Raw genomic sequence first — 44,718 nt, 5'->3', positions numbered from 1 at the left:
TTTTCCGCTGGTTTTTCTTTAGCTTTATCTTCTTCTGCAGCTTTCTTATTTAATTCATCGATAAATTTTTCAGCTTGTTTTGCAGTTAAGCCTTTTTTGAAGCCTTCTACAATTTGTTTTCTTGTTTCATCTGATGCTGCTTTTAATGCTGCAATTGTATCAGCTTTTGCTTTTGCTTCTTCTGGACTATTAGTTTCAGCTTTTTCTAATTCTGCGATTGCTGCTTTCAATGCTGCATCATAGTTTGCTAAAAATTCTTCCTGAGCCGCTTTCTCTTTTTCTGCTGACTTTTTATTTGCATCATCGATTGCTTTTTCAGCGTCTTCTGCAGTTAAGCCTTGTTTGAAACCTTCTACGATTTTAGCTTTTGTTTTATCTGCTTCTGCTTTTAATTTTGCAATCGTATCTTGAATTTGTTCTTCTATTTCAGGATTATTTTTTGCATCTTCTTCTAATTTTGCAATCGTATCCTTTAATGCCTTGTCAAAATTAGCTAAAAATTCTTTTTGAGCAGCTGCTTCTTCCTTAGCTTCTTGTTCCTCTGCTACTTCCTCTTCTTTAGCTTTTGCTTCTATTTCTTCTTCAGCATCTTCTGCAGTTAGACCTTTTTTGAAGCGTTCTTCATAGTCAGCTTTCTGAGCTTTAGTTCGTTTTTTAAATTCATCAATAAACCCTTGAATTTGGTTTTGTAATTCTGGATCTTCTTTTGCATTGTCTAAATATTCTTTTAATTCTTTAACTGTAGCTTCTGCAGCTTTATCAAAATTAGATAAGAATTCTTTTTGAGCAGCTGCTTCTTCCTTAGCTTCTTTTTCTTCTGCAACTTCCTCTTCTTTAGCTTTTTCTTCTACTTCTTCTTCAGCCTTTTCTACAGTTAGACCTTCTTTGAAGCGTTTTTCATAGTCAGCCTTCTGAGCTTCAGTTCGTTTTTTAAATTCATCAATAAACCCTTGAATTTGTTTTTCTAATTCTGGATCTCCTTTTGCATTCTCTAAATATTCTTCTAATTCTTTAACTATAGCTTCTGCAGCTTTATCAAAATTAGATAAGAATTCTCGTTGCTTCTCTGATAAAGATTGTTCGACAGCTTGTGGAGCGTCTTCTGCTCTTACAACAGTAGGCTGAGACGCAACAAAACCAGCCCCTAAGATAGCGACGCTGGCTAGACTTGTTAAAATCATTTTTTTCTTATTCATCATTTACCTCTTTTCTGATAATCATTTTCAGACTATGCCTATATTAAGTATACCCCCCCCACAAATCTTTGTCAAGTGTTTTATATTAAATTTTTGTTACATTTTTGTTCGGGACTTTATTTGTTTTATCAAAGTTTTTATGAAAATTGTTTTGAAAACTTTCGTATTTCTTTACATTTTCTTTCCTAGAGTTTCTCTTTTATTCTGGTGTGTATTTGCTTCTCACACTGCTTTTCTATTGCAGATGAGACTCAATGAAAATCAAAGAGCAAACTAGGAAGCGAGTCGTAGGTTGCTCAAAACACTGTTTTGAGGTTGCAGATAGAACTGGCGAAGTCAGTAACATATACCTACACCAAGGCGAAGCTGACGTGGTTTGAAGAGATTTTCGAAGAGTATAAAGCTCACATTCCAGAAATAAACAGATACCAAAAGCAAATGTTCAAACTTGATTTTTGAATTAGGAATACTCCAGCGATGACTCGTCCTTATTTTCAGTGAATAGCAACTGACTCGAGACACTCCAAAAAAGAGGTCAATGTTCGCCATCAACCTCTTTCTTATCGTTCATTCTTGTTGCTAGTGAGACGGATAACTTACCTCTCAGTCGGCATGTTCAGCCTAGCTTACCCATTCACCATTAGCATTTACACGGTAACCATCTGGTGTTGTTGTGTTCACAGCCAAAGCTCCTGAACCATATGCATAGTACCAGTACTTGCCTACTTTAAACCAACCTGTCTTCATGATACCTGATTCATCAAGGTAATACCAGGTACCATTTTCCTTGTACCAGCCTGTTTTCATAGCTCCTGAGCCATCAAAGTAGAACCATCTGCTACCATCTGTTCCCCAGCCTGTAAACATAGCGCCTGAATTGCTCAAATAATACCAGCTACCAGAAACTTTTACAAATCCAGTCTGCATAATACCTAAGTCATTCAAATAGTACCATTTACCATCTGTTTTCACCCAGCCTGTCTTCACATCACCAGACTCATAAAAATACCACTTGCCATTAGACTGCACCCAGCCAGACTGATCAGACGTAGACGCTCTAAAATCTTTCAGTGGTTTTTCTACAACCGTAGCTTTAGTTTTAACTGTTGAAAGGTTTGAGGCAGTCACTTCTGTGTACTGAACAGCAGAACCATATCCACCAGCCAATTCCTCTGAAGAAGCATCATCACCTAGAGTTTGAGCGATTGTAATAGCTTTGTATTGATTGTTAGGATTTTTAAAAGCTGCCATTCCCATGTGTGTAAATTTAGGGTTAATTAGCGACTCATAGTGACCAGATTTCCCGTTGTCTGAACCACTATTTTTTTTCTTCACATAATCTGCTTTTTCAGAACGCCATTGTTCAATAGCTTTTAGAAAACCGTCATGATTCCATGCCAAATTTTCTCCCATCATGCTGTTACCAGTTGGAAAGGCGCTCCAGATTTCTTTATTAGAAAGACGCTCATGTTTCATAGTCACAGATGCTTCTGTAGCTCTAACAAAAGCTGCCTTTTCTAGGTCAGTTGACCATTTGATAGGGACATACTTATCTACCAAACCTTCGTCAGCTGCTTCTTTACGAATAGCATTAATGGCATCCAAAATAGATTGTTGATGAGGAGCTACAAATTCTCCTTTGATTCCAACCAAAACATTGCCACTAGAAGGTTTTAGCACCTCTGAGGTCAATACATTACCATCAGCAGATTGCGTTGCCACCAATCTGTCATTGGCAAAAACATCATTTGTCAAAACTGCTCCTGCCAAGGTCAAAGCCAAGGCACTAGCAAATACAATTTTCTTCATTGTTTACTCCTTATATCTTTTGAATCGTATCTTGATAAATACTTTTTAACACCTAATTATATCATATTTTCCTACTATTTGTCTTTGCTTACCTATTCCTAAATCCCAAAAGTAGGCGCAATGATTCTTTTATTTCACAACAAGCTCATAACGTGTCTTACTTGTAAAGGTTTGACCGGCTTTAAGAATGACTTGGTCTTTGAGGTCGCTATGAATGGCATCTGGTAAAGCTTGCGCTTCAAGGGCAATCCCATTGTGCTGTACCATTGGCTGACCAGCCACAAGTACACTCTCATCCACAAAGTTTGCTGTGTAGACTACAAAACAAGGAGCCTCTGTTTTGAAGAGCAGGAAACGACCTGAGTTTTGGTCATAAAGGAAACCAGCATTGTCATGACCTACAGGGAGAGCAAATGGATGATCTAAACCTGATACCAACTGGATTTGCTCATCTTCTTCTGCAAAGATGTCTTTCAATAAGGCACCATTGTAGATGTGTTTAACCACATCACGATTAGCATCTGGAGTTTTGGCAGGAACACCGTCGGGAGCGATTGGGTAAATCCCCTCTGTATTTAGCTGGAAGACATGGCGGTCAATCGTCTGCGTGAAATCACCAGACAAGTTGAAATAGCTGTGGTTGGTTGGATTAACCAGCGTATCCTGATCTGTTGTTACCTTGTAGCTGATTTCATAGGCACCAGTTTCTTCCAAGTGATAACTGATCCAAATCTTGAGGTTCCCAGGAAATCCTCCTGTCCCATCTGTACGCTCTGTGTAGAGGGTCAAACCATGGTCGCTTACTTCAACTAGTTCAAACAAACTAGAATCCCAACCAGTTGAACCACTGTGGTTACAGTTGCTAGCATTGTTGACTTCAAGGCCATAAGTCTTGCCATTAAGCTCAAAGGTCGCACCTGCAATACGTCCTGCTACAGGACCTACACTAGCTCCATGCTTGGGACTATTGCCTACATAGCTAGCAAAGTCATCAAATCCCAAGATTACATTGGCAAAATTTCCAGCCTTGTCAGGCGTGACATAGCGCAAGATGGTCGCACCATAAGTCATAACCTCAAGTTGGTAGCCACCGTCTGTCTCAAAGCGATAGGCCAAGACATCCTTGCCCTCAATATTTCCAAATACACGCTCTGTGTATGCTTTCATTCTGTTCTCCTTTTACTATTTCTATCAAGCAAACAAACCATAGAAAGCGCCTTGACAATCTATGGTTTGCCTGATAATATACAAATCCTCTTGTCAAGAATTCATAAACACTGTCTTACTTTTGATATTCGTGGATGATAACACCTTGTACCACACGGTTTACTGTACCTGTAGGAGAAGGCGTATCAGGTTTATTTTCTACCTTGAGTGAAGTCAATAGGGCAAAGAGTTGGGCATAAACGATGTAAGGGAAGACACGGTAAATATCATTCAAGACATCGCCACAACCAAGGGCCACTTCTTTGACATTTTCAAGACCAAAGGCTTGATCACTCAAAAGCACAACACGACGAGCAATCTGGTCACCAGCAACTTCACGAACCAAGTCCAAGTCGTACTTACGAGTGTAGTCTGTCCTTGTACCAAAGACCAAGACAACTGTATCTTCGTTGATAAGAGATTTTGGACCGTGACGGAAGCCAACTGGGCTTTCATACATGGTCGCCACTTGGCCAGCTGTCAATTCCAAAATCTTGAGCTGAGCTTCATGAGCAAGTCCAAAGAAAGGACCAGCGCCTAGATAGATGACACGATTAAAGTCGAGGTCAACAAGCTCTTTGACATCTTCTGCATTATCTAAAACTTTACGGGCAAGACTAGATACAACTTCAAAACGTTCAGCTTTCACAGCAAATTCTGTAGGATCAAAGACCAAGAGAGCTGTTAACATCATAGACGTAAAGCTAGAGGTCATGGCAAATCCAGCATCATTAGAGGCAGCTGGTTGCAAAAGCAAGAGATTGCGGTCATCTCCATGAGCTTGAAGAGCCAACTTACCGTCCGCTGCACAAGTAATCGTCACTTGGTAAAGCTCATCCACCAAGGCCTTGGCCAAATCAACAGTCGCCACACTTTCAGGCGAGTTCCCACTACGAGCAAAGGATACAAGTACAGTTGCCACATCTTTTTTCAAATAAGTTTCTGGATTGGCAACAATATCTGTGGTCGCAATGGCATTGAAATTCCATTTGCGTTCGTCATAGACTTCCTTAAAGTAAGGTAGCAAGGTATCTCCCACATAAGCAGAAGTCCCAGCACCCGTCAAAATAACCTTGATATAGTCATGTTTATCAGCAATTCCTTGTAGGAAGGCTGCAATTTCTTCACGTTTTGCTTGATAAGATTCAAAAGCTTCTTTCCATACATCAGGCTGTTGGTAAATTTCACGTGTAGTGATTTCTGCACCCAATTCGAGTAAGTCTTCTTTTGTATAATGTAGCATTGAGTTCCTCTTTTTCTATTAAATATGGGAATGGGAGTAAGCCCCATTCCCATGTATATTCTATATAAGTTATTCTGACGATGTTCACGTTGTCACATGAATTGAATCGAGTTCCAACTAAAATCTTTGGGAAAAAGACCGATTATCGTCGGAGCATCGCTCCATCCTCCTATCGCCTATTTTCCCTATGATTTTCACGTTATCACATCGTATACTCAATGAAAATCAAAGAGCAAACTAGGAAACTAGCCGCAGGCTGCTCAAAACACTGTTTTGAGGTTGTAGATAGAACTGACGAAGTCAGTAACATCTATACGGCAAGGAGACACTAGTATGGTTTAAAGAGATTTTCGAAGAGTATTATTCATCTTCTTCATCATCGAAGCCCGCTAACAGGTCATTAACTTTCACAATGCTTTCTGCAGCACGGCTCTTATAGTCCGCATCTGCGCCTGTAAGGCTCGCATTGATAAATTCAATCACCATTGGAAGATTCATCCCTGCATAAAGTTCGATGTCACGACCTTCCATAATCAAACGGCTTATCACGTTACATGGTGTTCCACCGAGAAGATCCGCAAAGACTAGGAAATCATCCAATCCTTCAATAGCAGCTTCAAATTTTGCAGTAAATTCTTCTGGTCCATCTTCTGGAAGAAGAGCTACTGTGTAAATGTTGTCTTGTGGGCCCATAATCATTTCTGTGCTACCTTTAAGCTCCTCACAGAAGCGACCATGGCTCACCAAAATTAATGATTTGGTCATAAGGAATTACATTCCAAATGCAAAGTGACCAAGGGCAGAAAGACCTACTGCAAGAGCGATAATGATACCGATAGCTTTAGTAGAAGTCATACCTTTCTTACCAAGCAACCAGAAGATAAAGGCAGTAAAGATTGCTGGAAGCAAACGTGGGAAGATTTGGTTCAAGATGTCTTGGAAATCAATCATCTTTTCACCGATTGGCAACTTGTAAGAAATTTCAAAGTTGATCATTGTTGCTACAAGAGCACCCATCATGAAGACACCAAGTACAGATGCAGCGTCAATCAAAGCTGTCAAGGTACTTTGCATGTTGTTGATAAGGTTAACCCCTTCTTTGTAGGCAAATTCCAACTGTTTCCAACGGAAGATGTCATACGCTACTGCAACTGCAATCCAAAGGAAGATACCCCAAGGTTGGCCAGCGATAGCCATAGTTGCTGCGACTGACCCCATGATAGCAGGTACAAGTGAACCAAAGATTGTATCTCCAAGAGGAGCGAATGGCCCCATCAAACCTGTCTTGATACCGTTAACGGCGTCTTTTGAACCCACACCATCTTTTTCTTCCATGGCAAGGTCAAAACCAGCGATAATGGTATGGAAGAATGGTGAAGTATTGAAGAATTGAGTATGAACTTTCATCATTTCTTTCAATTCAGGAGTTCCATCCCCATACATTTTACGCAATTGAGGCAAGATCATATAAAGGTAACCAGAAGCTTGCATACGTTCGTAGTTCCAACCTAATTGGAAAGTAAACAAGCTACGTTTGTTGATTTGATTAAAATCTTCTTTTGTTAGTTTGTAATTAGAATTCGTCATCTTCGATTTCCCCACTTTCTGATGGTGTAGAAGGTGCTGCTACAGCTACTTTTTGGCTATTTTTGAAGTGAAGCACTGCAAGGAAAATACCTACGATAGAAATACCAATCATAGACAAACCTTTGAAGTTGTTCACGAAACCAATCTTTTCAGCAACTTCAGCAGGAAGAGTACCTACGATACCAGCAACAGCGCCACCAAGACCTGTTACATATGAGTAAAGAACAGTCAACATAGCTGTCAAACCAAATCCCATAGCAAGGTAGTGAAGGTTACGTTTAACTGGAAGGTAACGAAGCAAGATTGCAAATCCAAGACCTGGAAGCATACGTCCTGCAAGTGTCAAACCATCTGCAACCCATTGGTATTTTGTAACGAAGTCTACTACGCCTTGTACAAATTCACCACCAAAAGCAAGTGCAAAGAAGACTGGAAGGGCACGAGATAGAGCCCACGGAATCGCACCAAGCAAGTAGTTGCGTTCAATACCTTTATAGTCAAAGCGTTCGATGGCAGCATCCACACGGTGAGCGAAGAAGGTAGTAGTCATACGTCCAAGAACGTCGAAGTAAGTCAAGAGAGCTGCTACTGGTACAGCGATTGTAGTAATTGCAAGCGGTGCATCAATTCCCTGTGAAACAGAGAAGGCTGTCGCAAGAACCGCACCAGAAGTTGCGTCGATACGAGAAGCACCACCGAAGGTACCAACCCCAAGAACGAACAGTTGCAAGTTACCACCGATAAGTAAACCAGTAGTCACATCTCCCATGATTAAACCAGTAATGAAACCAGCAAATACAGGGGAACCTGCAGATGAAACGATCGTCAACTCATCACAGATTTGATAAGCTGAGTACAAAGTGAGAAGTAAAATTTGCCACCATTGTATCATAACAATGACCTCCTAAAAATTTTTTCCTATTTTAATAAGCTCAAAAAGTCTGAAATTGGATCATTTGGAACCATTTGAGCAGTAAGTTTAACACCTTTTTCTGCCAATTTGTGGAAGTCTTCCACATCCTTGTCTACTACGTTGATAGAACGTGTAATAGAACGAGTTTCTGGTGTTTGAGACATATTCCCAACATTAAGGGTTTCAAGTGGTACACCTGCTTCTACCAAACCAAGGAAGCGGTCTGGTTTACGAGCCACGATAAAGAGACGTTGGCTATCGTATTTACCAGCAAGAATATTGGCTGCGGCTTTCTCAACTGGCAATATACTGAGTTTCACACCTGGTGGTGTCGCAAGTTTCAAACCACTCTTTTCAATATCGTTGTTGACAACTTCGTCGTCTACAACCATAATGCGTGAAACATTTAGTTTCCCAGCCCAAAGATTGGCTACTTGTCCATGGATCAAACGTCCATCGATACGGCATCCTACAATTGTCATAAGTTTTCCCCCTTTATGTGTTTTAGTGTAGGTTTACGAGTTAAATGAATCTCTTCTTTATATTGACCTTCTGTTTCAAAGATGATGATACGATTGGCACCTTCCTTGAGATAGCTATGAGGGATATAAAGTGAGAGGGTCGGGCCGACGTTCCAAAAACGTCCTAGATTCTGCCCGTTTACAAAGGCAACTCCCTTACCAAACTCAGATAAGTCTAGGTAAGTATCTTTTGGCTCTTGAACTGTAAAGTCATAAGCGTAAAAGGCTGGTTGTCCTTGAGTCCATCCTTTTGAAAAATCAATTTTCTCAGGATTATCTAGTGGGAGTGGATAGTGTTTCCAGTTTAGTAAGAAGTGCAAATCCTTACAAACCCCTGTCCGAATTCCCTTACGTTGCGTATCCGCTAAGAACTTATGACCATAGTTGACACGCCCCATATTTTCTATCAAGACATCAATCCTAGATAACGCTTTCTTTTCGCCTTGATAAAAAATATCTTCCCCAATCTCTGTCTGATATTGGGTTTTAACCCATTGACCATCGACATACAGCTGAGCCCTATCTCGACCATCAATGATACGAAGTCTTTCTTCTTCTGCATCCCAGTTTGTTTCTGTTCGATAGAGTAGGTAGCCATAGCTTTGTCCCAACTCCTCCATCTTTTGAGGATAGAGACTTTCTATCGGACTTGACAAGCTATCTAAGGTTTCAAACAAGGAAACTTTTTCAACTAGTGGAATAGCATCCAACTCCATACTCTCCTTGTAGAGTGGTTCCAACTGCGGATACTCTGGAAAATGTGTTGCCATCATCTTCTTGACTGCCAGATATTTAGCAGTTGGATTTCCTTCTTCATCAAGAAGGGCATCGTAATCATAAGACGTAACTTGTGGCAGGTCCAAAGTCCCTCGAGCCGAACAACCATTCATGAAACCAAAGTTTGTCCCACCATGAAACATGTATAGATTGATAGAACCTTGCTCCAGAACTTCTCGAACTGCATCTGCCAATTCCTTAGGATCTCGCGTGATAATCGGTTCTTTCCAACGATTAAACCAGCCATCCCAGAACTCCATACACATGAGTGGCCATTTCTTACCATGTTCATCAAAGAATTCCTGCATCTGTGAAAAGTTATATGGAGCTTTAGAACCAAAGTTCCCTGTTACAAAGAGGTCATCTTCGATTAAGGTTCCAGCTTTCAGAGTAGCTCTCCATGGACCATCTGATGTAAAGAGGGGACAGGTTACACCACGCTCTTCCATTAGCTGTCGAATTGCTCTCAGGTAAGCCTTATCTTCTCCATAAGAACCATACTCATTTTCAACCTGCATCATGAGGATATTGCCACCATTGTCCAACAAATGTGGAACCAATCGTGACAAGAGCTGGTCATAGTAGCAACCGACATCCTCAATATAGGCAGGATCTGAGGAACGAATCCTCATGTCTTTGGTTAAGAGCCAAGCTGGTAAACCACCAAATTCCCACTCCGCACAGATAAATGGTGACGGACGTACGATAGCGTAGAGACCCAAATCTTGTGCTGTCTGAAGAAACCGCTCCAAATCCAGAGCTCCTTCAAAGTGAAACTCGCCCTCACGAGGCTCGTGTAAATTCCAAGCAACATAAGTCTCTACCGTATTAAAGCCAAGAGCCTTCAAGTTATAGAGCGAATGATACCAATCTTCTGGAGGAACCCTAAAATAATGAATGGCGCCAGATAAAATCTTAAATGATTTTCCATCGAGATAGAAATCATCTCGTATCTCAAATCGTGTCATAAAACTACCCTCTGACCGCGAAAGTTTACGCTTTCATTTGTTGTTATAGTAATTATAAACCAATCTGTTTGAATTGTCAATAGAAATTGTAGGAATATTTACTGGAATTTTACTATTATACACACGTTCAATTAGTTTCAAACATTTTCAGACCCATTTCAAACGCTCTTTAAATTCGGAATAGAGAACCTAAAATAATTTTGCATAAAATACATTTATAAAATATGAGTAATGCTTATGTACCTTAATTTTTCAAACTATTTTTCTAATTTTTTATTCAAAAGACTACTATTTTTTTCGCTTTTATGGTAAAATTTTCTGTGGAGAAGGAAAATAGAGGTAAAAATATGGCAATTCCCAAATATCAATACATAAAAGACGAATTAAAAAATAAAATCATCTCTGGGCAGTTTAGCAGTGGAGATAAATTTTACACTGAAGCAGAGCTCATTTCAATGTACGATGTCAGTTCTATCACAGTTGTCCGCGCCTTAAACGACCTTGCTAAAGATGGCTATATTGTCCGCCAACAAGGAAAAGGAACCTTCGTTTCACGTGCACGCAAACACAAGCTTGTAGAGTTTTCAGATATTGAACTCTTTAATGCTAAAGATGATAAGGTAACTGTTCTTTCAATTGAACGCGGAAACAAGCTCGTTTACTTGGAAAAATTGGGTCTACGCGGCGATCAATTCTACTACAAGATTGAACGTATCCGCGAATCAAACGGTGTCGTTTATATCTACCATACATCCTACATCCCAGAACAATATATCAACGCAAATTATCCAAACCTTGAATACTATAGTTCCATCTATAACCGTTTCAAGTTAGACTACCACATTCACATGAATGATGAACACTTTGAAGAAATCAATGAAATAGTCTTTCCAACTCCAGAACATGCGGCTTCAGTCCTCGGAGTCGATGAACAATTCCCTACTGTCCTACAAACTAAAATCACCAAACTCGAATCAACTGGTCAAGTTTTAGGATACAGTGAAACTTACAAACGATCTGATTATTACAAGATTAAATTCATCTCATGTGACCGTGATCACTAAGAAGAAAGCCTGAGCCTAATCGCTTGGGCTTTTTCTATGCTTATTATATGACATTAAAAGTATATTTTCTATATGTAAATTAAGATAGATTAAATTTGTTTAAATTTCACTAAAATATTGGGAATCTTTTTATAAAAAAGAAAAATCGAAGTTCTGCTACTCCAGTAAATAGAGTAATAGAACTTCGATTTTTATTCTAATTATCCTAATCCAAGACGTTCAAAAATATCATCTACTCGTTTGGTGTAGTAAAGAGGGTTGAAGATTTCGTCGATTTCTTCTTGTGTGAGGCGAGATGTTACTTCTGGATCTGCTTCAAGAAGTGGTTTGAAGTCCACTTGATTATCCCAAGAATAGGCTGTTTTTGGTTGTACCAAGTCATAAGCCTGCTCACGAGTCATGCCTTTTTCAATCAAGGTCAACATGGCACGTTGGCTGAAGATTAGACCAAAAGTCGAGTTCATGTTGCGAATCATGTTTTCTGGGAAGACTGTCAAGTTCTTGACGATATTTCCAAAACGGTTGAGCATGTAGTCAATCAAAATGGTCGTATCAGGTGTGATGATACGCTCAGCTGATGAGTGGGAAATGTCGCGTTCGTGCCAGAGAGCCACGTTTTCATAAGCTGTAATCATATGACCACGGATAACACGCGCAAGACCTGTCATATTTTCAGAACCGATTGGGTTGCGTTTGTGAGGCATTGCTGAAGATCCTTTTTGCCCTTTAGCAAAAAATTCTTCTACTTCTCGTTGTTCTGATTTTTGCAAACCACGAATCTCAGTCGCCATACGCTCGATAGAAGTCGCGATGCTGGCAAGAACCGCAAAGTACTCAGCGTGAAGGTCACGAGGAAGGACCTGTGTTGAGATTTCTTGGGCACGGATACCCAATTTGTCGCAGACGTATTGCTCAACGAATGGTGGGATGTTGGCAAAGTTACCAACCGCACCAGAGATTTTACCAGCTTCCACACCAGTAGCCGCATGCTCGAAACGCTCGATGTTGCGCTTCATTTCGCTGTACCAAGTCGCCAATTTAAGACCAAAAGTCGTCGGCTCAGCATGCACACCGTGGGTACGCCCCATCATGATGGTGAACTTGTGTTCCTTAGCCTTGTCAGCGATGATGTTGGTAAAGTTTTCAAGGTCACGACGGATGATATCGTTGGCCTGCTTGTAGAGGTAACCGTAGGCCGTATCCACCACGTCGGTAGAAGTCAAACCATAGTGAACCCACTTGCGCTCTTCACCAAGAGTCTCAGAAACCGCACGTGTGAAGGCAACCACATCGTGGCGAGTCTCTTGCTCAATCTCCAAAATACGGTCGATGTCAAAGTCCGCCTTTTCACGAATCAAAGCTACATCTTCCTTAGGGATTTCCCCCAACTCAGCCCATGCCTCATCAGCGAGGATTTCTACCTCAAGCCAAGCACGGTATTTATTTTCTTCACTCCAAATGTTCGCCATCTCCGGGCGAGAGTAACGGTCGATCATATTGTTAATTTTTCCTTTCTTCGTAAGCTGTTAGGAATAAGTTATCTAGGTAAAACAAGATTTCTACTCAAACTCCTCTTTTCCAATAAACACAGATGGATAGTGATCTAATGTATTCAAATCCATATCCAGCGGTAAACTATAGATAGCTAAATAGTTTTCAGGGTATTGTGCAGTTAGTTCTTTATATTTAGCTTGTACCTTATCTTGATCAGCACTAGCATACAAGACTTCCACGACTGCTCCAGTCTTATCCTTTTCAACAAAAGCGTTAACGATAATTTGTATCATAGGAATTAATCAAGTCCATAGTCCGTATTCAGTTTAGGAAATACGGTACCCTTGTTCCTTTCTTTTTTCTGTCTAAACTGGGTATATAAGATCAATTGCTTGGATACTAATAACTTTTCTTATTTCCCTTAAAGCAAGTAAATACACTCTGCTAATTCCTTTGTTCTCTTTGTATTTTTAAATAGATTTGCTGGATATGCATCTGGGTATAATTTTTCTTTTGCAATTATTAATTTCTTAATTAATTGATTATACTCTTTTTCTAAATCTGGTAACTCCTTCATTTTAATATAGGTATCTTCAAAGTTTAGATTTTTATTTTTCTTTAACTCTTGAAAAATAAGATGAAGTATAAATCTATTGCCATGAATTGAAATTAATTTACTTGACTGATTTTGTGGATCTTGTTGATATGCAAATTCTACCTGTTGTAATTTTCTATATACCTCTACACAATTCCACAATTTATAAGCAGATGTACCAGAATTAAAAATATGCTTATATGGTGGTTTATTAATATTGTCAAAGATACTACCATATGCTCGTTTTAGTTGCGTTGAAATAGCAAGATCATCTAAATAGCATCCTAAAGCTACAGTAGCACTATCTAAATCACATCCTTCTGAAGGATCCGGGAGCTCTACTCCTTGTCTGTAAACATATTTTTTACCATCTATAGATAGATCTTTCATCAATCTTTTTTGTTCGCTATCTTGTGCTGCAAAATCTTTATTCTCTATTCTATTTTGAGTATTAGACAGTTTAGTAATTGTTTGTCCTAAGTTATCAACATCATCTCCTAAAATAATAATTTGTACTTGCACTATAACATTAGTTAAATCAATATCTTCCGCTTTATATGCTTCGTATAATGATCCTGTTGTTTGAGCACCATTTATTATACTTGCTCCAACTAATTTTAATGTAGTATAATCATTTGTTGATGCACCCTTCAATAATTTTTCCCCTCTCTCTGAAATAATTTTAATACCATTATTATAAAGGTAAAAATTCTGAGGTTCCTCTCTCAATACTTGGAGTATACCTTTATTAACATCTGTATTTTGCTTGAAATTTCTAATATTATTTTCAAAGATTTTATCTCCATACTGCTCTCGCCAATTTACAATATCAACAGCAGACATCCAGCCATAATATACCCTATAGTTATCATTAGACAGTGTGGGTGATCCCCAGTTATGTAATGTTACATTCTCTAAATCAATATTTGGGGCCACTCCCTGATTAGCCATATGAGAGTAAACATCATTAAGCTGTATCAATCTGAATGTTACTAATTCATCACTACCATCAGAATTCGTATCTTTTAGAAAATCATCAATCACCTCTTGACTATTATTCGAAAGCTTCTGATTTGAAGAGATCGAAACTACAATTTCTAGACGGTAATCAAAATCGGAGAGAGCTTCTTCTATCTCTGTTGCCTTCGCATATATCAAATCATTAAAATTTGAAAAATCAAGATTCAATATCCTTTTTACACCTTTAATAAATTTTAAAGTATCACCTTCCGAAATAGAACCACTCGCTTCATTACTAAATTTTGTTTGTATAAAATACAGAATTTTTTTATTCTTATCATTAAAAATAGCATCTATACCATTATCACCAAAACCATCAGTAACTGATCCAACTGCATCCTCAACGTTTTCTGAACCAATTAAAAATGTTGAATATGCAGCATATGCTCTGCTATGCCACATTTTTTCATAATCATCTGATCCTGGAAGAACCTTAACATTCTCCATATTTATACTATTCTTGAACATTTTTTTCAACTTACTTTTTATACGGTTTATCTGAATATTTGTTGCCATTGTTTCTTATCTCCAATAAATATTTTCTAAAACTCATCCACACTATCCGGCACATCACTAATCAAAGTCACATGTCCCATCTTGCGGTTGTGCTTCGCTTCTATTTTACCATACATGTGGAGGTGGACGCTTGGATTTTCTGCGACATACTTTTCAGCGGCCTCGACATGCTGGCCGAGGACATTAAGCATAACGGCTGGAGCATGTAATTTGATAGTTGGCAACTGTGCTCCCAGAACACCCAAAATGTGGGTATCAAACTGGGAGAAGTCGCAAGCTTCGATTGAGTAGTGCCCTGAGTTGTGTGGACGTGGAGCAATCTCATTGACAATAATATCATCAGCTGTCGCAAACATTTCCACACAGAGCGTTCCAGATAGCTTAAGTTGTTCAGCAATTCGCACTGCCATTGCTTTGGCTTTATCAGACAGACTTTCTGAAATGCGAGCTGGGACAATGGTTTTCGAAAGAATGTTGTTACGGTGGATATTTTCCTGAACGGGAAAAACCGTCACATCCTTGCCATTTCCAGAAACGATAACAGAGATTTCAAGGTCAAAGTTGACAAATTCTTCCAAAACACAGTCCGATGAGTCAGCTAACGCATAGGCTTCTGCCAAGTCTGCTTCTGAGCGAATGACCTTTTGTCCATGGCCATCATAGCCACCAGTCGCAGTCTTGAGGACATAGTTTTTCGATAGGTCCATATTTGCCAAATCTTGGCTTGAGGTCACAACCTTGTAAGGTGCTACAGTGACTTGAGCCTTGTTTGAGAGAAAGTCCTTTTCAAAAATGCGATTTTGAGAAATACGGAGCAGGTCTGTCCCTTGAGGGAGTTGTCCATCCTTGATGACAGCATCCAAACCGTCGGCATCGACATTTTCAAACTCATAGGTGAGGACATCGCAACGCTCAGCCAACTGACGCAGAGCATCCACGTCATTATAAGGCGCCACAATGATTTCCGCTACGCGAGAGGCTGGGCAATCAGCCGCAGGATCCAGCGCGATAACCTTGTGCCCCATGTAGATAGCAGAAATAGCCATCATCTGACCCAGCTGGCCGCCACCTATAATTCCGATTGTTTTAGATGAGCTCATTTGTAGACTCCTCTGCGATTTTTCCTTGCTCTTCTGCGAAATCTGCTAAAGCTGTCGCGATAGCCTGATCCTCTACTGAAAGGAGACGGAGGGCAAAGAGAGCCGCATTTGTCGCACCAGCTTCACCGATAGCCATGGTCGCAACAGGCACCCCACCCGGCATCTGAACGATAGAGTAGAGTGAGTCCACGCCACTAAGCTCATGTGATTTGACAGGCACACCAATGACTGGAAGGGTTGTTTTAGCTGCGACCATGCCTGGCAAATGGGCTGCACCTCCAGCACCTGCGATGATAACCTTGACACCGCGACTACGTGCTTCCTCCGCATGTTGGAACATGAGGTCTGGTGTACGGTGGGCAGAGACAACCTTCTTTTCGTAGGCTACACTGAAGCGGTCTAGGACTTCTGCTGTTTTTTGCATGGTTGCCCAGTCAGATTTTGAGCCCATGATAATGGAAATTACGGGTTTCATTTCTTCTCCTTTTTCCTCTTTTTCAACAATCACCTTAGGTTGTGAGGGACGGCAGCAGCCATCAAAAGTGTCTCATGCCTAAATCGGAAGCCCAAGGTCTTCCAATTTCCCTGAACGATTGGATTGTCATTCAATCGTTCTTTCACAACAGCGGTGATTGTTCTATATTAGCTCGCTAACGCTCGCAAACCACACGACCATTAACGTATTTTGTGAATTTTTATTTTTCTTTTTAATAATCGTCTAATGTAGTGCGGACGTAAGCGACCGCCTATGGCGTTCCATTACTAAAACTGGAGCCTAGGTCTCCAGTTTTCCGCTCCTAGTAGCAAAGCTACTAGGAGTTCCACTACTGCGACGATTATTCTATTTTGGTTCGCTTTCGCTCACCATGACAAATTTAGTACCTGTTAATCTTTTACCGCCTTGCTTCCGATATCTGTTCGGTAGAAGAGACCTTCTGTGTTTTGTGTGTTGAGTTCGCTGTAGATGGTGTCTTGGGCTTCTTTGACGGTGTCTGCTGTGGTAACGAGCATATAAACTCGTCCGCCGTTTGAGAGCAGCGCTCTGCTATTTTCCGCAAACTTAGCCCCAGCATAGTAGGTGATAATGTCGCCATCGGTTTTGGCTGGCAACTTGACACCTTTTTCATAGTCTAGCGGATAACCGTTGGATGCGACAACCACACCCAGAGTCACACCCTTGTCCAGCCATGTGATCTTCGGCTCCTTGCCATCTAAAATGTCAGTAATATTTTGTGCAAAGTCAGATGTCAAACGAGGCAAGATAATCTGAGTTTCGGGATCTCCAAAACGAGCATTGAACTCGATGACTTTCGGACCGTCAGCTGTCAAGATAAGACCTGCGTAAAGAACTCCCAGATAAGGACGACCTTCTTTAATCATCCCTTCAAGGACTGGCTTGACAATAGTCTCCACTGCCGTATCAACTACATTCTGTGTCAAGTGTGGAACTGGTGCATAGGCACCCATGCCACCTGTGTTAGGGCCCTTGTCGCCATCATAGGCACGTTTGTGGTCCTGAGCTGTTGGCATAATGTAGAACTTGTCCCCATTGACAAAGGCAAAGAGGGAGAACTCCTCCCCATCAAGGAATTCCTCAATAACTACACGCGCACCTGAGTCACCAAATTTATTGTCCAAGAGCATCTCATGAGCTGCTTCGACCGCTTGCTCAACCGTCTCTGCAACAACAACACCCTTCCCAAGCGCCAAGCCATCCGCCTTGACCACGATAGGAGCCCCCTGCTTTTCGATATAGGCCTTGGCTTCCTCAAAATCCGAGAATGTGCCATAGACTGCTGTCGGAACGCCATATTTGACCATGATTTCCTTAGCAAAATCCTTGGACCACTCCAGCTCAGCTGCCAATCTTGTCGGACCAAAGGCTTTGAGACCAGCTGCATGGAAATCATCCACGATACCAGCCGCAAGGGCGTCATCTGGCCCGATAAATGACCAAGCAATATCGTTGGCTTTTACAAACTCAATCAATTCAGAATGTTCGGAAATAGAGATATTTACCAATTCCAAACTATCAAGAGTCATCCCATCATTCCCAGGAGCTACAAATACTTTTTCAACGTCTTTTGACTCAAGCAACTTCTTAGCAATCGCATGTTCACGACCACCCGAACCGACAACTAACAGCTTCATCTTACAACCTCTTTTGCGAATTATTTACTAATATTATATCACAAACGTTCGTTTTAATCTTGTTTCATTCCGCATTTTTACGCAAAAAAGGAAAGAAACTGTTTTCTTCCCTTTAACGTTCTTAATGTCTAAAATGTCTCACTCCTGTGAAGACCATAGTCAAGCCGTATTTGTCAGCAGCTTCGATGGATTCCTGATCACGGACGGACCCACCTGGCTGGATGATAGCCTTAATACCTGCTTTGGCGATTTCTTCCACATTATCCGCAAATGGGAAGAAGGCATCAGAAGCAAGCACAGCGCCGTCAAGACGGTCTTTAGCTTGGTCAATGGCAATACGGACTGAAGCCACACGGTTAGTTTGACCTGGACCAACACCAAGTGTCATGTGGTCGTTGGTCACGATAATTCCGTTTGATTTGACGTATTTAATAGCTTTCCAAGCAAACTCAAGAGCTGTCGCTTCTGTCTCAGTTGGCTGGCGTTTGGTCACCACTTGCCAGTCAGCTGGGCTTTCCTTGACCACATCTTGGTTTTGCACCAGAAGTCCACCAACTACACCTGTGTATTCTGCTTCCACTTCGCTAGCCTCTTGAGCATCAAATGGCAAGGCAAGGATACGCAGGTTTTTCTTTTTGTTGGTCAAAATGGCTAGCGCTTCATCCGTATAGCTTGGTGCAATGATGATTTCAAGGAATACACCATGCATCTTCTCAGCTGTCGCAGCATCCACCTCACGGTTAAGCACAACGATACCACCAAAGATAGACACTGGGTCAGACTTATAAGCGTAGTCCCAAGCTGTTTCGATATTATCAGCTTGACCAATCCCACATGGGTTCATGTGTTTGAGAGCCACAACGGTTGGACGGTCTTTAAAATCACGGATGATACGGATAGCAGCATCAGCATCACGGATGTTATTGAATGATAATTCTTTCCCGTTGAGCTGTTTGGCTGAAGCAATCGAGTAGTCAGTCGGCAAAGCTTTTTGGTAGAAGTCCGCGTCTTGTTGAGGGTTCTCACCGTAACGCATGGCTTGTTTGAGATCATAGGTCAAGGTCAGTTTTTCTGGTTTGCTTTCTCCGACTTGAGCTGTGAAATACTCTGCAATCAAGGCATCATAAGCCGCTGTGTGACGGAAAACCTTGGCTGCCAAACGTTGTCGAGTTTCGTAAGTTGTTTCACCATTGGCTGACAACTCGTCCAAAACCACTGCATAGTCAGCAGGATCTACCACAACTGTTACGCTGGCATGATTTTTCGCTGCTGAGCGAAGCATAGACGGACCCCCAATATCGATATTCTCCACAGCATCCGCGTACGTCACATCTGGTTTGAGGATGGTTTCCTTAAATGGGTAAAGATTGACCACAACTAGGTCGATAAGCTCAATTTGGTTCTCCTTGGCTGCTTCCAAGTGACTATCCAAATCACGACGAGCGAGTAATCCACCGTGGATATTTGGGTGAAGGGTCTTGACACGACCGTCCATCATTTCTGGAAAACCAGTCACATCATCGATAGCAATGGTGTCCACCCCAGCAGTATCAAGGGCAACCTTGGTCCCACCTGTCGAGATAATCTCCCAACCAAGTTTTTTAAGTTCCTGGGCAAATTCAACAATGCCCGCTTTGTCTGATACGCTGATTAAGGCGCGTTTAGTCATTATATTCTCCTTTTTAATCATTAGTTAAACACCAATTAAATGCAGTAACAGTAACAGTAAAACAAGATAAGCAAAACCAAGGCTAAGCATACCTAAGATATTGACCCATTTTCTAATCTGTGATTTGAACACTCTTATAAAAATTTGATAAATCAGTAAGCCTACACAAACACCTAGCGTATTTAAAGTCAAATCCGTGATATCTGTTATACCTATTGCTAAAATATACTGTAAGCACTCAAACAATAGACCAATCAAGAAACCTGTCCCGACTATTCTTAAACTAGATAAATTAGTTTTTATCAGAGGGAAACAAACACCTAATGGAATAAAGGAAATCAGATTAAATAACATTTCAGCAAAAACAATTTTTCCATCTACTATTAGTGGTTCTGAAAATGGAATCCAATTGATGTACCTTGGAGCTAAGAAAAATGCTATAAATTCAGGATTGGTCTCAAACTTAAATAAGATTCCCCAAGTTAATAACATCAGATAGACATAAAATACATATCGAGTTGTTTTTTTAGATTCTAACATTACAAATACCTCCGTTTGAAGCCGTCTTCAACAATCACTGACTCCAATTTTGAATCAAAGATATCTTATGAATCATCAATGGCACTGGTGCTCACCCCAGCATTATCAAGGGCAACCTTGGTTCCACCTGTTGAGATGATGTCCCAACCGAGTTTTTTTAAGTTCTTGGGCAAATTCAACAATACCCTCTTTGTTTGAGATACTGATTAAAGCTTTTTTCGTCATTCTATTCCTCTTTCTTTAGGTCCAAGCGCATAGCGACTTCATTATTTTCTTCTATAAATCCTGTTTCCTGAAAACCCAAACTAGTCAACAGGTGCTTCATTTTTTCATTTCCAACCACATAATCTGCGATAATATGATTGCAATCGCTATCCATCTGTGCCTTTTTGATCAGAACTTCCACGGCTTTTCGTCCATAACCTCTTCCTTGGTACTGCTGGCCAATCATTATCCGCCAGATAAAGTATTCCGCTTCATCCTTATCTATTTCCAACAGGAGAAAACCAACTACAAGCTCATTCCAATAAATTGCCATTGGAAACACATCCCCATTCTCTCGGTAGAGCCATGCGTCAGCTAAAGAGCGTACATTTGGAGACACGAAACGTGCTCGTTCATCAGCTTCAGATATTTTCAAATCCAGCACTGCCTGAAAACTGCTCTCATCTACTAATTTTATCTCAATCATTTTTTCTCCTAGCAAGATTGCACAATCAAAATTTGATTTACTTCTTATCTTCTCCCTACTCCCAAACATTCCAACACTTCTGGATAGAGCTGATATTCCGCTTCATGAATCCGAGCTTCAAAACTGTCAATCGTATCATCAGCCAGCCGTGGCACACGCACTTGTTTGATGACCTTTCCTGTATCCACACCCGAATCCACCCAGTGAATGGTCACACCAGACTGATTCACGTCAGCATTCCAAGCATCTTCAATCCCATGAGCTCCTGGAAATTCTGGCAAGTAGGCTGGATGAATGTTGATAATCCTGCCTTCATAAGCTGCCAGTAAAGTAGGCCCAACAATTTTCATGTAGCCTGCTAGACAAACCAAGTCAATCTGGTGTTCTTCCAAAAGCTCGACAAGGGCTGCTTCGTAGTCTGCCTTGCTCTCAAACTCCTTGAGTTCAAAAGCATAGGACAAAACGCCGAGCTTGTCTGCACGCTCGAGCACATAGGCGTCACGATGGTCTGAAAAAACAAACTCCACTGGAAATTGTTCCGCTATCACCTGAAAATTTGAGCCATTACCAGAGGCAAAAACCGCTATTTTTTTCATTTGATGATGACACTTTCGTTTTCTTTCTTGACGATACGGCCAATTTCATAGACTGGTTCATCCAGCAATTCCTTGACACGACTTACATTTTCAGGGCTAACTGCTAGCATAAGCCCCACACCCATATTGAAGATTTCAAACATTTCTTCGTGTTTGATCTGACCGTATTTCTCAAGAGCTTTGAAAATTGGAAGCACGGGAACCTTGTCTTCTTCAATCTCAGCAGCCAAGTCAGCTGCAAACATACGAGGGACATTTTCGATAAAGCCACCACCAGTGATGTGGGCAATGCCGTTGACCAACTCTTCCTTGATGAGTGGCAAAACAGCCTTGACATAGATACGAGTCGGCTCAAGAAGAACTTCCTTGAGTTTCTTGCCTTCCAATTCTGGCAGGACTTCCTCACCTGTGTAATCCGCAAAGACACGACGGACGAGAGAGTAACCATTGGAATGAATCCCACTTGAAGCAAGTCCGAGAAGAACATCTCCTTCTGCCACCTTTGAACCGTCAATGATTTGAGATTTTTCAGCCACACCGACCGCAAAACCAGCCAAATCATAGTCGTCTTCGCCGTACATACCAGGCATTTCAGCTGTTTCCCCACCGATGAGGGCAGCGCCTGCCTGCACACAACCTTCTGCCACACCAGCAACTACTTGTTCTAGTTTAGCTGGTTCATTCTTCCCTGTCGCTACGTAGTCAAGGAAATAGAGGGGCTCCGCACCCGCAGCGATGATATCATTGACACACATGGCCACACAGTCCTGACCGATGGTATCGTGCTTGTCGTACTTGATAGCCAACATGAGCTTGGTTCCGACACCGTCAGTTCCTGAAATCAAGACAGGCTCTTTAACCCCAGTCTTTGAAAGGTCAAACATACCACCAAAGCCACCAAGAGCTCCCATGACACCTGCACGCTCCGTACGAGCCACGTGCTTTTTAATTCGTTCAACAACTTCATAACCCGCTTCAACATCCACACCAGATTGAGCGTACGCATTTTTATTTGCCATTTTATTTTTCCTTTTCTTTTTTTGGGAAAGATTGCGACGTATTTTTAGATAAACAATTATTTTATCTAAAAATACTAGTCAGGTCTCTAGCTTTGGTCCCATAGGAGAAAGCGTCTACTGACAAATGCTTTAGCTTTTAGTCAGTAGTGAGACGTGGGGCATAAGCATTTTTTGTCATTTTTATATTCCTTTTCTTTAATGGAGGATCTATTGTCTATTTGTAAAAACTGGTCTTTTCTTCCAAACTTCGACGATAGTCTTCTTCGTAGTCGTAGAGAGGTGTTGGGTAGTCACCGTCAAAGTAAGCGACACAGAGACCGCCATTTGGCGCATCTGTTTCGATCCCAATCGACTCAATCAAACCTTCAACAGAAAGGTAAGTCAGACTATCTGCACCAATGATTTGGCGCGTTTCTTCAACCGTATGATTGGCCGCAATCAGCTCCTGACGGGTCTGGATATCAATCCCGTAGAAACATGGATAAGCTAGCGCTGGACTACCAATGGCAACGTGAACCTCAGTTGCACCCGCTTCTTTCAAGAGCTGAACGATACGACGAGAGGTTGTTCCACGTACAATAGAGTCATCAATCATAACCACACGCTTGCCTTTTACAACACCAGAAACAGCAGATAGTTTCATCCGCACCCCTTGCTCCCGCAATTCTTGAGTCGGTTGGATAAAGGTCCGTTGCGTGTATTGGTTCTTGATAAGTCCCATTTCATTTGGCAGACCAGATTCTTCCGCAAATCCCATAGCCGCACTGAGGGAAGAATTGGGCACACCGACCACGATATCCGCCTCATGCTTGAATTCACGCGCCAATTGAGCACCCATACGTTTACGTGCCGTATGAACATTGACACCATGAATGTTAGAATCAGGGCGAGCAAAATAGATATACTCCATAGAACAGATTGCTAACTGAGTATCATCTGTATAGCTATCATACTGGATGCCCTTGTCATCAATGATCACAATCTCACCTGGCTTCAAATCACGAATCCATTCAGCACCAATAACCTCAAAAGCACAGGTTTCAGAGGAAACCACCACCGCTCCGTTGGCCATTTTCCCGATAGAAAGTGGACGGAAACCATTGGGGTCAAGAGCCGCAATCAACTTGTCCTCAAACAGCAAGATATAGGCAAAACCACCTTTGACAAGGCTGAGCGCTTCCTTGATTTTGCCCATCAGGCTAGGATTATGACTGCGACGAATGAGGTGAGCCAAGATTTCAGAGTCCGAAGTCGCGCTGAAAATTGCTCCTCTTTGTTCCAATTCTTTCTTGAGAGAGGCAGCATTGGTCAAGTTTCCATTATGAGCCAAACCAAACTGCATATCGTGAAAACGGAAGAGGAAAGGCTGGATATTATCTACAGAAGCTTCGCCAGCAGTCGCGTAACGCACATGCCCAATCGCACCAGTTCCCGTCAATTTATCCAAATTAGCAGGATTTCTGAAGACTTCTGATAAAAGTCCCATGTCACGATGGCGCTTCAATTGTCCCTGATCGTTGGAGAGGATTCCTGCCCCCTCCTGACCACGGTGCTGAAGACTGTGGAGACCAAAATAGGTCAATTTAGCAGCATCTGGATGTCCCCAGATACCGAAAACACCACATTCTTCATTAAGAGATTTTACTTCGTATGTCATTTTATATACCTAATTTTTATTTGTGTAGCACCAAGAGCTAAATCTACATGACTTTTACATTACTGATACTATCTATTAGAAAATCTGTAAGTCTTATTTTCCAGTAAAGTACTTAACCGCCGACGCAAACAGGTGCTGGTCTTTATTTCCTGGAATATTTTGGAAAAGACCGTCTTCATAACGTTCTGAGTGGCCCATCTTACCGATGATTTGGCCATTCTTGCTGGTAATTCCTTCGATGGCATGGACAGAACCATTTGGATTGTACTTAGAATCCATACTTGGTTTGCCGTCAAAGTCAACATATTGGCTGAAAATTTGTCCATTGTCACGAAGCTCTGCAAATTCCTCAGCCGTCACGACAAACTTTCCTTCACCGTGTGAAACAGGAATGGCATGAATCTCACCAACTTCCACTCCAGCAAGCCATGGTGAGTTAGTATTGGCAATACGGGTTTCCACCATCTTGGCCACGTGTTGGTTGGCATCATTGTAGAAGAGGGTTGGACTAGTACTGCTAGCATCTTCAAAGTTTCCGTATGGAAGAAGACCTGATTTGACCAAGGCCTGGAATCCATTACAGATACCGATAATCAAGCCACCACGGGCGATAAAGCTATCAATAGCTGCACGCACTTTTTCATTGAGCAGGATATTGACAATAAACTTAGCTGAACCATCTGGCTCGTCCGCAGCTGAGAAACCACCTGCAAAGAAGAGGATGTTAGCCTTGCCGATGTTGTCAACCATAGTTTCAACTGACTTGACAATGGCTTCTTCATGCAAGGTCACAAATGGTACCAAGTTAACCTCTGCACCTTCTTTTTCGAAGGCCTTGGCTGAGTCATATTCCGAGTTGGTGCCTGGGAAGACTGGGATGTAAACCACAGGTTTTTCAACCTTTTCTTTTGCTTTAATCACAACATCTGATACCACAGCTGGTACTTCATCTAGTTCTTTGGCTTGGGCAAACTCTGTTGGGTAAACTTTTTCCAGTTTTCCTTGGAAGGCACTGTCAAGCTTGTGTCCATCTAGCTTCACACCGTTGACAAGGAGTGTAAAGTCTGCACTTGTTTGACCGATTTTCTCTACTCCAGCAATTTCTTCAGGAGATGTGAAGACAAATCCGCCCAATTGTGCTGTCAAAGAACTTTCAAGTTCAGGCAAGATTACCTCTGCACCGATATGATTTCCAAAAGTAGCAAGTGCCAAACTTTCAACCACACCGCCGTATTTGACAGCTGAAGCAGCTGTTACTTTGTGAGCCTTTTGAAGGGATTCAAACTGAGCAAAGTTAGACTTAATCAAGTCAAAATCAATCTCTGCAGCAAGAGCTTGACCTGGGATGTAGTAGATGTTTTCCCCAGCAACTTTAAATTCTGGAGAGAGCACCTTACGGCTATCTGCTGTCGTTACCCCAAAGGCAACCAAGGTTGGTGGCACCGTCAACTCTTCAAAGGTACCAGACATAGAGTCCTTCCCACCGATAGATGGCAAGCCAAGCTGAATCTGAGCTTCGATAGAACCTAGAAGAGCAGCTACTGGCTGACCGAAACGCTCAGCTTGTTTGTCCATGCGCTCGAAGTACTCTTGGTAAGAGAAGCGAGCCTTAGACCAATTGGCACCTGTCGCTACTAGACGAGCCGTAGCTTCGATAACCGCATAAGCAGCACCGTGGTATGGAGACCATTCTGCCAAATAAGGGTTAAATCCTTGAGCCATGACTGAGGCAGTATGAGTCACACCATGTTGTACAGGCAATTTCTGCACAGAAGCCTCAGTCGGTGTGAGTTGGTAGCGACCACCAAGCGGATGGTTGACTGTAGAACGACCGACCGAACAGTCAAAGATGGTCTGCAAGCCTTTTTGACTCACATGGTTGAGATCAGACAAGACTTCAAGAGTATCCGCTTCAAGGGTTTCAGCAGATGTTTGACGTTCTTCTGGAAGCTTGACATCCTTGTCAACGACCTTAGCATCTACCACAACACGTACACCATTAGTATCAAGGAAACAACGTTCCAAGTCGACAATGGTTTCACCATTCCAGTGCATGACAAGATTTGGTTTTTCAGTCACTGTCGCCACAACAACAGCGTCAATATTTTCTTTGTTACATTCAGTAACGAAGGCATCCACATCTTCAGGACGAACCACAACCGCCATCCGTTCTTGTGATTCAGAGATGGCAATTTCTGTACCATTCAAGCCTTGGTATTTAAGAGGAACCTTGTTGAGGTCGATTTCAAGACCGTCTGCCAATTCACCGATAGCCACACAGACACCACCAGCACCAAAGTCATTAGACTTCTTGATAAGACGTGTTACTTGGCCATTACGGAAAAGGCGTTGAATCTTGCGTTCTTCGATGGCATTCCCTTTTTGAACCTCAGCACCAGCAGTCTCAACTGACTCAACTGTTTGAACCTTAGAAGAACCTGTCGCACCACCGACACCATCACGTCCAGTCTTACCTCCAAGGAGAATAATCACATCTCCCGCTTCCGGTTTTTCACGAACGACATTGCCCTTAGGAGCCGCTCCGACAACGGCACCAAGTTCCATACGTTTAGCTACAAAGCCTGGGTGGAAGTATTCACGAACGTAGGTCGTCGCAAGCCCAATTTGGTTACCGTATGAAGAATAACCATGAGCCGCTGTCTTAGAAATGACCTGTTGTGGTAATTTCCCAGCGCGAGTTTCTGAAATCGGTGCTGTAATATCACCAGCACCTGAGATCCGCATGGCTTGGTAAACATATGAGCGACCTGACAATGGGTCACGAATGGCTCCACCGATACAGGTAGCAGCCCCACCAAATGGCTCAATTTCCGTTGGGTGGTTGTGAGTTTCATTCTTGAACATTAGGAGCCATGGTTCTTTCACACCATCAACGTCCACTTCGATTTCTACTGAGCAAGCATTGATTTCATCTGACACTTCCATGTCGTCCAAACGTCCATTGGCACGCTCATAACGACCGAAAATAGTTGCCATATCCATCAAGGTTTGCGGTTTTTCCGTACGTCCCAACTCATCACGCATAGCGATATATTTGTCATAGGTTGACTGCAATTGCTTTTGGAATTTAGAAGCTGAGAAATCAATCTGTTTCAACTCTGTCTCAAAAGTCGTGTGACGGCAGTGGTCAGACCAGTAAGTATCCAAAACCTTGAGTTCTGTTTCCGTCGGCACGCGCCCGATTGACTTAAAGTAGTCTTGGATAAAGAGCAAATCATCCACTTCCATGGCCATCCCTTGCTCGGCCTTGTAGCGAGCAAAGTCTTCTGCCCTATAGCTTTCAAAGAAAGTCAATTTAGGAATGGTCTTGTCTGACTCAGAAAATTCCTGCTTGGCAATCCCTGTCGTGATGTCCTTGAAACGAGAATCAACTGGGTTGAGCAAGTAGTTCTTGACCGCTTCCAACTCAGTCGCATCAATATCCTTATTGACCAAATACAATTGTGCTGTATTGACCGTTACATCACTCGAACTTCCCAGCAAAAGCAAGGCTTCTTGCGAAGAAGCTGCACGCTGGTCAAACTGCCCTGGCAGGCTTTCAATGGCAAAGAAAGCATAGTTAGCAAGATCCGCCTGCACAGATACTTCATCTAAAACATGGTCGGTCACCTGCTCAGAGAAGATGTGCTTCTCTGCAGGTGCAAACAAGTCCTCCGCCAAATCAAAGACATCATAGACTTGCACAATACGAATACTTTTCAAGCTTGAAAGTCCCAAGTTATGCTGGAGTTCTCTCACCAAACTCTCTGACTTGACCTGAAAATCAGCCTTTTTTTCAACAAAAATACGTTTATCCATCAATTCTTATTCCTTTATTTCAGCTCTTACAATGTTCCAACGACCTTGAAGTTGTTATTTCAATTCTTGCAACTTTTCCCAAACAATCTCGTAAACGTCTGTTAGTTCTCCTAATCCCCTACGGAGTGAAAAGGTCTGGGGAACCTTTTCAGCCTGAGTCCTTTTAGTTGAGAGACAAAGGTTTTCCGTTGCTAACAGATTATTTCAACCCCTGCAACTTTTCCCAGACAATCTCGTAAACGTCTGTTAGTTCTCCCAATCCTCTACGGAAAACATCCTTATCCATGTGATTGCCATCCGCATCCCACAAACGGCAGTTATCTGGTGAAAATTCGTCTGCTAAGATAATCTTGCCATCCTTATCAAAACCGAACTCTAACTTAAAGTCAATCAACTTGAGGCCAATCGCAGCAAACCAAGCTTTCAAGAGTTCATTGATACGACGGGTTTCTTCCTTCAAGTAGGCAATCTGCTGCTCATCCGCAATCTGTAGGAATTTCACATGCTCGTCATTGATAAAGGGGTCATCCAAATCATCATTTTTGTAGTAAAATTCAACAATCGGAGTCTCAAATGCGATTCCTTCGTCTACGCCAAAACGTTTTGAAAAGGAACCAGCCGTGTAGTTGCGGAGCACGACTTCCAAAGGAATGATTTCCACCTTTTTATTGAGTTGTTCCGTGTCTGAAAGTTTCTCCACAAAGTGAGTCGCCACACCAGACGCATTTAATTTTTCAAAAATAAAAGATGAAATCTGATTATTCAACACTCCCTTACCTGCAATCTGCTCCTTCTTAACACCATTGAAAGCAGTCGCCTGGTCCTTGTAAGTTGAAATAATAAGATTTTCATCCTCTGTTGTATAGATATCTTTAGCTTTTCCCGAATAGATCAATTGTTTTGACATTTTAAAGTTCGCCTTTCGTATTACTTGAGCACATTCTACCATAAAAAACCTAAAATTACAAGAATTTAACCGAATAAATAACGTAGTGGCCTCGAAAATCATAAAGAAAAAACTGCAAGAAGAATCTTTCTTACAGTTTTAAAATCATTTAACTCTAAAAATACGAACATTACTCTTTGTTCAAAAATTGATCTAAATAATAACGTAGGTAACTTTTCTTGCCCGTAATCATCTGCAGACGACCTTCCACCCCGTAACGAAGTTTTTCAGCCTGCTCCGAAGTTAGATTAGTCTCTGCCTCGATTTTAAAGAAATTCCCTTTTTCAGTCTTAGTAGCTGTCGCATCAATACTTGTAATAGTAGAATCTAGGAAAAGTTGATTCTTGGCATCATGAGTCGTCGTATAGCGAACAGAATCACCGACCTTGATCCTTGCTACATCTTTTGAACTAAGATAAGCTGTTACTTTGGCTTTCCCTTCTTTTTCCAAGGACGGATAGAGTTGGGCTAGTAGAGCCCCTTCTGCTACCATGGCAGAATCACTGGTCTCAGGATTAAGATGAAGCACCCCATCCTCACTCGCCGTAATTTTCCCCTTGTCTAAAAGATTTCCCTGAACCTTCTTACCTGACTCTGCCTCCAAGATTTTCTGGGCTAGAAGAGTCAATTCCTGACCAACCTTAGCCAAGTGTTGGGATTTGAGAGACTCCAATTGACTACTTAAACCTGACGCATAGGCTTGCTGGGTACCTGAACCTGCATACTGGACACGGTAAGTAGCAAGACTAGATTCTAACTGAGAAAGCTGCGCTTCAACCTGTGCCACTGCCTGGGATTTAGCTTGCGGATTTTCCTCGCCCTGAGACTTGTAGGACTGGTAGAGAGAGTAGGCTAGATTCTGACTGGCCAAGGAAGCACCTGTTTCAATAGCTGACTTAGCTGTCTGGTAATCGCGAATTTTAGCCTCTGTTTGGCTGATGAGATTGCCGATTTCGGCTTGGGTTTGGCTAGTTGCTGCATTCTGGGACGCGATGGTCTCATTTTGTTGCGATATACTAGCCCTAAGACTGCCTGCTTGGCTGAGGTAGTCGCGAAAGGTGGCTTGGTAGCCAAACTTATCCTCCTCTGGAAAGTGGTTCTCCCCTTCTTGCAGACTTTTTTGCAAATACTCCAATTGCTTTTTTTGATCCTTAAGCATGTCCAACTGACTAGCATAGGCCTCTGCTTGGATACCCTCTGCCCCTTCCTGATATTGAACCAACAGCTCTCCCTTTTTAACCAGCTTATTTTCTTCCAAATGATTGACAAGAATACGATTATTGCTAGTTGACTGGATATTTGCAAGGATTCGACTAGGCTCGACAGTAGCTCTAGTTGATAAACTCATCTCCTTCTCTGCAAATGTTGCAAAGCCAAGTAAAAACACGATCAGAAGGGACATGGGGACAATCACCCGACTGGAAAAATTATGGTAACGACGATTATAAAACTCCGCACTTTCTAAAAATTCTGGTTTCATCCTCTCCTCTTTCTAGCTATTCACCAAATGGGCGTAAAAGCCACCCTGTGCAAGCAAATCAGCATGCTTTCCTTCTTCAACAATCTTGCCCTGATCCAAAACAACCACCTTCTCTGTCCGCTCAGCAATGGTCAAGCGGTGGGCGATGAAAATCAAGGTCTTGTCTAAAGCCATAAGATTATCGACAATCCGCTTCTCAGTCAAAATATCCAAACTGCTGGTCGCTTCATCCAAAATCAAGACCGGTGCATCTGTCAAGAGAGCACGCGCCAGAGCGATTCTCTGCCGTTGACCACCTGAAATCCCTGCCCCATCCGAAGTCAACTCTGTCTGGTAATTCAGTGGCATGCGCTCAATATCCTCCCGAATCTCTGCCAATTCGACCGCCCGTAAGATATCCTCCTGAGTCGTCCCCTCCTTGGCTCCAAGGAGAAGATTGTCCAAAATCGTTCCGTTAAAGACATAGGGCTGTTGAGGCAGATAGTTGATATACTGGCGCAGGGCCTTTTTATCAATCTGATTGAGATTGACACCACCCAGACTAATCTCTCCCTGACTTGGGTCGTAAAAATTAACCATCATCTTGGCCAAGGTCGTCTTACCTGACCCTGAAATCCCCACAAAAGCCACTTTAGAACCCTGGGGAATGGTCAAATTGATATCCGATAAGACATCTCGACCATAGCCATACTTGTAGGAAACCTGCTTGAAGTCCATATCTCCCTTCATCAAGCTCAGATTCTCAACTGTTTTCTTCTCCTCAAACTCCGAAGCTACCAGATACACCTCATTTAGACGGTTATTGGCAACCTGCGCTGTCTGAAGCTTAGTTTGCAGATTGATGATATTTTCCAAAGGATTGGTAAAATAAACAAGTAAGGTATTATAGGTAATCAACTGCCCCAAACTCATCTTGCCATCCATGACCAGAACAGCCCCCATCCAGAGAATGCCGACATTGAGCAAGAGATGGGCAACCTTTTTCAGAGCCTTTTGCTGACTCTCTGCCCGACTATAGGTAAAGGATTTTTTCAGATAATCCACAAATTCCTTGTCAATTTTTTGGTAACGCTGACTTTCACTGGTCAAGGACTTGATAGTCTCAATACCGTTGATGTCCTCAATGATAGAAGAAGACAGAACTGCATTGGCTTCCATGGTATCCCGATTCATCTTTTCAAACGGCTTCATAAAGGCAAAGATAATCACTGTATAGATAGGAAGTGCCAATAAAGTCATGAAAAAGAGATTGGTATTTTGTGAAAATAAAACAAGAGAAATAATGACAACCGTTGACACATCTAGGAAAATCGAAAGGATGGTCGAAGCTAGCGCATCAATGATACTGTTAGCATCTGTAAAACGAGACACGATTTCCCCTGTCCTGCGTGTCGCAAAGAAGGACATAGGCAGGTGAAAAACATGCTTGATATAGGACAAAATCACATCAATCGATAAGCGTTGCCCCAAAACAAGTAAGAGATACTCCTGAGCATAAGACAAGACCTGCTGAAGGATGTAGACAATGACCAGCCCAATAGAAATAATCCCCAGCGTCGAACGCATCTGATCTGGCACATAGGTATCAATGATAGACTGCAGATAATAAGAACCCACAATGTTAATCAAGGTTACCAAGAGTGTTGCCAAAACGATATTAGCAATCAAGCCACGCTGCTTCACTAATATAGGGATAAAAGAGAGCAGACCATTCTTTTGATCCTTATGAGGCTTGTAGTCTGGACTAGGTGCCATAAAAAGAGTCACTCCTGTCCATTCTTCCGCAAAACGCTCACGTGGCAGTTTGGTCAATTTCACCCCAGGATCTGGATCGGCAATATGAATGCTATCCCTATCCTGCCCAGTCACCACATAGTAGTGGAGTAATTTTCCTTCCTTAAGCACATGAGCAACAAAAGGAAAGGTCAAATCTGGCAAGTCAAAGAGCGTCATATCCGCCTTAATTGCTCGCGTCTCAAAACCAATCTCCTCTGCCACCTTGACCAAGCCCAAGGCCGTCGTCCCATCCATGGTCGTCTTGGCCAATTCTCGCAAGTGAGCCAAAGAATAATAACTACCATAATAGCCAAAAACCATGGCTAATGAAGCTACACCGCAGTCCATCTGATCCACCTGCGGACGATAGTGACGTTTCCCAAATTTCATATTCATCTCCTTTTTCTAAACTCATCTGATAACAACTATCTTACCCCAATCCCCAAACAAAAACTGGACTTCCTTCCCAAATGTGCCTATCTCCCTCCCAAATGCACTTTTAAGATAAAAAATAGGTAGAACAAACGTCCTACCTAAAATATATATTCATTTCTTTTTCTTCCTAATTCTTTTGTCAATCATATATAAAACGATAATCGAAAACAGCGGTGGTACAATATAACTCTTTTCACTCATTGTCAGATGAAATCCCAGAGTTGCTAGTATCTTAAAGATGAAAATATTCATCAAAAATACATGTAATACTCAAGGAAAATCAAAAAGCAAACTAGGAAGCTAGCCGCAAGCTGTACTTGAGTACGGTAAGGCGACGCTGACGTGGTTTGAATTTGATTTTCGAAGAGTATAAAACTCCAAATAAACACCTCAACTACACTTTTTTTGGCAAAAAATAGGCAGAACAAACGTCCTACCTACTAAAAATATGCTATTGAAAGGAAAATGATTTTTTACTGACACCCTAGGCAAGCTTGGAACAAATAAATCATTGATAGTAACCTTTACGACATCCTATTTAAAGTTACTTCAATTTTTAATGTCCCTGCTATTTTTAAGCCGCCTCTGGTATGATCTATTCATAGTCAGAATAGATAACACCGTTCTAAATTACGATTCATAGTTACTCCTTTTTTTGATTCGTTACTATAAGACACCTATTCCCTATAGAGCGTCTACTGCTTCAATTTTATCTATTCTTTTTTCTTTACTTCTGTATAAAAGAATGAAGACCATCATAAATAATGCAATCGTGGGTATATTAAAATTATCAAACCAAGTAGGTAAAGATACTTTATTTATGTCAGCTACTAATCTGATGATGATATAAGACATTGAACTAAGTAATACCATGATTTCAGGCCAAACTTTCAGTATTGATTTAACAAATTTCATATTAAACTCCAATGTTATGCATTCTTAGATTCTAGCCTAGCCATTTTAGCGCAGAATAATAAGTCATTCTTAACTGCTCACTCTACTCGCTTTTTATTGACCTTATATCCTAGATAAAAGAGCCCAAATAAAACGGGGTAAATTTCTGGATAAAATAGGGTATTGATTGGATTTCTCAAAATCAAATACGTTGCGATGTAGATTATGAGTGATACGATAAAATACCCTTCAGCAAAGCCTAATAAAAATATTTTCATAAGAAACTCCTAATTACCTGACAAGAATGGCGGAAAAACGCTACCATTCATATGCACAAAATCCTTTTGATTCATGTTCTTCATTTATAGTTTTGATTATTTTTTGACAAATCTTTGCGAAAAATACCAAAATATCCTGCGAAAAGCAAACCAACCAAAGTCCATTGCCAATTAAAGGATACTAACGAATCTGTACGAATCACATGAAGCGCGACATTAAGAGTTATTCCCAACAAAGGAAATATCATGGCTAGTTTAGGTAACAATGTATTGAGATTAAGGTTGCGATTATTCATTATCTAACGCCCACGACGAGCCAAATCTGAACCAAATGTGTAACCAGCCCCAAATGCGCCAAATGCAATAGCACTTAGGCCAAATATAATCGAAATAGGTTCAATTCCTCCTTCAATTACTTGCAAATCTTTCTCATCAACTACTTGAAATTTATCCATTCTTTTCTCCTTTACTTCTATATAATAAAATGAATACCATTAAAAACAATGAAATTGTTGGTATATTAAAATCATCAAACCATGTAGGTAAGGGTAGCTTATTCACATCAGCTACCAACCTGATAATTGTATAAGATATTGAACTAAGTAATACCATAAGCTCAGGCCAAATCTTCAACATTAATTTAACAAATTTCATATATATCTACAAAATTATGGTCGATTAGCATAATATCCTGCAGCTATGCCCGCACCTGCTGAAACTGTAGCAAGCGCAGCTACACCTCCAATTAATTTCCAACCAATAACTACACCACCAATAATAATTGGTGCAATTCCTCCATCTACATTCATCAACTCTTCTTCTGTAAGAGCTACAAAGTTCTGTTCCATTTTGTCAAAATTTGTCATCTTTTTTCTCCTTTATTTCTATTTTTTAGTTTACGATTTCTGGATCTTAAAGCATTTTAAAAACCAGAATAGATAAATTACTGAATTCCTTTTCTTCTCACTTATCTATTTGAGAAGTGATTTAAAATGAACAGGTAAATTTCATTTATTTTAAATACCATTTGATAAACCATGGCAATAAGATTGGTAAATACATCGCGTAGTCTCCTTCCTTTTCGTCTCACTTATTTATTCGAAAAATAATTCGAAAATACACAACGAAATTAAATTTTATTTCAAAAATAATTTAATGTACCATGAATAGAAAATCGGTAGATACATAAACCAGACTCCTTTCCTTTTTCCTCTCACTTATTTATTCGAAAAACAATTCAAAAATGTACAACTAAATTAAATTTATTTAAAAAATAACTCAGTGAACCATGGGTAGAACATTGATATAAACATGAACTAGGCTCCTTTCCTTTTCCTCTTACTTATCTATTCGAAAAAAATTTCGAAAATATACAACTAAATTAAATTTATTTGAAAAATAATTTAGTAAACCATGGATAGAAAATTGGTAGATACATGAATTAGACTCCTTTCCTTTTCCTCTTACTTATCTTATTCGAAAAAAATTTCGAAAATGTACAACTAATTAAATTTATTTGAAAAATAATTTAGTAAACCATGGATAGAAAATTGGTAGATACATAAATTAGGCTCCTTTCTGTTTCCTCTTACTTATCTATTCGAAAAAGAAGTCAAAAAAATAAGAATATCAGAAAATTTTCCGACATTCTTATTGATAAACTCATCCAAGTCTAACAGATATTAGACATTGAGATGTTTTTTAAGTGTTCTTCTGGCTGTTCGTGATACGGGGAAGTGCAAGCCTTCTAACAAGGTCACTTCTGTGGCAGTCATCTCTTCAATTGCCTGTAAACTGACTAAAGTATTGCGATTGGCATAGACAAAGTAATCTTTTTCAGCCTTGGCAACGATATCCTTGAGACTGCCATAAATGGTCTTGATAGAATGATTGGCATAATAAACCTTGATACGGTGGGATTCCACTGAGGTTTCAAAAGCTAAAATCTCATGGTAGGGTAGAGTGAATCCCCGTCTTCCCTCAAAACTATAAGTAAAGAGGCGCATATTTTCCCTCTTGTCCACTGCCAGTACATAGTCCAGACAGCGCTCCAGCTGATGACGGTAATCCTCCTCAGGCTGATCCTTGGAAATAAAATCCAAGGCAGACAAGTGGTAACGAAAAGCTAGAGGCAAGGCCTCCGAGTGCGTGGACACAAAGACAATGCTTGTAAAAGGATCCCGCTCTCGAACCTGTTGGGCAACCTGAAAGCCCCGTTCACGCTCTCCATCAATCTCTAAATCTAATAAATAGAGCTGGTAATGGTCAAAATACTGAGAATACTTTTCAACATCTCCATAGCTTTTGGCAATATCAATTTCCAATCTCAAATTGCGAGAGCGACCAATATCTAGTAAAGTCTGCTCTATCCGTCCTTGCTGGACTCTATCGTCTTCCAAAACTAAAATTCTCATTTCTCTCCCCCTCGTTTCTCATCCTTAAATGGCAATTCTAAATCTTGTCTAAAAGTCGTCTCTCCTAGCTGGGTATCTAAGTTTAAATCATAATGAAAAACCATATCCTCCAAGGTCGCTAAGCCCAGTCCACTGTGATTTCCCTTGGTCGAATACCCCTTTTGACTGAGAATGCTGGGATTTAATTCTTCTTTCTTACGAGTGTTTTCAATGATAAAACGGACACTCCTATCACCTGCCAATAAAACAACCCGAATCTGCGGATTTTCCGCCTCACTGGCTGCTTCTAAAGCATTTGTCGTGAGAATAGAGAGGATACGGATAGCCTCCAACATAGGCAAAGCCAGCTCTTCGACAACCCCCACCGTCTCCAAACTAAAATGAATTCCCTGATTATCTGCCACAATCATGGCTTTTGCCAAGGTATTGCGAATGGCTATGTCATGGATATTATGAAGATTAAAAGCCGTGTAATCCGCCTTCCTCAGCTTTTCATTGGTCTTTAGAAAGACATCTTGATAAATGGTAGAAACCTCAGCCATGTTTTGATTAGCTATGGCAGGCTCCATGCTGGCGACAATTCCCGCAAAATCATGACGGAAACCTCGAACCTCATCATAGAGATGACCTAGCTTGTCCACCATCCCTTGTAAGGAACGATTTTCTTCTTCCTGTCTCTGAATGGTCTGCTCATCACGATAAACCTGCTCCAAATGCTTGATGTAAAAGAGCCAAGAGAAAAAGAGAATGAAAATCAAGAGAGAAATGGTCGTGTCAAAACGAACGTAGAAAGGATTACATCCCCCAGACATGATGGATGAAAACAGTCTGAAACCAAACAATAAGAATAAAATCCACATACTTTTCATCACTAACGATTGAAATTTATCTAAAAATAATATATTGAAATCAATTCCCCATCGTCTTAAAATGACAACAGACAAAAACAACGAAATCAAACTAAATACAGAATTAAATCCACTGTGTAAAAAATCAGATAGTTCAGAGTAGTCAAATATCAATCGTATTATAAATGTCAAAATCAAATATCGAATACTTTGATAAAACACAAATAGATAGAGGGCAAGAAAGAGAGCTTCCTTCTTCTTTTTCTTTAACACAATCAAAAATATTATATAAAAGAATAATAAATTAGCAATATGAGAGAAACTCGGAAAAACGAAGGTAGCAGCTAGATGTAAAACTACCAAAAGAAATATAGAACGTTTGTCATAAAATGATTTAGATAGTTGACCACCCAGATAAATCGGAGGAGCTAGTATATTGATTAAAATCAATATGAAACATAAAAATTCAAGAAATATAATCATAAATCTGTTTAGTTAACACATTTTAATCAAAATACTATCTTGGCTCTGGGCGTAGATGTAGCCAATGGTAAATATCTTCAAAAATCCCTCCACCATTCACTTCCTCCAAAACCTCTGGAGTTAACTCTTCAAATTGTTCTAATTCTACAAATGTATTTTTCATTTCCATGACAGACTCCTTTTCATTATTTCATAGATAACTCTATCCCCTGTTCCATCTACAAAAGGCTTTAGTTTTCTTTTGAAATACAAGAAATCTAAAGCCTCCTGAAAATGGTATATTGGTTAGAGCGTTAACGATTAGTTGTGAAGATGTTATTTTTATTTAACCACAACCACTTTATAATATTCGTTTGAGTGTGGAGATTCAATTTTGATTTTTTCACCATATAAACCATCAATTTCTTTATCAAGATAATCTGAAACTCCTGATGGCAAGCGTTTCATCTTAAGAATTTCACCAGATTGATCCGCATAGGCTAGGAAGTGATAGTGGGTTGTAGCCATACCATCATCAATTAATACAAAGTAACCTGTTTTGAGCTTACCTTGCTCATTTTCTAAATAGTATAGTTTATTGTTATTGATTGTAAAGTGGGTAGCTCCAAGACGAAGTCGTGCACCTGGATTTTCTAAATAGACATCATTACCAACTTTTTTAATCTCTGAATAGGTGGTCATTGCTGGGATATTAACCACACGATGTCCATTTTCATCAAAGTAGTAGCGATTTGGTAAGTTTTGGAAGTTCTGTACAACTGCCTTAGGATCAATTTCTTGTCCTTCTTCTTTATTATCCACTAGAGCTAAGGTAGTATTTGCAACCTCATCCCCATATTTATTAGAAAACTTCTTGAACTCTGGTCTGATATACCAAGCATTTTTTTCAATAATAACATCGTCACCTTTAGCATTTAGCAAATATTCTTGCCCATCTCCAAGTTTGACAATATCATGAATACTGTATCCAGCATCTTTTCTATTTGCTAGATAGCCATCCTTACCAATGACATAACTTTCCCCATCACTGGCTGGAACAGCTCTATCTGCGACCATAGCACCTGATTTTTCAAAGTAAGACCATTTACCATTTGGAGTCGCCCATCCTGTTGCCATAGCGCCACTGTCTTTGAGATAGTACCAAGTAGATCCTTCTTTGTACCAACCTGTACGCATGGCACCACTATTAGCTAGTGAGTACCATGTGTTACCTTCCTTGTACCAGCCTGTGCGCATAGCACCACTATCTGCTAGAGAATACCAAGTATTGCCGTCTTTGAGCCAGCCTGTCTGCATTTTACCAGTGCTGTCAAAGTGATACCATGAGCCAGCATTTTGTACCCATTTATCCTTAGCTAGACTGCCATCTTGTGAAAGATTCCAGTCAGCACCATTTTTAACCCAAGTATCTGCAGCCTGTGCTTGGTTGATAGACAAAAGCAGACCAGCACCTACAAGCAGACCAAGAGTGAGTAGTTTAGATTTTTTCATAGCCATTTCCTCCTTTATTGAATAGCTATAGGAGGGTTTCCCCTCTTTATTTAGCTATATTCTAATACTTTTCATAATCAAAGTCAATAATATTGTGAAAGATTAGACAATATTACCAATATCTACGAATTGTATTTTGAGTAATACCGTATTGATCCATATAAGAAACATATTGACCTGGATACGGAGCATGAACTACCTTTCCACCACCAACATAAATACCTACATGGTCATTTGTCTCTTCACTATTATACAAAATCAAATCTCCAGCTTGTTGAGAACCATTACTTACATAGCTTCCTCCTGTTGCTTGACCATAAGTCACTCTAGGAATACTAATATCAAACTTAGCATGAATAGCCATCGTAAATCCTGAGCAATCTACGCCACTATTCAAATCTGCCCCACCCCAAACATATGGGATTTTCCCTACAAATGTCTCGGCATATTCACCAAGTGCCTGTCCACGATTTTCTACCCATACACCACTGGCTCTAAAGAAGTATGGTGTACCATTTACACGTTGATAACCAGTGACCATAGCACCACTAGCAGATAAGTAGTAATAATTACCATCAGGTTGAATCCAAGTATTTTCTTTCATCCATCCTTGGTCATCAAAATAGTACCACTTGCCATCTAATTGTTCCCAATTTTTAGCATAACCACCTGAACCGTATTTAAACCACCATTTACCATTGGTTTGCATCCATGTTCCTTTCGGATCACGATATTGATTGAAAGCTTTCTTCTCTTGATTTCCCTCTGCTTGGGTTTCTTTATCTTCAAAACCAATCAATTTTACTTGATCAGCTTCTTCAGCTTTTATCTTGCCTTGATTAACTAATTGAGCAATCGCTTCTTTCTCACTTGCTGATGGGGAATCAGCATAGGCTACCGTAGTATTTGCTAGGAGAACGCCTCCTGCAAGAACTAACAAACTAGAATAAAGATATTTTTTCATCGTGAAAATCCTTTCTTTTTTCTCCTTTTTGGAGATTGATTTTTTCTGACTCTATTATATCCCTTATTTCTCCTCAGATTTCTACTGTCCCTAGAAAGACTAAATCTGTTCCTAAACGGTCACTTGAACTAAAGAAAAATTCCAAAGCAAATGCCTTGGAACTTCTTATCTTTATTTTGCTTGAATGATTTTAACCACATCTCCTACACTTTGCAGTTGGTCAATTTCTTCATCACTAATTTCGATATTAAATTCATCTTCCAGCGTCAAGATAAACTCCATCAAGTCAACTGAGTCAGCATCCAAATCATCTTTCAGACTCAAGGATTCTGTCACGACAAAGTCCTCTCCCTGTCGCTCTTGGATAATGGTCACAATACGGTCAAAAATTTCTTTTTCTGTCATCTCTTTTATTCTCCTGAAAATTCACGCGCAGTCTGGGCAACTACGTCTGTTTCTAGCATGGTACGAATCTGGCGAATTGTACTATAAACAGCTTTGGCATCGCTTGAGCCATGAGTCTTGACAACAGGTGCCTTGACACCAAACAAGACCGCTCCACCAACATCTGAGTAGTTGAGCTGTTTTTTCAAACCTCTGAGTCTATCCTTGAGAAGGAGTGCGCCTAGTTTCGCTCGAAGACCACCATCTGTAATAGCGGTCTTGAGCAAGCCCATGATTCCCATGGCTGTCCCTTCGATGGATTTGAGCACAGCGTTTCCCGTGAAACCATCTGCCACAACAACATCTGCAACGCCATTCATCAAATCACGCGCTTCCACGTTTCCGATAAAGTTCAAACTTTCATCAGCTGCTAGTAATTCGTAAGTTTCCTTACGAAGCGGGTCGCCCTTACTACTCTCTGTTCCGTTGTTGAGCAAGCCAACGCGTGGTTGCGCAATTCCACGAACATTTTTAGCATAGAAGGAACCTAGAACCGCATATTGATGGAGGTGCTGGGCTGTATTTTCTGCATTAGCACCGAGGTCTAGCATGTCAAACCCCTTCCCATCTACAGTCGGCAAAGTCGACATAAGCCCTGGTCGATCAATATTCTTGATACGACCCACGATGAAGAATCCTGCTGCCAACAAAGCACCTGTATTCCCAGCTGATAGTACAGCGTCTGCTTCGCCTTCTCTGACAGCCTTGGCCGCCAATACCATACTGGCATTCTTCTTCTTCCGAATAGCTCTCGTAGGTTCATCGTCTGAATCAATCTTCTCATCCGTATGGATAATGCTGACGCGCTCTGTTGCTGTTAAATATTGCTTGATTTTAGCTTCATCTCCGTAGAGTTGAACCTCGATATCTGAAAAGTCAGCTAGAGCTTGATTGACACCCTCAACGATTGCCTGAGGTGCGTAATCTCCCCCCATGGCATCTACTGCGATTTTTTTCATTTCTTTTCCTCTTTTAGTAATTGTCCCCAGTCGGATAGGGAATCAATAAATTTCTTTGATTTTAGGTGAATCCCAACGTACTCTTCGTAGAGTTGATCCATAAATTGGCGTAACTCTTGCTTGATTTCAGACTTGAGCGAAATGGTCTCCAAAGTCTCAAAATCAATGGCTTGAAACTGATTGAGCAGATAAGGGATATTGGGATTGAGATGGCAACGTCTCTCATCTTCCTGATAATGGTCTGAACAGAGGCAGGCTCCATATTTGAAAGAAAAGTCAAAAGCCTGACCGACCCGATGGCAGAAGACACACTCATTAAAATTGAGGCCGATCCCAAATCTGGTCAAGATTTGAATTTCAAAAATATTAGTCAAAACCTGATAATCCAGGCCCTCTTCCATCAACTCCAAGGTCTTTTGCAAAAAAGCAAACAAGGGAGCATCCTGCTGATTGTCCTGCAAACTAGCATCTGCAAGAGCTGCCACGTAGGTCGCATAAGCCATGACAAAAAGATCGCTATTGATCTTGGGAAAAGTCATCACCTCATGATAGTCCTCAATGTAGCTAAGCCCATCATCATTGATTCGCAAGAAAAATCGTGCCAACACCAAGGGCTGAATAACAGGCGCCAGTTTGGACTGACCAGCGTGTTTGACAAAAAACATGCGTTTACCAGCCTGCTCTGTAAAAATCTTGACGAGCTTGTCATCCTCACGAAAGTTGCGATTGTAGAGCACCAAGCCTTGACTCGTGATAGACTGAATCATGCTTCTCTCATATACTCCTCAAGTCGTTTCATGGCTTCTTTGATCGTCTCCATGCTGGCTGCATAAGATAGGCGAACATAGCCTTCCCCATAACGTCCAAAGGCTGCACCAGGGATAAAGGCAACAGCCTTCTTCTGAGCAAAATCCTTCAAAAAAGCAAAGGAGTCTTGATTGTAGCCCGCTGGAATCTTAGCAAAGATATAGAAGGCACCGTCTGGTTTGATAATCTCAAAACCAAGAGCAGTCATTTTCTCGATAATATAATCTCGACGCTGGATGTATTCCTTCTTCATAGGTTCCGCATCATTTTTACCAGCCGTCAAGGCTTCTACCGCAGCATGTTGAGCCATGGTATTTGCGGCAGTCACCAAGTACTGGTGACTCTTAATCAACTGAGCTGTAAAGGCTGCAGGAGCGAAAATCAGACCCAAACGCCAACCTGTCATAGCATGTGATTTAGATAGACCATTGATAATAATAGCCTGATCTCTCAACATGGTTCCCAGAGACACATGGGCTTCGCCTGTGTAGGTCAATTCTGAGTAAACCTCATCACAGACAACGAAAATTTCGTACTTGCGTAAAACAGTTGCCAAAGCTTCCAACTGCTCCCGACTATAGGTAATTCCTGTCGGATTAGCTGGATAGTTAAGAATAACCGCCTTGAGCCTGTCTCCCTGCTCCAAAATGGCCTTCTCCAACATCTCAGGAGTCAAGACAAACCCATTTTCAGTCGTGTCAATCTCGACAATCTCTGCCCCAACTAGATTGACAATCGGTTCATAACCCGGATAGGCAGGAGCTGGCAAGAGCACCTTGTCTCCCTCTTCCAAAATAGCTGTCAAAGTCGCAGATAAAGCCTCTGTCGCCCCAATTGTAACCAAGATTTCATTCTCAGGAGCATAGTCCAGTTGGTACTTTTCCTTAACAAAGTCACTGGCTGCCTGACGTAGAGTCAGCAGGCCACTCATCCCTGTATAGTAGGATTGGTTCTGATCAATCGCTCGCTTGGCCGCCTCCTTGACATGGTCTGGCGTTGTAAAATCAGGTTCCCCCAAGGTCAAACGCAAAACCCCAGGAATGTCAGAAATAGCCTGGTCAAACTGACGAATCAACGAAACTTGAATCTTATCTAACTGTTTATTAAAGCGCTTAGTTAAGTCCATAGATACCTCCTACTGTAAAAACGTATCTCTATTATACTACAAAAGCCCCCCGACCGCAAAAATACATGATAGAATAGCTTTCCACTTTTTATTTGACTTTTCCTGTTTTTATGTCCATAATGGTAATAGATTTTATTTGGAGGTTTTTATGTCATTTCTATCAAAAAATGGAGCAGGTATCTTGGCCTGCCTTCTCATTTCTATCGTATCTTGGTACTTAGGAGGATTCTTCCCTGTGATTGGCGCGCCCGTTTTTGCCATTTTCATAGGCATGCTCCTACATCCCTTTCTCTCGTCCTATAAACAACTGGATGCGGGGTTGACCTTTAGTTCTAAAAAATTGCTCCAATATGCCGTTGTCTTGCTTGGTTTTGGTCTCAATATCTCGCAGGTCTTCGCAGTTGGCCAATCTTCCCTCCCTGTCATCCTGTCCACTATCTCAATAGCTCTGATTATTGCCTACTTCTTCCAGCGCTTCTTTGCACTGGATACAAAACTGGCTACCTTGGTTGGAGTAGGTTCTTCAATCTGTGGTGGTTCTGCCATTGCTGCGACAGCGCCCGTTATTGATGCTAAGGAAAAGGAAGTAGCCCAATCCATTTCCGTTATCTTTTTCTTCAATGTCTTGGCTGCGCTCATCTTTCCAACCCTCGGCACCTGGCTTCATCTATCCAATGAAGGCTTCGCCCTCTTTGCAGGGACTGCGGTCAACGACACTTCCTCTGTAACGGCTGCCGCCAGCGCTTGGGACAGTCTTTACCAAAGCAATACCCTCGAGTCTGCAACCATTGTTAAACTCACACGTACTTTGGCCATTATCCCTATCACGCTCTTTCTATCCTACTGGCAAAGTCGCCAACAAGAAAACAAGCAAAGCCTACAACTGAAAAAAGTCTTCCCACTTTTTATCCTTTACTTTATCCTTGCCTCTCTCCTCACTACACTACTCACCTCTCTAGGTGTGTCCAGTAGTTTCTTTACCCCTCTCAAACAACTCTCTAAATTCCTTATTGTCATGGCCATGAGTGCTATCGGCCTCAAAACAAATCTTGTCACTATGATCAAATCCAGCGGAAAATCCATTGTTCTCGGAGCCATTTGCTGGATTGCCATCATCCTCACCACTCTTGGTATGCAGACCCTTATCGGCATTTTCTAATACTCTTCGAAAATCTCTTCAAACCACGTCAGCGTCGCCTTGCTGTATATATGTTACTGACTT

General features: G+C 41.1%; 42 protein-coding genes and 2 pseudogenes. 2 read left to right on the top strand and 42 right to left on the bottom strand.

Features of this window, described 5'->3' with window-relative positions; translation table 11 throughout:
- The 9 genes and pseudogenes from HT724_RS00315 to HT724_RS00275 all read right to left on the bottom strand — a co-directional run.
- Positions 1-1,196: pseudogene (locus HT724_RS00315) on the bottom strand (hypothetical protein); the annotation flags it as partial.
- A 621-nt stretch (positions 1,197-1,817) separates the two neighbouring features.
- Complete coding sequence (locus tag HT724_RS00310; RefSeq protein WP_173234187.1) at positions 1,818-3,005, bottom strand: CAP domain-containing protein; 1,188 nt, start codon at positions 3,003-3,005, stop codon at positions 1,818-1,820.
- Positions 3,006-3,134: 129 nt separating this feature from the next.
- Complete coding sequence (locus HT724_RS00305) at positions 3,135-4,172, bottom strand: aldose epimerase family protein (RefSeq protein WP_173276545.1); 1,038 nt, start codon at positions 4,170-4,172, stop codon at positions 3,135-3,137.
- Positions 4,173-4,287: 115 nt separating this feature from the next.
- Positions 4,288-5,454, bottom strand: coding sequence for an SIS domain-containing protein (locus HT724_RS00300; protein WP_173276546.1), 1,167 nt, complete (start codon positions 5,452-5,454; stop codon positions 4,288-4,290).
- A 360-nt stretch (positions 5,455-5,814) separates the two neighbouring features.
- Positions 5,815-6,219, bottom strand: coding sequence for a PTS sugar transporter subunit IIA (locus tag HT724_RS00295; protein ID WP_173276547.1), 405 nt, complete (start codon positions 6,217-6,219; stop codon positions 5,815-5,817).
- Between the two features lie 6 nt (positions 6,220-6,225).
- Positions 6,226-7,041 carry a PTS system mannose/fructose/sorbose family transporter subunit IID gene (locus HT724_RS00290; RefSeq protein ID WP_050235419.1) on the bottom strand — a complete coding sequence of 272 codons (816 nt, stop codon included), beginning with the start codon at positions 7,039-7,041 and terminating at the stop codon, positions 6,226-6,228.
- Positions 7,028-7,933: a PTS mannose/fructose/sorbose/N-acetylgalactosamine transporter subunit IIC gene (locus HT724_RS00285; RefSeq protein ID WP_023940581.1), complete on the bottom strand. Its 906-nt coding sequence runs from the start codon at positions 7,931-7,933 to the stop codon at positions 7,028-7,030. Before HT724_RS00285 ends, HT724_RS00290 begins: the two co-directional genes overlap by 14 nt.
- Positions 7,934-7,959: 26 nt before the next feature.
- Positions 7,960-8,436: a PTS system mannose/fructose/N-acetylgalactosamine-transporter subunit IIB gene (locus HT724_RS00280; RefSeq protein WP_000156967.1), complete on the bottom strand. Its 477-nt coding sequence runs from the start codon at positions 8,434-8,436 to the stop codon at positions 7,960-7,962.
- Complete coding sequence (locus tag HT724_RS00275) at positions 8,433-10,220, bottom strand: beta-galactosidase (RefSeq protein WP_173276548.1); 1,788 nt, start codon at positions 10,218-10,220, stop codon at positions 8,433-8,435. Before HT724_RS00275 ends, HT724_RS00280 begins: the two co-directional genes overlap by 4 nt.
- A gap of 347 nt (positions 10,221-10,567) precedes the next feature.
- Between HT724_RS00275 and HT724_RS00270 the strand changes: the two genes are divergently transcribed.
- Positions 10,568-11,284, top strand: coding sequence for a GntR family transcriptional regulator (locus HT724_RS00270; protein ID WP_049512623.1), 717 nt, complete (start codon positions 10,568-10,570; stop codon positions 11,282-11,284).
- Positions 11,285-11,484: 200 nt separating this feature from the next.
- Here HT724_RS00270 and purB read toward each other — a convergent pair whose 3' ends face one another.
- From purB to HT724_RS00115, 33 genes and pseudogenes are all read right to left on the bottom strand, one after another.
- Positions 11,485-12,780, bottom strand: coding sequence for an adenylosuccinate lyase (gene purB, locus HT724_RS00265; protein WP_173276549.1), 1,296 nt, complete (start codon positions 12,778-12,780; stop codon positions 11,485-11,487).
- 63 nt (positions 12,781-12,843) lie between these two features.
- A complete protein-coding gene (locus HT724_RS00260) occupies positions 12,844-13,071 on the bottom strand; it encodes a hypothetical protein (RefSeq protein ID WP_050262648.1) in 228 nt (75 codons plus the stop codon).
- A 128-nt stretch (positions 13,072-13,199) separates the two neighbouring features.
- Positions 13,200-14,909, bottom strand: a complete 1,710-nt coding sequence (locus HT724_RS00255) for an AIPR family protein (RefSeq protein ID WP_173276550.1) — start codon at positions 14,907-14,909, stop codon at positions 13,200-13,202.
- A gap of 26 nt (positions 14,910-14,935) precedes the next feature.
- On the bottom strand, positions 14,936-16,009 hold the full coding sequence (gene purK / locus HT724_RS00250; RefSeq protein ID WP_173276551.1) for a 5-(carboxyamino)imidazole ribonucleotide synthase: 1,074 nt from the start codon (positions 16,007-16,009) through the stop codon (positions 14,936-14,938).
- Positions 15,996-16,484: a 5-(carboxyamino)imidazole ribonucleotide mutase gene (gene purE / locus HT724_RS00245; RefSeq protein ID WP_173276552.1), complete on the bottom strand. Its 489-nt coding sequence runs from the start codon at positions 16,482-16,484 to the stop codon at positions 15,996-15,998. The genes purK and purE overlap by 14 nt, the downstream gene beginning before the upstream one ends.
- 29 nt (positions 16,485-16,513) lie before the next feature.
- A complete protein-coding gene (locus HT724_RS10445) occupies positions 16,514-16,630 on the bottom strand; it encodes a phosphoribosylaminoimidazole carboxylase (RefSeq protein ID WP_080551644.1) in 117 nt (38 codons plus the stop codon).
- A gap of 264 nt (positions 16,631-16,894) precedes the next feature.
- Entirely contained in the window at positions 16,895-18,160 is a 1,266-nt protein-coding gene (gene purD, locus HT724_RS00240; RefSeq protein ID WP_173276553.1) for a phosphoribosylamine--glycine ligase, read from the bottom strand.
- A gap of 121 nt (positions 18,161-18,281) precedes the next feature.
- Complete coding sequence (purH, locus tag HT724_RS00235; protein WP_173276554.1) at positions 18,282-19,829, bottom strand: bifunctional phosphoribosylaminoimidazolecarboxamide formyltransferase/IMP cyclohydrolase; 1,548 nt, start codon at positions 19,827-19,829, stop codon at positions 18,282-18,284.
- Between the two features lie 24 nt (positions 19,830-19,853).
- Positions 19,854-20,369 (bottom strand): VanZ family protein, encoded by a 516-nt coding sequence (locus HT724_RS00230; RefSeq protein ID WP_173276555.1) that lies wholly within the window; start codon positions 20,367-20,369, stop codon positions 19,854-19,856.
- A 68-nt stretch (positions 20,370-20,437) separates the two neighbouring features.
- Positions 20,438-20,594 (bottom strand): annotated as a pseudogene (locus tag HT724_RS00225) (bifunctional phosphoribosylaminoimidazolecarboxamide formyltransferase/IMP cyclohydrolase); the annotation flags it as partial.
- A 1-nt stretch (position 20,595) separates the two neighbouring features.
- Entirely contained in the window at positions 20,596-21,060 is a 465-nt protein-coding gene (locus tag HT724_RS00220; RefSeq protein WP_061759850.1) for a GNAT family N-acetyltransferase, read from the bottom strand.
- A gap of 44 nt (positions 21,061-21,104) precedes the next feature.
- Positions 21,105-21,656 carry a phosphoribosylglycinamide formyltransferase gene (gene purN / locus HT724_RS00215; protein WP_173276556.1) on the bottom strand — a complete coding sequence of 184 codons (552 nt, stop codon included), beginning with the start codon at positions 21,654-21,656 and terminating at the stop codon, positions 21,105-21,107.
- Complete coding sequence (gene purM, locus HT724_RS00210) at positions 21,653-22,675, bottom strand: phosphoribosylformylglycinamidine cyclo-ligase (protein ID WP_125393686.1); 1,023 nt, start codon at positions 22,673-22,675, stop codon at positions 21,653-21,655. The genes purN and purM overlap by 4 nt, the downstream gene beginning before the upstream one ends.
- A 214-nt stretch (positions 22,676-22,889) precedes the next feature.
- Positions 22,890-24,332, bottom strand: coding sequence for an amidophosphoribosyltransferase (purF, locus tag HT724_RS00205; RefSeq protein ID WP_049501033.1), 1,443 nt, complete (start codon positions 24,330-24,332; stop codon positions 22,890-22,892).
- Between the two features lie 93 nt (positions 24,333-24,425).
- On the bottom strand, positions 24,426-28,151 hold the full coding sequence (locus HT724_RS00200; RefSeq protein ID WP_173276557.1) for a phosphoribosylformylglycinamidine synthase: 3,726 nt from the start codon (positions 28,149-28,151) through the stop codon (positions 24,426-24,428).
- A 54-nt stretch (positions 28,152-28,205) separates the two neighbouring features.
- A complete protein-coding gene (locus HT724_RS10440; protein ID WP_173276577.1) occupies positions 28,206-28,349 on the bottom strand; it encodes a phosphoribosylaminoimidazolesuccinocarboxamide synthase in 144 nt (47 codons plus the stop codon).
- Between the two features lies 1 nt (position 28,350).
- Positions 28,351-29,058 carry a phosphoribosylaminoimidazolesuccinocarboxamide synthase gene (purC, locus tag HT724_RS00190; RefSeq protein ID WP_173276558.1) on the bottom strand — a complete coding sequence of 236 codons (708 nt, stop codon included), beginning with the start codon at positions 29,056-29,058 and terminating at the stop codon, positions 28,351-28,353.
- A 169-nt stretch (positions 29,059-29,227) separates the two neighbouring features.
- On the bottom strand, positions 29,228-30,577 hold the full coding sequence (comB, locus tag HT724_RS00185; protein WP_173276559.1) for a competence pheromone export protein ComB: 1,350 nt from the start codon (positions 30,575-30,577) through the stop codon (positions 29,228-29,230).
- 12 nt (positions 30,578-30,589) lie between these two features.
- Positions 30,590-32,743 (bottom strand): peptide cleavage/export ABC transporter ComA, encoded by a 2,154-nt coding sequence (gene comA, locus HT724_RS00180; RefSeq protein ID WP_173276560.1) that lies wholly within the window; start codon positions 32,741-32,743, stop codon positions 30,590-30,592.
- A 729-nt stretch (positions 32,744-33,472) separates the two neighbouring features.
- Positions 33,473-33,703 carry a bacteriocin immunity protein gene (locus HT724_RS00175; protein ID WP_173276561.1) on the bottom strand — a complete coding sequence of 77 codons (231 nt, stop codon included), beginning with the start codon at positions 33,701-33,703 and terminating at the stop codon, positions 33,473-33,475.
- A gap of 77 nt (positions 33,704-33,780) precedes the next feature.
- Complete coding sequence (locus tag HT724_RS00170; protein WP_173276562.1) at positions 33,781-33,960, bottom strand: hypothetical protein; 180 nt, start codon at positions 33,958-33,960, stop codon at positions 33,781-33,783.
- Between the two features lie 80 nt (positions 33,961-34,040).
- Positions 34,041-34,256, bottom strand: a complete 216-nt coding sequence (locus HT724_RS10105) for a bacteriocin immunity protein (RefSeq protein ID WP_240156702.1) — start codon at positions 34,254-34,256, stop codon at positions 34,041-34,043.
- A 3-nt stretch (positions 34,257-34,259) separates the two neighbouring features.
- Complete coding sequence (locus HT724_RS00165) at positions 34,260-34,415, bottom strand: smi_0061 family bacteriocin-like peptide (protein ID WP_000357248.1); 156 nt, start codon at positions 34,413-34,415, stop codon at positions 34,260-34,262.
- A 213-nt stretch (positions 34,416-34,628) separates the two neighbouring features.
- Entirely contained in the window at positions 34,629-34,826 is a 198-nt protein-coding gene (locus HT724_RS00160; protein WP_000180825.1) for a class IIb bacteriocin, lactobin A/cerein 7B family, read from the bottom strand.
- Positions 34,827-35,642: 816 nt separating this feature from the next.
- The gene (locus HT724_RS00155) at positions 35,643-36,374 is read right to left on the bottom strand and encodes a response regulator transcription factor (protein WP_173276563.1); all 732 of its coding nucleotides are present in this window, start codon (positions 36,372-36,374) and stop codon (positions 35,643-35,645) included.
- Positions 36,371-37,234, bottom strand: coding sequence for a GHKL domain-containing protein (locus HT724_RS10095; RefSeq protein WP_240156701.1), 864 nt, complete (start codon positions 37,232-37,234; stop codon positions 36,371-36,373). Before HT724_RS10095 ends, HT724_RS00155 begins: the two co-directional genes overlap by 4 nt.
- 505 nt (positions 37,235-37,739) lie before the next feature.
- Positions 37,740-37,874 (bottom strand): ComC/BlpC family leader-containing pheromone/bacteriocin, encoded by a 135-nt coding sequence (locus HT724_RS00145; protein WP_049551059.1) that lies wholly within the window; start codon positions 37,872-37,874, stop codon positions 37,740-37,742.
- Positions 37,875-38,026: 152 nt separating this feature from the next.
- On the bottom strand, positions 38,027-39,196 hold the full coding sequence (locus HT724_RS00140) for an N-acetylmuramoyl-L-alanine amidase family protein (RefSeq protein ID WP_173276565.1): 1,170 nt from the start codon (positions 39,194-39,196) through the stop codon (positions 38,027-38,029).
- Positions 39,197-39,308: 112 nt separating this feature from the next.
- Positions 39,309-40,160, bottom strand: a complete 852-nt coding sequence (locus HT724_RS00135; RefSeq protein WP_023947430.1) for a C40 family peptidase — start codon at positions 40,158-40,160, stop codon at positions 39,309-39,311.
- A gap of 171 nt (positions 40,161-40,331) precedes the next feature.
- Entirely contained in the window at positions 40,332-40,565 is a 234-nt protein-coding gene (locus HT724_RS00130; protein WP_000136445.1) for an acyl carrier protein, read from the bottom strand.
- 5 nt (positions 40,566-40,570) lie between these two features.
- On the bottom strand, positions 40,571-41,563 hold the full coding sequence (plsX, locus tag HT724_RS00125) for a phosphate acyltransferase PlsX (protein ID WP_173276566.1): 993 nt from the start codon (positions 41,561-41,563) through the stop codon (positions 40,571-40,573).
- Complete coding sequence (gene recO / locus HT724_RS00120) at positions 41,560-42,330, bottom strand: DNA repair protein RecO (protein ID WP_173276567.1); 771 nt, start codon at positions 42,328-42,330, stop codon at positions 41,560-41,562. Before recO ends, plsX begins: the two co-directional genes overlap by 4 nt.
- On the bottom strand, positions 42,327-43,496 hold the full coding sequence (locus HT724_RS00115; protein ID WP_173276568.1) for a pyridoxal phosphate-dependent aminotransferase: 1,170 nt from the start codon (positions 43,494-43,496) through the stop codon (positions 42,327-42,329). The genes recO and HT724_RS00115 overlap by 4 nt, the downstream gene beginning before the upstream one ends.
- 148 nt (positions 43,497-43,644) lie before the next feature.
- On the opposite strand from HT724_RS00115, the gene HT724_RS00110 reads away from it, so the two are divergent.
- On the top strand, positions 43,645-44,655 hold the full coding sequence (locus HT724_RS00110) for a YeiH family protein (RefSeq protein WP_173276569.1): 1,011 nt from the start codon (positions 43,645-43,647) through the stop codon (positions 44,653-44,655).
- The last annotated feature ends 63 nt before the right edge of the window (positions 44,656-44,718 follow it).

Source organism: Streptococcus sp. k-402 (assembly GCF_013277515.1).
Taxonomy (GTDB): Bacteria; Bacillota; Bacilli; order Lactobacillales; family Streptococcaceae; genus Streptococcus.
Note: the sequence above shows the minus strand (reverse complement) of the source record. Positions and strands in the feature narration are given on the sequence as shown.

Bases quoted from the DNA above. Each gene is read 5' to 3' on its own strand.
- HT724_RS00310 (WP_173234187.1), bottom strand. From the start codon at position 3,005: ATGAAGAAAATTGTATTTGCTAGTGCCTTGGCTTTGACCTTGGCAGGA.
- HT724_RS00305 (WP_173276545.1), bottom strand. From the start codon at position 4,172: ATGAAAGCATACACAGAGCGTGTATTTGGAAATATTGAGGGCAAGGAT.
- HT724_RS00300 (WP_173276546.1), bottom strand. From the start codon at position 5,454: ATGCTACATTATACAAAAGAAGACTTACTCGAATTGGGTGCAGAAATC.
- HT724_RS00295 (WP_173276547.1), bottom strand. From the start codon at position 6,219: ATGACCAAATCATTAATTTTGGTGAGCCATGGTCGCTTCTGTGAGGAG.
- HT724_RS00290 (WP_050235419.1), bottom strand. From the start codon at position 7,041: ATGACGAATTCTAATTACAAACTAACAAAAGAAGATTTTAATCAAATC.
- HT724_RS00285 (WP_023940581.1), bottom strand. From the start codon at position 7,933: ATGATACAATGGTGGCAAATTTTACTTCTCACTTTGTACTCAGCTTAT.
- HT724_RS00280 (WP_000156967.1), bottom strand. From the start codon at position 8,436: ATGACAATTGTAGGATGCCGTATCGATGGACGTTTGATCCATGGACAA.
- HT724_RS00275 (WP_173276548.1), bottom strand. From the start codon at position 10,220: ATGACACGATTTGAGATACGAGATGATTTCTATCTCGATGGAAAATCA.
- HT724_RS00270 (WP_049512623.1), top strand. From the start codon at position 10,568: ATGGCAATTCCCAAATATCAATACATAAAAGACGAATTAAAAAATAAA.
- purB (WP_173276549.1), bottom strand. From the start codon at position 12,780: ATGATCGACCGTTACTCTCGCCCGGAGATGGCGAACATTTGGAGTGAA.
- HT724_RS00260 (WP_050262648.1), bottom strand. From the start codon at position 13,071: ATGATACAAATTATCGTTAACGCTTTTGTTGAAAAGGATAAGACTGGA.
- HT724_RS00255 (WP_173276550.1), bottom strand. From the start codon at position 14,909: ATGGCAACAAATATTCAGATAAACCGTATAAAAAGTAAGTTGAAAAAA.
- purK (WP_173276551.1), bottom strand. From the start codon at position 16,009: ATGAGCTCATCTAAAACAATCGGAATTATAGGTGGCGGCCAGCTGGGT.
- purE (WP_173276552.1), bottom strand. From the start codon at position 16,484: ATGAAACCCGTAATTTCCATTATCATGGGCTCAAAATCTGACTGGGCA.
- purD (WP_173276553.1), bottom strand. From the start codon at position 18,160: ATGAAGCTGTTAGTTGTCGGTTCGGGTGGTCGTGAACATGCGATTGCT.
- purH (WP_173276554.1), bottom strand. From the start codon at position 19,829: ATGACTAAACGCGCCTTAATCAGCGTATCAGACAAAGCGGGCATTGTT.
- HT724_RS00230 (WP_173276555.1), bottom strand. From the start codon at position 20,369: ATGTTAGAATCTAAAAAAACAACTCGATATGTATTTTATGTCTATCTG.
- HT724_RS00220 (WP_061759850.1), bottom strand. From the start codon at position 21,060: ATGATTGAGATAAAATTAGTAGATGAGAGCAGTTTTCAGGCAGTGCTG.
- purN (WP_173276556.1), bottom strand. From the start codon at position 21,656: ATGAAAAAAATAGCGGTTTTTGCCTCTGGTAATGGCTCAAATTTTCAG.
- purM (WP_125393686.1), bottom strand. From the start codon at position 22,675: ATGGCAAATAAAAATGCGTACGCTCAATCTGGTGTGGATGTTGAAGCG.
- purF (WP_049501033.1), bottom strand. From the start codon at position 24,332: ATGACATACGAAGTAAAATCTCTTAATGAAGAATGTGGTGTTTTCGGT.
- HT724_RS00200 (WP_173276557.1), bottom strand. From the start codon at position 28,151: ATGGATAAACGTATTTTTGTTGAAAAAAAGGCTGATTTTCAGGTCAAG.
- purC (WP_173276558.1), bottom strand. From the start codon at position 29,058: ATGTCAAAACAATTGATCTATTCGGGAAAAGCTAAAGATATCTATACA.
- comB (WP_173276559.1), bottom strand. From the start codon at position 30,577: ATGAAACCAGAATTTTTAGAAAGTGCGGAGTTTTATAATCGTCGTTAC.
- comA (WP_173276560.1), bottom strand. From the start codon at position 32,743: ATGAAATTTGGGAAACGTCACTATCGTCCGCAGGTGGATCAGATGGAC.
- HT724_RS00175 (WP_173276561.1), bottom strand. From the start codon at position 33,703: ATGAAATTTGTTAAATCAATACTGAAAGTTTGGCCTGAAATCATGGTA.
- HT724_RS00170 (WP_173276562.1), bottom strand. From the start codon at position 33,960: ATGAAAATATTTTTATTAGGCTTTGCTGAAGGGTATTTTATCGTATCA.
- HT724_RS10105 (WP_240156702.1), bottom strand. From the start codon at position 34,256: ATGAATAATCGCAACCTTAATCTCAATACATTGTTACCTAAACTAGCC.
- HT724_RS00165 (WP_000357248.1), bottom strand. From the start codon at position 34,415: ATGGATAAATTTCAAGTAGTTGATGAGAAAGATTTGCAAGTAATTGAA.
- HT724_RS00160 (WP_000180825.1), bottom strand. From the start codon at position 34,826: ATGACAAATTTTGACAAAATGGAACAGAACTTTGTAGCTCTTACAGAA.
- HT724_RS00155 (WP_173276563.1), bottom strand. From the start codon at position 36,374: ATGAGAATTTTAGTTTTGGAAGACGATAGAGTCCAGCAAGGACGGATA.
- HT724_RS10095 (WP_240156701.1), bottom strand. From the start codon at position 37,234: ATGTGGATTTTATTCTTATTGTTTGGTTTCAGACTGTTTTCATCCATC.
- HT724_RS00145 (WP_049551059.1), bottom strand. From the start codon at position 37,874: ATGGAAATGAAAAATACATTTGTAGAATTAGAACAATTTGAAGAGTTA.
- HT724_RS00140 (WP_173276565.1), bottom strand. From the start codon at position 39,196: ATGAAAAAATCTAAACTACTCACTCTTGGTCTGCTTGTAGGTGCTGGT.
- HT724_RS00135 (WP_023947430.1), bottom strand. From the start codon at position 40,160: ATGAAAAAATATCTTTATTCTAGTTTGTTAGTTCTTGCAGGAGGCGTT.
- HT724_RS00130 (WP_000136445.1), bottom strand. From the start codon at position 40,565: ATGACAGAAAAAGAAATTTTTGACCGTATTGTGACCATTATCCAAGAG.
- plsX (WP_173276566.1), bottom strand. From the start codon at position 41,563: ATGAAAAAAATCGCAGTAGATGCCATGGGGGGAGATTACGCACCTCAG.
- recO (WP_173276567.1), bottom strand. From the start codon at position 42,330: ATGATTCAGTCTATCACGAGTCAAGGCTTGGTGCTCTACAATCGCAAC.
- HT724_RS00115 (WP_173276568.1), bottom strand. From the start codon at position 43,496: ATGGACTTAACTAAGCGCTTTAATAAACAGTTAGATAAGATTCAAGTT.
- HT724_RS00110 (WP_173276569.1), top strand. From the start codon at position 43,645: ATGTCATTTCTATCAAAAAATGGAGCAGGTATCTTGGCCTGCCTTCTC.